The following is a 57671-nucleotide window of genomic DNA, read 5'->3' as shown; positions in this document are numbered from 1 at the left end:
TTCATTTACTTAAAGATAAATAAATCTAAGTTTCTTGTTTTACCAATTAGGCAAATAAAAAATATTAAATTTTAGTTCAAAATCTACCTTTAAAAGGTGTGAAATTCTTTGCAACAGTTCCTATAAAAACCCTCAAAACAAATTATAATTTATAACATTAAAACAGCTTAGATAATACCAATTCGATAAAGGCTTGAAATCATGCGTATGTTCAAAAAAGAACAATTTAATAAACGGATGGTTGGAAAGCAAAATGAAATCTCATTTATCAACCAGTTATTTCATATTTACTTAAGATGCCCTGAGTCTATATGTATGCAACTCCTGTAGTAGTTTTTGCAACACTGCCTTTTTATAGTCATTTAACGGCTTATTTGGACTATTTAAACTACTATATCTAGATGAAGTTTTAAAGCTGCCACTATATTGTTCATTATTTTTTCATTAATCATTCCTGGCGGCTTGATGTTAGAAATTCTTAATTTGGAGATAGTTCTAATTTGATGGCATTGCGCTTTAGAATCTTTTGCTAAGCCCGTTAAGCTTTTTTCAAGTAATACTTCGAAAGGGTAAACTTTTGTTATATTTGACGTAATTGAAATAATAGTGATTGCCTTCGCAGCATTATTATTTGCATTATTACTAATAATTAAAACCGGCCTTTTTTTGAGCCTCAGCACCAATGGTTGGAGCTAGATCTGCATAATATATTTCATCACGTTTCATTTTCTTCTAAACCATCTAATGCAGTATGTTCGAAATCTTCCTGAATTTCTTGGCTGGCTTCTTTATAATAAGACTCAAGCTCTTTTTGCTGTAACAAATATAGCGCTTCTTTGATTACATCTGATCTTGTTTTAAATTCATGTGCTATTTGATAATACTCAATAAATTCACATTGAAATTTAGGTAGTGAAATTGATAATTTTTGAGAACTCATATTTATTCCCCAATAAATCATACTATCGATGCTGCTATAGGTAGGATAAATAGTCAAAGCATGCTGCTTTAGAAAACGACCCTTGCTGAGACCAGAGCAATCTAGAGATTTGGTATAGCATCAGAAGGGTGTCTTGACTATCTTTCAGAACTTATAAAAACAATCTTTTTAAGTTTATTTAAGACAATAGCAAGGCCCAATGGAAATTAATATTCAAAAGAAATATGTAATTTACATGAAATCATTTAAGCAGCAGAAATTTCAACATGCATAGGTATATTATATTGATTTAATGAGTCTTGTAAGGCAAGCCGAACAAATTGCTTATCAGAATAGCCAAGCTTATCTGCAAACAATTTCGCTTTCTTAGCACTCACTATTTTCCGATCATGTTCTAAATCACAAAGGTATTGAACAGAAATTCCCAATCTTTTAGCAAAATGAGTTTGGCTCTCTTCTTCACCTAATCGAATAGCTCGAAGGGTTTTACCCAAACTTAAAGGGCCTACTTGTTTTTCTAAATACTCCCGTGCATTAATAGTCATGTTTATTTACCTCTTCGATTGTAATAAGCTCCATACAGCCATTTGATGTCATTGTATAGATAGCCCGATAACCTTTAGAAAGACGTATAGAGCGTTGGCCTACTCGGTTACCTTTTAAGGGCTCATCATGATAACCTGAAATTTTTCGAACTTGATAAACACCCAATTGTTCTACCGAATCGATCCAAACTAACAGTTTAGTTTTTATATGTTCTGGTATTTTTTCTAAATCTTTTTGAGCTCGTTTAGAAAGCTCTACAATACTTAACGCTTTCAACGCAACTAGTCTTATATTTGTATAAATAATTTCATTTTACACAAAATAAGTGTAAAAATCCAGTAAATATAACTTGAGACATTTAATATATAGGTCTAAAAAATAAACATTTTTTGAAACCTTACTAAGCTAGCAGAGATCAACTATTTAAATAGTAATTTAATTAAAAAATAGTATTCAATTTATCAATATTATACAGCGTCTTAATTATTGCTTGTCTCCAAATCCCTAATTAAATAAACTCACACAGTCATTTCATAAGCTAAATTTATAAAGCTAAAAATAGCCATATGATATGAGGCTTGTTTGAACAGAAAGCTCATTGAAAATCTAGCAATGGAGAAAAGCCAATGTTTAGTTATCCAAAGGTATTGATAAAAAATATTCATATGGATTCTAACACAGAGCGTACTCATCCTATCTTAAATATCAGACATGAACATCATATTATAAGTAGCCAAAATTTAGTCAAATCCTATAAAAATATTAATCTCTCACAACACTATAATGCAGATTATTTTGGGAAATTCATCTATGAAGAATAAAGTGCACCCCTTTGCAAACCTTTTTCAGCAATTACCAAAGTCTAATTCAACTTTTCCATTAGAAAAATTACATCAAATTGGCAAGGTTGATGTCTTTAATATTGAAGCCGGAAAACCTGCCAAAGCAATTAATAAATCAGCATTATGGTTTAACCTTGCTTTTATTATGGATAGATCTTTAATTGACGGCAACACGCTTGCTGAGCTTAATAAGAATAGTGAAATAGCTGGGTATTCGCTAAAGGAAATGGCTATTAACACCTATAATGAAATGGATGTTAATTTAGCTACCTTACTGACAGTTAAATACTGTGTAGAGCAAGGTCATAAAATTACTGGTAAACCCTTTGAGCAACCATTAAATTTTGTTATTCACGTACATCGTTCTTCTAGTGCTATTACTATAAACAAACTTATTGCACGCTTACTGACAGAATGTGTTCCTGAGCAATATGAGTTTTTTTATAAAGAAACACAAGATAAGATAGGAAAAATAGTCAGAGAAATTGATTGCATAAAAGCCCCTAGGCTTAATGTCGTCATCCACTTCCGCCGAGGCTATGCTGAAGAGCTTATCGACCCTATCTATAAACAAGCAGATATTTTATTTTCATATAGTATGGTAGGCGGTTTATCTCCTAAACTTAAATCTGGCAGCATAACATTGCCACACAAATTTGTTCCTTTCGATGATAAAAAATATCTACTTTATCCAGACCTTTCCTATACTGCAACAAATCATATGTTTAATCATTTAGATGCTATACTGGCACAGCCGCAAGAAACTTATTTTGAAACTCTTAAAAATAAATTTGCCTCTGAAAATAAAAGTAAACTTGATAAACCCCGTATGTTAACACAAGCTGATTTTCACCCTGTTACAGTATTACAGGTGAATGATCTATTTCATCCCCTAAAGGCTAAAGACAGTGAACAAAGTATTTATGTTACGGTAGTAACTAAAAATAAAAAAATACAAGATAATTATATAATGCATCAAAATATAAACTTTCGATTAAAAAATAATATTTGCGCTGGAACCTTAGGCATTTCTAATGTGGAAGACATAGTTGAAGCCATTAGAGCTGGCTATAGACGCTTTGATCTTGCTACCGCTTATAAAACGAATAAATTGCTAGGCGATGCGATTGTTCAAGAACATGTAAAGCGGGAGGAATTTGATATCTGTACAAAAATTAATGATGTTGATTTAATTAATCATAAATTTTCTGTTCATTCAATTCTTAAAGAAATTTTGTGTGACTTAAATACAAACTATATTGATACTTTAATGTTACATAGTCCTGCTTTATTACTGCATGATAAAGCAACCGAAATTTTTGATGAATTAATTAAACTAAAAAAATCAGGCCTAATTAAACATATTGGTGTAAGCAACTTCACTACGAACGATTTAAAACGATTAGACAACAAATATCTTAAACATATTACTTATAATTCTATTGAAATCAGTCCTTATTGTCAGCAAAAAGATACTGTCACCTTTTGTCAAAAAAATAATATAACAATCATGCCATACCGGCCATTTGGCAAAGGCAAAGCGGATGACTTACTACAGAACCTCACATTAAAAGAAATTGCAAAAAAATACAATGTGACAATTTTTCAAGTTATTTTAGCTTGGACTATGCAGCAAAACATGATTGTCATTGTTAAAACTTCCAAAGAGCATTTAACTGAAAATTTAAAAGCATGTGATCTTGTTCTCAATGAAGAAGATATGGAAGCAATTTCAAAATTAGATAGAAATCTCCATACTTGTGACTGGGAAGCATTTGTAAAAATTCCCAACTATAAAGAGTATAAAAACATTTTCTTAAGCAAGCCCGAAATATCAGTTAGGGGTTTGGGTATATATAGTAAACCTAAAATTCAAGCCAATAATTCTCAAACAGTTTTACAAACTAATACTTCCAAGCTCTAATATAAAGAAATTACTTATGTAGTTATAGATAGTCTCAAGAAACGACCTTATTTAAGATTGAGCGTCTAATTTGCAAAGTTAGGCTTAAGAAATTAGGTGCCAATTCAATAAGTGCTTAACTTAAGGATTAGACTGTAAGTTAGTAGAAGGTAATTGTTCGATTAACAACATCTTATAATTGGTTACAAAGGTTTGCAGAAACAGGTCACTTTCTGATGCCAATTGTAAAAGCTGTAACCTGTCCTTTTTCCTAGCTTGGCTGATTAACCCATTAATCAATTGATAAAATAACTTAGGATAAGTATTCACTAAAGACACTCCCTCTTCCCTGATAAATTTATGTTGCTCAGCATAAGTGAGCTTAGGAACTAGGGTAATTAAACACAGACCAGCCGCTTCATAAATAGCGGTGTTGGTATCTGTCAATCTTTCCTTAATCACTGGAAGCAACTGCCTTACCTCGCTTGGTGACATCCGGGGGATAAGGACAGATAAACAGTTGAGCGCCGCTTGTCCTACCCTCAAATCGTTGTCCGCTAATTTCATCTGCACGTCGGATAGCAGCGCACTCACCTCCTTGGGTGGCAGGCGCGGGATAAGTAGGACTAAACACCTGAGCGCCGCTTTTCGTACTGCCAAATCATGATCCGCTAATTTCACCTGCATGTCGGGTAGTAGCGCACTCACCTCGCTGGGTGACAGGCACGGGATAAGTAGGGCTAAACAATTGAGCGCCACTTCTCGTACCTCCCAACCATGATCTGCTAATTTCACCTGCACGTCGGGTAGCAGCGCACCTACCTCTCTCGGTGACAGGCACGGAATAAGTAGGGCTAAACACCTGATCGCCGCTTGTTTTCTCCTCCAATCATGATCCGCTAATTTCACCTGCACGTCAGGTAGCAGCGCACTCACCTCTCGCGGTGACAGGCGCGGAATAAGTAGGGCTAAACAATTGAGCGCCGCTTCTCGTACCTCCCAGATACTATTCGCTAATTTCACCTGCACGTCGGACAGCAGCGCACTTACCTCTCGCGGTGACAGGCGCGGGATAAGTAGGGCTAAACAATTGAGCGCCGCTTCTCGTACCTCCCAGATATTATTCGCTAATTTCACCTGCACGTCGGACAGCAGCGCACTCACCTCTCGCGGTGACAGGCACGGGATAAGTAGGGCTAAACAATTGAGCGCCGCTTTTCGTACCTTCCAGATATCATCCGCTAATTTCACCTGCACGTCAGGTAGCAGCGCATTCACCTCACTAGGTGATAAGTGTGGGATAAGTAGGGCTAAACAATTGAGCGCCGCTTTTCGTATATCCAAATCATTATTCGCTAATTTCACCTGCACGTCGGACAGCAGCGCACTCACCTCTCGCGGTGACAGGCGCGGGATAAGTAGGGCTAAACACCTGAGCGCCGCCTCCCGTACCTTCCAGATATCATCCGCTAATTTCACCTGCACATTGGGTAGCAGCGCACTCACCTCTCGCGGTGGCAGGCGCGGGATAAATGGGGCTAAACAATTGAGCGCCGCTTCTCGGACATTCCAATCATTATCTGCTAATTTCACTTGCACGTCGGATAGTAGCGCACTCACCTCGCTGGGTGACAGGCACGGAATAAGTAGGGCTAGACAATTGAGCGCCGCTTCTCGGACATACCAAATATTATCCGCTAATTTCACCTGCACGTCGGACAGCAGCGCACTCATCTCCCAAGGTGACAGGCGCGGGATAAGTAGGGCTAAACAATTGAGCGCCACTTTTCGTACCTGCCAGATATTATCCGCTAATTTCAACTGCACGTCGGGTAGCAGTGCACTCACCTCGCTCGGTGATAAGTGTGGGATAAGTAGGGCTAAACACCTAAGCGCCGCTTCTCGGACATTCCAATCATTATTCGCTAATTTCAACTGCACGTCGGGCAGCAGCACACTCACCTCCCTAGGCGACAGGCACGGAATAAGTAGGGCTAAACACCTGAGCGCCGCTTCCCGTACCTCCCAATCATTATCCGCTAATTTCTCCTGCACGGCTGGCAGCAGCGCACCAAATTTGGCAGTTGCAATAAAGCCAGGCAGCAAGACAGTTAATAATTGAAGTCCTTGACAAATTTCCTTGGAATGCTCGCTACTTAATTTAGTCTCAATCTCATCGAGCATGCTATTGGCTAACACAAACGCTTGCCCTTTCAATTGACCTACTAGTTGTATGACAGCGAGTTTACTTGTCAGTTCCCAGAAAGGATTTTTCATAAGCATCCATAAGGCATTTAACAGACGATTATGGGCGACTGCTGAAAAAGTAACAGTGGTTATTATCGGATGCGTTTGCGACTGTAATAAATCCATGAGTAATCGTTGTTGATAAACAACCGCCACCTGCTCTTGCTTTTCCAATAAGGCAAGCGTTGCGAGAAATGACTGTTGCTTATCTAGCAGGCGACACTTTAAATATAACTCTTGGGCAGGCAGTATTGAGTAAATTAAAAGTAAGGGTGGATCAGCGGGTAGGTGGGCAAAAAAGTTAAATGAAGAACGCATCGTGCTCTTTAAATGATAAAAATAGGCATTCTAGTGGTTTTATGCCTTTTTTAAAATTAATTATTCCGTTTTTTCATTTATGAGCAAGCCTCAAGAAAGGACCTTCTTTGGTAAATTTCACCCTATTAAGATATCAATTTCCTGTTACTTATTTTAAGTAAATTGCATAGTAAAATTACCTAAAAGAATTGAAACAGGAAGGAATCTATCTAAGCGAGTTAAGCACCAGCAAATTAAAGCGTAATAACCGCTTAGAAACTCGCCATAGCAAGCTCAAACGGCTTATTAATTCTTCAGTCCATGGAAACTGCTTATATCACTATTAAATTATGGTCTTATGAATGATTATTACTTCTAGAAGCTTTTTCTATCTGTTTGCAATTAGAATTCTTTTTTTCATCTGACGATAATTGAGAATTATTAAATAAACTATGAGTTGCTAATACTGAAAGCCTAACTCTTTTTTCGGGATGCTCGTCAGCGCTATCAGGGATGCGTTGATCAGGTAGAGAAGTTGGGCATACTGCAACTTCTTGAAGTAAGTTAGAGTCGATATGATTAGTCATCCCCTGCTCTATTAATCTTTTATTTGTTTGGTTATTTGCGTAGCTAGTGGTTACGGAATGCGATAAAGATGACACAGAGTCTTCTTCGAAATTTTGCAGTCCCTCTAGTAAAGAATCGAGTTCTTCATTATCGTCCACGATAGGTGGTAATAACTCGTATATATTCATTAGTTCAGATAAGTTCTCTACTACGTTTACAAGATTATCCGTTTGTACAACAGTATCTTTAAGACTTTCATCAGTACTTGTAAATGGCAAAGCATAGTCATTTAGGAATTGATCTAATGTGTCATTCACATCAATGTGATCCTCATTTAAAATTGCAGATGGTAGAGTTGTTGTATGCAAGTCCGGATTTTTATAAGTAATAGTGTTGCGATGTATTATCCAACACTGCCTATATTTAGGACCAAGTTGATTTTCTAACTCATACTCTTCATATTTTTTTAAGTTTTTGTAAGTTAAGTCAGGATTTATTTTGGCAATTTTTTTTAGATAATCTGCTAAGGTGCTGTAGGCTACATTTAAGTCTAAGGCAGCCTGGTCTAAAGAACTAGACTTTATAATAGCTTTATGAATCTCATTAAAGGCACACTCGCGCGGATATTTTCTAGGTTTGTTATTACTATTATCAACTGTATAGGTGGCCATAAGTTGGTCTAAAGTACCATCTACATCAGTATGATTATAGGCTACGGTAGATGATGACTGATGCGTTATTTGTAGCTCGGTATTTGCATAAGTTATAGCGTTTTTATGTATTATCCAGCATTGTCTATACTTAAAACCAAGGTTGTGTACTAATTCATTCTCTTTATATGTTTGTAAGTTTTTATGAGTTAAATCAGGATTTATTTTAGCAATTTTTTTTAGATAGTCTGATAAGGTGCTATAGGCTACATTTAATTTTAATGCCGCTTTTGATACAGAAGGAGTATTCTTAATAGCTTTATGAATCTCGTTAAAAGGATATTCTTGCGGAAGCTTTGTGGACTCATTGTTACCTTTATCCTCATGACTATTACCTATTACTGATGCTGAAGTATAGGTATCTATGAAATGGTCTAATATATCAACCACATCAGTATAATTTTGGGTTAAAACTGATAATGGCTGAGTCGTTGAATATAAAGGCTCATTTTCATAATTTATTCCATTTTCATGTATTATCCAACATTTTCTATATATAGGGCCCAGGTAGTGCTCTAGCTCCTGCTCTTTGAAAGTTCGTAATTTTTGATAGGCTAAGCCAAAATTTTTTTTAGCAATTTCTCTTATGTAATCTGATAAAATATTCGGGTCTACGTTTAATTTTAACGCGGCATTTTTTATAGAATTAGTTTCTCTAATAGCTTTATGAATCTTACAAAAGCTTATTAATTCTAATTTCGAGAAATTTTCTTGCATTTTAAGCACTCAATTTAATATACTGTGCAATATAATAACATATTGAATTAAATATAATCAATCAATAAATTATATTTATTAAATTGGAATTCTCCACCCGGTTTCAAATAATAAAAAAGCTTATCATCGGGCGCTTGTATGGTTTGTCTCTCTTTAAGCTTGTACTTAAACCGGTTTTCATCATGAAAGAAAAGATAAAGACGATTGGTCTGGGGTGTGGGCTAATTGGTGCTCTTGTAAGCGAACAGCCTCACCAAATACATTAAAAGTCTCCTGGTGTTTACATCATAATCTCATTAAACTGACTAACACGCCTTGAAGAAAAAAATCCAAGATTAACAATGGAAGAAATAGAGCGTCGCCTTGGTTTGGAAGATTGAGTTCAATTCAGGAGTTGAAAAAGAGAGCCAACAGGTCCTGCCAAAGCAATTCTACGCAATAAATAAAGATCTGGAGCATGTATCAGCAGCATTAGCTACTTGATATCAGTATTTTGGAAAAGCAGTGTAGAGTCCCCAAAACACATGTTAGCAAAATCAATTAAGTTAGTTATTAAGCGCTTTCAATAAGCAGCAGGGTCTTTAGTAATTACTGTTAAGTAGGCGCGAGCTGGACCTTCAGGATGACGCTCCCTGCGTTCCCATTTCTCCAATGTACGTATACTAAAATCAAATGTATCTGCAAATTCTTGCCGGGTCATATGCAAATTATCTCTAATTAAAACCACATTGACTCCGTTAGGAATTTTTAAAGAATGGGCTCTGGCTTTAGATTAATTGCCTTTAGCATATTCTAATGCCTCAGTCGCTCCCTAAAGTATATTTTTGCCTAAATCAGATATTATTATCAACTCTGTAAATAAAGCACTATAATTGGTTCATAAAAAAGCGCTTTATTTAGTACAAATCATGCAAATTTTGTATGCTACGCAGGTTACAAGTATTAGTGAATTTAAGAAAAATCCAACTAAAGTTATCAACGGCTCACATGGACAACCCATAGCAATATTGAATCACAATACAGCAGCTGCTTATCTAATACCCATAGAAATTTATGAGCGCATGATAGAATTACTTGATGATATTGAATTGACTAAAATAGTTGAGCATCATTTGCCTTCTACTTTTAAGTCTGTAAAAATTGATATTGATGAGCTACATTCTTTGGCGCTTAAAGAATGGAAAAAAATTGCAAAAAGTACGACTTAATGTAAAAAGCCGAATAAAAAGATTTTATTAAAAATGATTAAAAAAGTATTAAATTATGATTCACTAAAAGAGAATAATTTTCAATTTGTCTTTCAGATAACTCAATGTAATGAATTAACTCACACTGTTGAAGCGAATATAAATTTGATTTGAAATTAGTGGATTTTTATCCCATTAAGCCTGGCTAATTTGAACTTCTGTTTAATTTATCGGGAATAATAAAAAACTAATCAGTGATTACTAAAACCACCTATTGGTACTTGCAAGGTCAAAATATCGGAATAGGTATATATAAGCTAAGTAGCTGTGGTAATTGCTCAAAGGAAAAACTAATGACATTATTTTCTACACTTATTAAAGAATATGAGGCAAATTATTTCAGGCATTTTCCTGAGCAAGCACTTTTGAACTATCGAGCTGATGCGGTGCTTGATAGCTTTTGTGATTTTTCACTTACCGGCATTTTGCAGTGGGAACAAGAAGAAGAGCGTGTTTTATTGGCTCTTAATCAAATAGATGTTAACCAATTAAATAATGAAGAACAGGTAACCTACTCTCTATTAAAAGAAAATTTAGCAGCAAAAAAAGACAGTCGTATTTGTAAGACATACCTTTGGGACGTAAATCCACTAGATGGTTGGCATGTTCTTATGACTGATGTCGCAGAGCTTCAGCCAGTCGAAACAGAAGATCACCAAACTAACGCTTTAAATCGTTGGCGTAATTTCTCAGAAGTTGTCAAGACTCAAATTGCTAACTTACAGGAAGGTGTTAGGCAAGGTTTTACTGCACCTAAGCCAGCCGTTAAAAGAGTAATAAATCAAGTTAAGCTTATTATTACTGAAGAAATTGAAAAATCTCCTTTTTATTCTATGGCTGATCGCAGTAATAATGAGGCGTTTAAAAGAAAAATAAAGGGGCTAATTTACTTGGTAATTAACCCTGCCTTACAACAATTTAATAACTTTCTACGAAATGAATATTTGCCCATTGCCAGAACTGAAATTGGTATTTCTGCTCTACCTCCAGGAGAAAAAGCCTACCAAGTAAAGGTCAAGCAGGAAGCTACGCTAGATATTAGCTTTCAACAAATACATGAGCTGGGCTTAAATTATATGGAGAAGTTAGAAAAAGAAGCGAAAGATATTGGTTCTAGAATTGGTAAATACGGTACTATGTTTGAAATTTTTCAAGCAGTCATAAATGACCCTAAAAATACCTTTTCCACTGAGCAAGAGATATTAGATTACAACCTGTCAGCGCTTAATAGAGTCAAGGAGAAGGTATCTGCTTGGTTTGATATGATGCCTAAATCCGAAGGTGTCATTCGCCCTTACCCACTTTATAAGGCACAAACTGGCGCCCCAGGCGAGTATAGGCCACCAAGTAAAGATGGTAAAGAGCCAGGCGTTTTTTATATTAATACTTACGAGCCTAATAAAATAAATCGAATTGACCAAGAATCTACGCTATTTCATGAGTTAATTCCGGGCCATCATTTTCAAATGGCCTTGCAAGTCGAAGATAAAAGAATGCCTGAATTAAATCAATATTTATGGAACAGCGGGTATGGTGAAGGCTGGGCACTTTATGTAGAGCGATTGGCAGATGAAATGGGTCTATTTATTGATGATATTTCTCGTTTGGGTTTATTAGCTAACGAAGCACTACGTGCAGCACGTTTGGTAGTTGATACTGGTATTCATGTAATGCATTGGACTAGGGAAGTAGCTATTTTATACATTAAACAGCATACCACACTCTCTGATGTGCTTATTGGAGCAGAAGTAGATAGATATATTATGCTGCCTGGGCAGGCCACCTCCTATATGTTAGGTAAATTTGAGATTGAAAAGTTAAGGGATTTAGCAAAAGAGCAGCTTAAAGAAGCTTTTAATATCCGAGAATTTCATAATCAAGTTTTAAAAAATGGTGTAGTGACACTTCCTATGCTAAAAGATCAAATTGAATGTTGGATTACAGAAGAAAAAAAACACCTTACACAGCAATCTAAAGAGCCGCCAACTAATCAGAATAAAACCAACCATATTGATAATCGGTACCTATTTTTAGCCAATACAAATCCAATCATAAAAGAAAATTGTGAAGATAAACTCTATACTACTTCACCGCTAATTAGTTAACTTAAATATTAAGTTCTTTTTAGGAAGGGCTAGTGAGATTATTATCATAAATTTAATTAAAACGTCTCAAGAAACGACCCTTTCTTGAGACTATTCACATGCCCCACTCTTCCTCACCAAAATCCTTACTCAGAAACACTTTCTAGCAAGGCTAAATTTCTCAAAACTCATATAATAATCAAATTATTATAAACTCATTAAAAATAACAATTATTGATAAAATAGATATCGCGATTAATTGGCTATGCCCATGCTAGTACCATTGAACAAAATTTAAACTTAAAAGTGGCTACTCTTAAAAGCAAGCCACCAGAAAAACCAGATCTATAAAAATAAAGTTTTAGCCTCTAAAACTGATCGATCTGTGTTAACCCAATGTTTATAAATTTGTCAGATTGAGATGTCTTAGTTGCCTGGCGTCTTGACTGCTTGGGCCGCTCGATAGTTTCGCTTATTGAAACGTTACTAGAAAAAGGTGTGGAATTTAAATTTCTTTGTAATAACGCATCAATATCACTATTGCTTCTGGTGAATTAGGTCTTTATATTTTTTCATCCATGGCCCAGTTTGAGAGGCGGTTTATTCAAGAACGAACTCATGCAAGCGTGCAAGCTGCGCGTGCACGTAGCAGAAAAGGCGGTCGCCCGAGGTAGATGTCGACAAAATTCAAGCGGCCAAACGCATTCATCAAGATAAAGCTTTATTAATTGCTGATATTTGCAAAGTTCTTAATATTTCTAAGCTTACTTTATATCGTTACTTACATATCAAATAGTTAATCTATTTACATTTTAATTTATTAGGTTAATAAATGTCATTAACATATTATTTTGGGAAATGAACATTTAATATGTTAGGTAACTCATTAAATGCCTTACCTCTTTTGTTTAGCTGCCTCATAAGCCCTTTTACAGGTCAAAGCCAAGTAATGCTCATATTTATTATTAAAAATGACCCTATGTACTATATAAATTTTACTGTGATAATTAATTTTAACCTTAATCTTATATTTTCTTTAGGAGAGAAGTTATTATAAAGAGCCTTCGTTCTTTAATTTTGCATAATTTCCCAAACTTAATTATTTTTTTAGTGTAGTGGTCCATCAGTGCAATTTCTTAAATCTCTAAGAAATAACTAAAAGAATGAATTAGTATGTTTTAAACCGCTAAACACATCCTGGATTTCCAAGGCTCTGAAACTATAATTTTCGGAACCAGATTAAAAGTTATTAAGCCTATAGGATTCAAATTTCCTTGTTAAAATATTAAAAATCACCCACCTTTAGTGGCCACTAGCACAAAACAGCTAAGGATCATTTGGCTAAGTTATTATTAGAGTAAATTTTCTAATAAGCTTTAGTAAAGTTATCTATGGGAGAGGACTAATTTTTTGCTCATTTCGTTTTTCAATATTTTTGCTATATCCAGCTGAAAAATAAATAATTGTACCATCCCATTTGTTATTAAAGTCGTTGAATTTAACAAAGATATTCGAGCCAGCCCAGGGATCATCAATTAAAACTTGATTCTTTACTATTCCCTTAACTACCATCATATGCCCTCCGATTTCATCAGTTCTAATAATTAAAGGACCGAAGTTATATAGATAATAAGCAAGATGGCCGGGCAGCACCTCTTTAATAATTTTTTTTAAATTAATATCTTTTAAAAAATCACTATATTTTGTTAAATCTGTAGAATTTTTCCCTGAAAATAACTTAATTTTTCTATTATCATAATTGAATTTTAGTTCCTTGCGTAATTCAACACAAATGTTGTAATTTAGCTCGTCGCACTTTAAAAGGTGATAATCTATTAACATTTTCATGGAAGTATCTGCGCAGTCAAAAACACGTGGCTGATGGTAATAATTCAGATCTTGATAGAATATGTCACCTGAACAAAAAAATTTATCTGTTTCTATGCATTCTGATAAATCTAGTTGATTAAAGGCTAAAGATGAATGCTCTTTAGAATTTTTACCAAAAAATATAGATGCTCCTTTATTTAAAACCCAATTGGTCCTTGCGTATATTTCCTCTTTTATACCCTGAGTTTCCATAGATAAAATTAATTTATCCGGACAATCTACCCATTCAAACTCTCTATCTCGTATCAAGTTATTAGCATCTGTATACATAATAATATGTAGAGGAGATTTTTTGGTTTCAGTAGTACAGGCAACAAATGTAGATGATGCTATAGGAATTAATTTCAAAGCTGCTTTCTTTAGCTCTTCTAAAGAGTCTACAAATGTGATCCCTGTACAATGATTTATTGCTTTTGAAACAACTAGTTCTTCTAACTTACTAATATCAATTACTTGGCTAATTCTTATAATTGCATAAAACATTTTTTGCCTACCTCAATTTAATGCTTCTTTATGTTTTAAATTATAGTACTTGTAATTGAATTGCTTATTAATGATGTTAATATATTCACTTTCAATCTAATGCCTTTAATAAAAGCCTACAGTTAGGTTTACAAAAAAATTCTAAGCTTTCCAAAACAGATCCTAAAAGATTGATTTTCATTTTCGCAGTCCTCCCAAAGAGCAAGCCTCTTGCTCTTCTTGCGAAACTGGATCAGTAGCAGAATGAAGTACAATCATTTCCATCCCTTCGTTATAAACGAGGCGCTCTGTCGCTTCTTTGCCAAGAACATAGGAGCTTAAGATGGAATATTGAGCTATGAGTCGTTGGTAAGCGCTGGATTTATATAATCCAGCTTTTTCGACTCCATCTCTATCTTTAAATTTTACTTTTAAGTCTTTAGGCGCTGAGTTAGCTACTGGAGGTTCCGATGAAAAGAAAGTCAAATTTTTTTTAGGCACAGGCACAACTCATTCCTTAACTTTATAAGTAGCGAAAATTTAGTTGGATATTAACAGCCCTGTTAATATCCCTCAAGATATGAAGAATTAGCTCTTTAAATACCTTTAAAAAATTCAAATAATCTTAAACGACTGGCTATTTAATTAGCATCAGGTAACTATTTATTTTATTTTTTTATGTGACATAAAATCAGTTACTAATAACGTTCAATAACGATTTGGTTTTTTACACAGAGAAATGGATTTATACGCTTTAGAGTGTGTTAGGGCCATTATACTTGTGGGCTTTCATTGCGGTCGCCAATCCTTATTGAGTAAGCGGTATATATTAAAGCCATGTCTAAATTAATCGGCCGTTCATCTTATTTTTCCTACTCATTACTTTAAAGTCGTTGTTGTAACATGAGTTTATGGCTGTTTTTAGATAAGTTAAAATTAAGCATTAATCTTTTAAAAAAAATTTATGACCCACCGTATTATGATTATGGGATGCCGTGGGATTGACAAATCTACCTTTGCTTATGAACTGCATCGACAGACGAAACTTCCCCTTTATCATTTGGCCAAGTGTTTTTTTACAGATTACTGGGTAGAGCGTGATTATCAAGAATTTCTGACTATTCAACAGGCGCTTGTTAATCAGTAACAATGGATTATTGATGGCAACTCAACTAAATTCTTTAAAATGTGCTATCAACGAGCAAATATTTGTATTTATTTTAACTATCCTCGCTATTGTTGTTATTGATTGGCGGGTCTTTGAACGAGCAAATATTTGTATTTATTTTAACTATCCTCGCTATTGTTGTTATTGATTGGCGGGTCTTTGAAAGACTTCTTTTTAAAGATAAACGCATTGCTGATCGCGCCAATAACTGCCCTGAAAAAGTAAGCTGGTCGCTTTTAAAGTACATGTGAGGTTTTGGACGACGCGTTGATGCGATTTTACATTGCTTAAAAAATACCTATCCGCAAACTCAATTTATTGAGATTCGCTCTAATAAAGTGCTTAAGCTAGTTAGCTAGCAATTTTTGGCTCATTTATAAATTGCTCATCCTGAATTAATAAATAGTAGCAAATTAGTTAATGTGCTAAAAGTCATGCCTGCTTTATAAGCAGCTTAGTTATTATCTAACGTAAGGCATTAACCTTTCATTAACAAAGTGTCTACCTACACCTTTAGAAATACTACACAACCTTATCCACAGAAATTGTGCATAACCTTGGGGTCGCGCTAAGCACATAAATTTATGTCTTGAGTAGGGGTCGCTAATTTCTTTTCAATCTCCGCCTGCTCCTCATAAAGACGAGCCAGTTTAATTGCGCTATTATCTATCAGCGCTTTACTGGCATGCGGCAACCCGGCATGATAATCTTTTTCCATCATCTGCAGATAACAGCCTTCGGAATGAATCTCATGATTTATTTGTCTTAATTTATCGACTAATTCATTGGCTATAGGCGTTGAGCACCCTGTTATGGCCTGTTCTGGCACATTAAATCGCATTTCATGTTCCTCGCTACATGCAAGGCGTGCTTTAATTTCAGCTATCTTTTGCGGATTGGTAATCCCTAGCAGTTCACGTTCTAGTTTTTCTTCTTGCCTCTTACGTGTTTTTACCTCTTTTTTCTCTTTAAAAAGTTGCCCGAGGCAAGAATGGTTGTAAAACCCTTTCGGTGTGGACCATCGCTTACTGCGCAGAGTAAGCGAGATGGCATTTAGCTTATGCTTAAAACTTTCACAATGCTTAAATTGATGAGAATCAGTTACGGCAAAAACGATTTCTGCAAAGAGCTGCTCGGGATCTGAGATTAAAAGGTGGTGTTGGTGTTGAATATTAAACAGCATGCCTTTAATTTGATTTGTAGCCTCTCTAGTAATGATGGCTTCTAATTCTTTTTCACATTTAAAATCGTTTGTAAAAACTTGATTAGGGCTTTTAATATGGCTTTCTTTACCAAAATTAACATTATTTGCTTCACTAATAGTATTAGTAAAAGTATTATAATTTCTATCTTTATATATGGAAGGTATCGATTTTGACTTTTCGATCGTCTCGATTTGTTTTAATTGTGAGCTTGGTGCTAACTGATTGCCCTCTTGTGCAGGCTGACTTGTTAATCCTTTGACGTTTGAATTTTGTTTGATTAGCCCAAGCAGTTTATCGGTAATGCGAATGTAGGTTCTTTTCTTAACCTCAAACTCGTTAGGGTTGTTATTTTTATTTTTAGCACAAAAGGTGCTGCGTCGTTCAATGAGCCCTAAATCAACAAACTCTTTGATGTATTTTTTTAACGTGCTTAAGCCAATCCCTACTGCTAAGGCTATGTCTTCATAAGGCCGCATAAACCAAATAGCATCCGAGTCCTTTAACCTAAATTTGGAGTTTTGCCACCAGAAAATAAATTGGTCGAGCAAATAAGCTTTTTTAGGACAGCTGGTTAAAGCCCGCAGCAAATCGAACCTTTCATGGAAAATTGCACAAACGTTCCCCATAGATAATTTCCTTATCTTTGTTGTTTTTTTTTGGGAACGTAGCTAAAATAAAAAATGATTGTTTAAAAATTAAATAAAAACTTATTTAGTTTTTAATTTAACTTAGCTTGCGTTCCGAGCTTAGATATTAAAGTTCTGAAGGGTCTGCCAACTCTTCAGAACTCTGTTTTTTCTTTATCCTGTTATCTTTTCATATCAATCGCCTCTTATACTAAGTCAGTTATTCTCAGTAAAAATTTTTTCCGAAAGCCTGTAATTAAATTACTATTTAATGTAGATAATATAGCCTAATTTTGATTTGTCAAACCTTTAATCTTATTGATATTAATGGTTTTTTTATAAAAGGAGACACAAAAATTCATTTACAGACGTTTCGATAAAAGACACATTAATTATTATTTTTTAATAAAATAAGAGACACAGTTATTAAACTCTAGTCGATTTCATAAGAGACACAGTAATTTTTTTATAAGTTTTTTATAAGAGACACACTTGCTATTTCTCCCTTGCTTTATAAGAGACACATTTATTATTTTATAAAGTATCTATAAGAGACACATTAATTTCTAATTAATATTTTTGATAAGAGACACATTTTTAAACTAAATATGCCTTACAATAAGAGACACAATAATAATTATTTATTAATAAAGAATAAGAGACACACTAATTGTTTTCGTAAATTATTTATCAGAGACACAGTAATTAGTTTTATAAATTATTTATCAAAGACACAGTAATTATTGTAACAATTATGATATTTAATTTATCTAGTTTTAAAATAAAACAAATAATGCATTGTAAAAGTTAATTAAGTCCTTGATTATTAATTTTTAAATTATCTTATAAAGTCCTTTATATTACTAAAATAAAAATTTAATAAGAGACACAGTAATTATAATATAAATATTTATAAGGGACACAGTAGTTTAATTGTTATTAAAAATATAAGGGACACAATTTTATAGTATTCAGGAATAAAATAAGAGACACGGTAATTATTGAATTTAAATTAAATAAAGAGACACAGTAAGTACTAAATAATAAATTTAGATAAGAGACACAATAAATAATTTTTTAAGTTTAGATAAGAGACACACTAATTGTAATTATCTTAAACTGTTAAGCAGGTATTAACTAAATAATTTTTTATTATAAAGAGACACACTAATATTATGGATAAGGTAATATAAGAGACACATTAATAAGTCTTCTAAGTAAAATATAAGAGACACATTAATGAAATACCAGCTATATAATAAGAGACACATTAATTTATTAATATTTACAAAAATAAGAGACACATTATTTTATGAAAAAAAATTTAATTTTTTTAAATTTTATTAAACTTTGAAATTTTCTTTTACAGTACATAAATTAAATAATTTAACGTTTTTTATTAAATTAACCTTTTTTCGTTGACAAAGGGCGGGTTGGGGTTTAATTTTAATATTAAGAATAATTCTGAGAATAATAATGAAAACAATAAGCGCTAGGGATTTTTCTGCAATAATTAATGTTTCACCACATCTAATCTATAAATTAATTAAAGATAATGATTTAGAAGTTATTCCTATAGCAAATAGAAAAGTTTTACCTGCGTCAACAGCTAGAGAAATTTTAGAATTAAGGGGATTTAATTTTAAACCTAATAAACGGCCAACAATAATAAATATTTTTGGAATGAAGGGCGGAATTGGAAAAACCTCACTAGCTACAGCAATAGCTGAAGGCGCTAGCAGATTGGGCTTTCGTGTTTTAGCTGTAGATTTAGACATGCAGGCAAATTTAACTCAATCATTTAATATGAAGAAACATGGACAACCTGTTATAGTGCACGTGTTAAATAAACAAAAAAAGCTACGTGAGATTATTAAAGAGGTTACCCCTTATCTTCATTTATTACCCTCTTCTTTAGATAATTCACAAGTAGAACAGGTTCTTGGCTCGCAAACAATCAATGCTGCTGGATATTTTAAAAATTTATTTTCAGAACTAGAAAAAAATTACGATCTTATAATTTTAGATTGTCCACCTTCAATAAATAAGATAACTTCTTGTGCAGCATGCTATGCAACTACCAATCTAATCCCTTTAAATGCAGATATTGATTCTTTTGATGGGGTAATAATGTCTGTATCAGAGATTATTCAAATTCAAGAGTCTTTCAAAGATTTTAATATAGAAATAGATTATAAAATTATTTTTAATAAATATGATGCGCGGGAGAAATTAAGCTTAACTATTATGGGAGAAGTAGCTAATAGGGACGAACTCAGAGAGAATTTATTACCTATAGTAGTTAGAACTAATACCGCTTTTAAAAATACTAAGGCTGATGGTGAATATATATTTGATCTAAAAAATTCTACTGCAAAAGAAGATTGTTGGAGTTTAATCTCAGAAATTACCGGAATTAGTTCGTGGTTAGAGACTAAAACTAAAAAAAATGAAGTATCGAAGAAAGAAGCTGCTGCTGTTTAATAATATACTAGGAACCCATGGGAATGAAGATAGAGGATATATTAAAAAAGCAGCGCGAGAAAGGCTTAGAACCTACTAGGCTTAAAGCCTCTACTTTATCTATTGAAGAATATACACGAGATAAAAATTCACCTAGACCTTATCACATTGAAAAGGTTAATAAAGTTACTACTGTAAGTGAGAAAAAGAAAAAAAACTCCTCGCGTAATATTGAAAAACCAAAAAGATCTAAGAAATTATCCTTAGATCAAAAAATAATTCATCCCATTAATAATGAAAATTTCAGAGTAGGGAGAAAATTAAAGCCTGTATTTAACTATATTGATTTGGTCGGAAACTCTAAATTAATTGTTGATGAAATATTAAGACGCTGTCTAATTACGAACTCAGATTCTACTGGTTTCATTGAAAAAAGAGAATTCAGTGAAATAGTCGGAGTTACAATGGGCTCTATAAAAACTACTTGTGTTCGTTTAAAAGAGAAAAAGGTATTCGATGATTTTAGGGCTACTAAAGGAAGACATTCTAAGTGGAAATTTACTCTATCAAGCCGAATCATAGAGCAGGCTCGTAAAATACGAGAAAGTTAAGTCTTATTGCCTAATAGAATGAAAAAGTAAACTCTGTCTTCACAAACTATCTGATCTATTTCTTTCAAAAAGAATAGGCGAGGAGCAAAAACACTATAAAAAAATAACTTTAATTCCTAAATTTAAATTAAATATGAGATAGGAGATAATACTTGTCAATTAATATGCGTTCTAAATCTTAAACGCTGAAGAGCAAGAGAGATTATTTCTCTTATCATTAATAACTTCAAGTTTAACAAAAGGTTTATTAGCTCTATCAAGTAAATGCCAAAACCTACAGGTATTAATTCTTCTTCATTACAATTTGCTTACCAACTACAAAGAAAAACTCATTAGCGCGATAAACAAAATATTGCTGAAAAATCAGCAGCCCTTAATATGACCGCTAGCACGCAATTAATGCACCATGAGCAACGGTTTCATGGCAAGAATGAGCATTCTCTGCAAGCCGTTATTAATAAGAAAATTGAACTAGAATCGTTAAAATTATCCGATTGCAAGCGTTCAGAAAGGAGTCATGATTCGCTTTTAATTAAAAGAGGTGCAAGTGAGGTAAACAAGGATTTTATTAAAGAACTAGAACTATAAAGTAGGAGTTTTTTAATGGCGCGTTTAACAATTTCATTGCCTGATAAGGTACATAGTCGTCTATCAGCACCGGCAATTAAAAATAATGATTCCCTGTCAAATACTATCAATCAATTAATTCAAGTTGGACTTTATCATTTTTTTAGTGAAGAAGGGCATTCTAAAGAAACGAAGGCCATTGAAAATATTGCCATCAACTTATTATTCAAATGAATGCATTAATTAAAAATATATCCATTGAATTGTTAAAGTTAAATCGAGACGATTTAGAAAAATTACAACTTACAGTAGCTAACAAATACCGTGAGATTAAACATAGTTCTTATGAAAACTAGTCATAACACGTCATTTTTGTGGTGAAGCCTTGATGAAGTGTCTGGTGAAGATAAAAAAGCGATGCGCTAGAAGCCATACAGGGTAGGGAGTAGCCGATTTTTTATTTCACCATGCTACTTCACCAGGTATTCACCGCACTTTTAGGCCAAATTATTAATTAAAAATTTAAGAAGTGCTTATGGGTAAAGGAATAAAAGGGCATAGGTTTACCATGCGAAAGGTGTGCTCGCTTTGCTTCTACTTATCTAAACTTACTTAATTCTTCACTCCCTAATCATTGCTTTCGTATTTGTTGTACGTTAGCGCAGACCAATTGCGTATTTGTGATTGGCAGGTCAATAAAGATGAAAAATAATCAATACCGGTTATCTAAGCTATCAGACTTGATTTATTAGCCGGGGCGCGAATTCTACTCGTTAACGTAGCTGCACTTTCCTAAATATAAATCCCCTTAAAAAATTTAAATCGATATAAATAAAGCACAATTTAAGCAGTTGCGAGATAGTCTGTGCCAAACTGATCAAGGTAATCGTTATAATTTCCTAGGTAATTTTGAGCACCGTATCGCTCAGTTAAGACTAAAATACGAGTTGAGATGCTATCAATAAAATGGCGATTATGGCTTACGAATAAAACAGTTCCTGGAAAAATTTGGATAGACTCTACTAAGGCATCAATGGATTCAAGATCAAGATGGTTAGTTGGCTCATCAAGAATTAGAACGTTATGTTTTTCTAAAATTAGTTTGGCCATCACTAATCTTGCTGATTCACCTCCGCTTAGTAAGCCAATCTTCTTATCAACGTCTGAGCCGCGAAATAAAACTTGACCTAGTACTTTTCTAATTTCTTGAGATGTAGCGACAACTTGATCCTCCATCCACTGCAATACAGTTTGCCTCGGATCCAACTGCAGGTGGTAATCTTGCGAAAAATACCCGATATTAACGCTCTCGCTCCATTCAAAACAGCCCTTATCTGGTTGAGTTTCATGTAATAAAACTTTTAATAATGTTGATTTACCAATGCCGTTGGGACCAATAATAGCGCATTTGTCGCCACGGTTAATACTAAACTCAACCTCTTTTAAAACAATTTTTTCATGGAATTGCTTATGAATATTCTCAACCTTAATAATCGATTTACCAGCGGATTTTTTTTGCTGAAAATTAAAATACGGTTTAAAAATATTAGAGTCTTTTATTTCAACTAATTCAATGCGGTCTATCATTTTTTGGCGAGAAGCTGCTTGAGCAGCCTTACTTGCCTTCGCGCCAAATCGATCTACAAAGGTTTGCATTTCATCAATTTTCCTTTGTTGGTTTTTTAATTCACTTTGTTTCAGAATAAGACGTTCTTTTTTGGCGACAATAAATTGATCATAATCTCCTGAGTAATTTTGAATAGTATCGTAATCAATATCTAAAATATTAGTCGACACGTTGTTCAGGAAACCGCGATCATGTGAAATGAAAATGAGCAGTCCTGTAAACGACGTTTTTAAGAATTGCTCAAGCCAGGTTATCGATAAAATATCTAAGTGATTGGTGGGTTCATCAAGCAACATGATTTCTGGATTTTGATATAAAACTTGCGCCAGCAAAACACGAAGCTTATAACCGCCAGATAAGGCGCTTAGGGGGCCCTTATGGAATTTTTCAGCGATGCCTAAACCCAGTAATAAAGCTTTTGCGGTGGATTCTGCCTCATAGCCACCTTGTTGCATAATAAGTTCTTCAAGTTCACCTACACGATAGCCATCTTCTTCAGTAAAGTGCTCACTTGCATAGATTTTATTTTTTTCAGAGAGTGCATTCCATAGGTTTGCATTTCCTTGAATTACTACATCTAGAAGCGAATCGTCTTCATATCGAAAGTGATCTTGTTTTAATATTCCAACTTTAAGACTCTTTGCCTTTTCAATAGTACCATTGGTTGGGGATTCTTCACCTGCTAAAATCTTTAAAAACGTGGATTTGCCTGTTCCATTTGCACCAACTATGCCATATCGCTTGGTTGGTAATAAAATTAAATCAACATTTTGGAATAGGGATTTTTTTCCAAAATCCATACCGATGCTTCTTACTTCTAACATGTGAAAACCTTAATTTATTCATTTAACTTTATTACATGATTTTTTTGGCATATTCGCCTTCGATTAAGTTGTAATAAATATGTTGCCTTTCAATTAATTTTTTGTAATCTTCAGTTCGAATTTCAGGGAATATACAAAAACCTTTTTAATCTTATTTGCATTAATTAGGGTTGTTAGAGTTTAAGGCCTGCGATTTTCTGCCCATATGCAATGTATATAAATGTCTGGCTCAAAGCCTTTCATAATTAATGATAATAGAAAGATCGTTAATATTCTTCTTCGCGTGTCTGCATTCGTTACCGCTCAAAAGAAAAAGCGTCATGATTATTAAATCAAACCATTGTTTAGGCTTGCGTAAAGATAACAAAATAAAGCCTATTTTAGCATTGACTAGTCTTGCTTTAAACACCTTGATTAATATAAATATACTCAAGGCAGCTTTAATTTTTGAAATTAGAAAATTTTCTACGCATGGAATTATGAGTTAATATTCAATTTATGATTCGGATCAATTAATATGTATTTCATTGATTTTAAATTATATTTAATGATCCTAATTACTAACGTTAAGGCAACTGTATCTTGCTGTCGTATCCAACAAATCAGACTTATAACAAGGCTATAGAAATTTTACTAGCTGAGATATTAAGAGCAATTAGTTGCTGGAATAGACTGAGATTCATCTACAATAGGATAATGCGTTGGCCAATTAAGTAAAGCAGAAACTTCGGCAACCACATCTTTTATTAAGGGTGTACCATTTTCAGAGTTTGTCATAATAACTAGGCCTTGTTTAGTATAAGGAAAAGCTATTAGCCAATTATAAAATCCAATATTGTGTCCTTCTTTTCGGAAGTTTAAGGTATTTTCACAACCATCAATGACAAATCCCAAACCAAAATCAGTATTTTTCTGACATGTTAACATGGCTTGTGCAAGTTCTTTTGAAAGTTTGCCTTCACCATGAAAAGATTTAATCACCTCTATAGTAAACATTGCTAAGTCTGTAGGTGTTGTCCACATACCACCAGCACCTAGAGCTGGAATAATATTCCATCTTCCTTTGATCATTATTTCATCTTTTAAATAGCCTGAAACAGCTTCAGTCCAAAGATTTTTAGGTAGAATAGCAATAAAACGACTGTGACTCATTTTAAGAGGATTTAATACAAAATTCTGCATGTAGTTACTAAAGGATAAGTTAGTCACATCTTCGATGAGCTGCTCAAGTACTTCATAGGAGCCACCAGAGTAATAGTATTTTGATCCAGGTATAAACTTAACTTCGACTGGTGGGTTTTCTGCGGGAGGGTGACCTCTTAAAATTTCACCTAATGTTGGTAGAGGCGAATTGACTGACTGGCCAATAAAACCTGGTACTGATAAGCCGGAAGTCATAGATAATATGGTTCTTAATGTAACAGGAATTTTTTCTGTATAAGGCGATTCTGGAATTTTCCAAGATGTTAAGTAATTATTGATATTTTTATCGAGTTTTAATTTTCCTTTATCTACTAAAAGTAAGGCACCATAAGCTGCAACACTTTTTCCTACAGAAGCAGATTGAAAAAGGGTTTGGGGGGTAACTTTAATGTTGGCTTGGGCTGAATAAGCATGAGTATAAACTATTTTACCATTCTCAATAAGGCTTAAGCTTACAGCTGGAACATGATACTTATGCATGGATTGTTGTACAAATTTATCTAAGGACTGCAATTTTTCTTGAGTAAGTTGTGAAGCAAATACATGAAAAGGAAGAAATGCTGCATAAAAAAATATTATGTTTATTTTTTTCATTAGACAACTAGATGTAAGTAATTACATTAACTTAACCTAACTCATTATTTGGTACAATAAATTTCTAAATACTAAACTCTTAAGTCTGATTAGCACCTTTATCAGGCTTAATAATAGAGTTGGAACTAGATTCAGATATAAGCTGTATAGGGGAGCATCTATTTTAGAAATATTATTCAAATTTTAGCCAATCCAGATGTTATTAATTTCTACGTTTATACTTTGTATTAGCTATAGCTATTAATTGTTTTATCTTGTTTTTAAGATTAATCCGTAAAACGAACTTCTACATGTTTTCCCATTGCTTTAGCAGTGCTAATCAGGGCTTTTAAACTAATATTAGTTTGCGTAGGATCAAGCAGTCTATCGAGTTGGGAGCGACTTGTTTTCATACGTTTAGCAAAAGTCTGCTTCGTTATTTGATGATCCTCTAAATAATTTTTAATCTGCCAGACAATAACGCGCTTTAATGCTTCAGCACTGGTTTCTGTTAATAAACCTTCCTCGTCTAAGAATTCATCAAAAGAGCTACCGATATATTGATTCATGCGTATTTTCTCCTAGCCACTTAAAACGCGATCGCGTCTTTCTTTGGCAATGTCTAAATCGCTACTGGGTGTCTTTTGGGTTTTTTTAATAAACCCATGTAAGAGCACCATTGTTTCACCTTTTACAGTAAATAGAATTCGGGCAATTTCTTTATTCATTAACTGGCAGCGAACTTCCCATAAATGTTTATCGAGTTTTCGGACTAAAGGCATGCCTAAAGGCCATCCAAACTCTACTGTTTTAATATCTTGACCAATAATCACTTTATTCTCTTTAGAAAGCTCTTTTAGCCAGTCTCTGACTAGCTCCCTGCCTTGGGCTGATTTATAAAAATTAACAGTAATTATTTTCATGTTTAATTGTACCATATTTGGTACATAAATCAAATTTATGTACCTTTTATTTTTCATATTTTCTCGTAATTTTTTATTCCTGAAATTATCATTTATAAAAATAATGATAAATGTCAGTTGCTTTGGCTTATTGAATCCGCGTATGAGATGAAAATATTAGGTCTGACTAGCGCAGTAATCAGAGATAGGAAAGTCAGGCTTATTTTATCTTAATAACTAGTAAAGAAAGTATTAGGACTATCACTAAGGGATGCTTATTTTGGATATCAGTACTTCCATTAGCATTAAGCGCGCCTTCTGAATAATCTTTTAAATTTGACATCATGAATTGCGATTGGGTACAGAAATTAATATCCAAATTAAGCATGGTTGTTAATCTACCCTATACTTTATTGACTTGAAATAGATCAATAAGATATATTTGCGACTTATTTTTCAAATAGTGTAAATAATGGAAGAGAAATTAGCATTCGATTATTCTGCGTTTATCCAATTACCGGCAGAAGTGCAAATTAGAATTATCCAACTTATTGATAATGATAAGTTACTAATGAACTTTTTACAGACTAGTCAATGAACGTATTCTCATTATATAGAAAATAGACACATAATCTTTGCTGATAGAGTACAGGCAAAGATTACTGAACAAAAAGTAAGAGATGTTCTTAAAGTCTTTAAAGACTATATGGAAAATAAAGATAAAGAATCTCCTTATGTGCATAGTAGTGAAGAAGGTCATACGTTGTTATCTTATATGGTCTATAAAGGCTATGAAAGGGCGGTAGCTAGTTATCTAGAAAAAATGAGTTCACGTGAAGAGCTCTATCATACTGCCAGGCATAAATATAATTTAATTCATCTGGCTACATTATCCAATAATGCAAAAATGCTTGAATTGATATTGGCTCAGCCTGAATCCCAGCAGTTAATTAATCAAGACAATAGCTATGGAAATAAACCCATTCATTTTGCAGCCAAGTCAGGTAATACGCAGTTACTAAGGTGTTTGGTAACGTATGAATTTTTTGATAAAACAACTATTAATGCTAAAAATCAGGATAAATACTCGCCATTAGCTTTTTATTGTTTAAAAGGTGAAACAGACGATACCCTCTTTGTCAAAGAGCTATTACAGTATGGTGCCAATAACGATGAGAGAGAAGAGGAATGTCGTAACGGTTTGCCTTGCATACTAGCTCTGGAAAATCATAAACCAAACGTAGCATTATATTTATTTAACTTTGCTAAAGAGCAGGTTAAAGAAAAAAGGTTTGTACTTGATAAGGCTTTAAGGCAAGGTTATAAGGAGATTGCCCTATTTCTTATCAATGAGTGTCAAGCAGAAATAGAAAAGGTAAACAGCCCTCATAATTCTTTACTCAGAGCGGCCACTCTTTACAATGATGTCGAGCTTTTGCAGCTTATTTTCGATTTAGAAAAATCCATGTATGAAAATACTTCAAAGACAACTTCTGGGTACAGTTTATCTACAATAAGTGGCTACCTGCTAGGTGCTATGGAAGGACTATTAACACTTCCTGCAAATCGCCATACGGAGCTAACGTATAAAAAATTAGTTGAACTTGGCTTTGATTTTTCAATGCGCCAAAATTACACTAATAAAAGTATTATCGATTTTTTAAAAGAAAATATAGATTATTTTACAAGACGCGGGCAAGCAATTGCTTTTGCTAAGCCAATTATTGAAGATATTCTAGAAAGATTTAAAGCCCAGCATGAATTTTCCAACGAGGATGAATTACAAAAATATCAACAAATGGAACAATGGTTTATGCAATTTATTAATAACAGCCAAATTTATGAAGCTGAAGAAAAAGAAGCTAACCTAATAGCTTCGCGAGATGAGGCGGATAATATGCATGATAAAATGGATAGTTGCATTATTTCTTAATTAATCAGCTTCCTATGATAAGTCTGGTTAATGTAGTAATCAGACTTAATACTATTACAACCCTTACCTTCGCTAGATTTAAATTAAATCGTCAATTAACAATAATTCATTATGTTAGCAGGATTTAACTCATGCAATATGCAATCCTGAACAAGGTTTTCTCCTTTTCGAGCCAAATCAGGGTTATATTTTAAATTATATTTTTTATAAATAGCATGGATAAAAGCTTCATAATTATTACGATCATTAACGTCATCAAACATATAATTAGGATGGCTAGAATGTTCAAGTTCTAAAAGATACACATCATTTTTACCTTTATCTGCCAATGCTTGAGCAATATTTCTTGTATTTTGGCAGGTAACTACTGTATCTTTTTTTGAAGTAATAAAGACAACTGGAATTTCTTCAGGGAATTCTTCAACACTTTTTAACGGTGACGGTCCTTCTGGATCGTACTGCATCAGGTTATATTTTTTAAAAAAAGAAAAACCTAAAGTTATAGCATTCGAAATTTTTTTTGAAATAAAATCTACTGGAATTGTATTTGCTACCCTTGCAGGTATAACATTTTGTACTGAATCAACTGCACCCTCTAAGACAACTAGTTTTACTTCGGGATATTTTTCTTTTGCAAAAGCACAGAATGTTGCAGCAGTACCGCGAGAGACCCCCCATAAAATAAGTCCATTTGTTTTATCTTTACTAACTAGCCAGGAATCATATTTCTTTCTATGTGATTGTATATCTGTTTCCTGGCCAATACTCACTTGTGAAAGAATTGGAGCGTGAAATACTACTGACTCTGTTTTCGGGATACTAGTTGTAAAGTGAAACCCATTATACCGATTAGCTCCCCATGTTATAGCTGAACCTATTGTTTTAATAGGATTAAGATAGGACAAATAGGAGTCAAAAGGAGCCAAATTAACATCGGCAATCTCAACACCCAAATGCACTCTATAAATCACATGTAGCGGCGAGAGATTATTTCGTCCCGTACACCACATTGTTTCGCCAGTTGTCGCATTAACTTTTTGATTGCCTACATACTTAAGTACTTGAGTTTGAGAAGAACCATTACCTTGAAAAAATAATGTATCGCACAACTCTCCTGAATCTATTTCTGATAACTCTTCTATTCTTTTTCCCTGCATCATTAGTACCTAAGACTGAGTAGTGAATTTATATCATAATACTAGAAATATTAAGAATTAAAATTGTCCATTAAGATTATTTTTCATAAATACTTAATTTTTTTTGCTTGGTTGAATATGCTTAATTTTTTGAATACTTTGATATTTATGATCATGGATTTTTGGGAGATTATCAAGAATATTTAAAATACAGCCCCAATGGGGTTGAAATTAAGCCCCGTTGGGGTTAAAATTATCTAATGAATACTAATAAATTAATAACTATTGTAGAAACAGCCGAGTTTATTAAGCAGGCTGAAAAATTTATGTCTGATGAAAATCGACGTGAATTTATAAATTACATTCTAGCTAATCCCTGCTCGGATGATTTAATAACAGGTACCGGGGGCTAAGAAAAGTAGGATGGGCTACCGATCCAACCAAAGGTAAAAGTAGTGGCTTACGAGTAGTAATTTATTTTTACTATAGCGATAATATGCCGCTTTTTTTATTTACTGTATATTCAAAGTCTACACGGGAAAATATTTCTCAAGGTGAGCGGAATGAATTAAAGACAGTTGTCAAATAACTTGTCGATTTTTACAGAGGTGATAATAATGTCTGATCTAGGTAAAAGCATACTTCAGGGAGCGACTGAGGCCTTAGAATATGCTAAAGGCGATCAATCTAAAGCCAGAGGCCATGTTGTAAAAATTCCTGACGGAGTCAATGTAGTTTTAATTCGAGATAATTTGCATATGACCCGGCAAGAGTTTGCAGATACATTTGGTTTTAGCATACGTACATTGGAGAAATGGGAACGCGGTGAGCGTCATCCTGAAGGTCCAGCTCGCGCATACTTGACAGTAATTGCTAAAGATCCTGCTGCTGTAATGAAAGCGCTTAATAACTAACCTAATTAATTCTGCTAACACGGGGTTTTGGAACTATTTTTCTTCATTAGTTCAACTTAGTAAGATTATAGGAATTTGGAACTATGCATTGAAGCAAGGTAATCTCTAAAGTTACGAGCTAAAAGATTAGGTTTATTGGCATACCAAGAATTTAAAGCCTGAATATCAACAACAATGCATAAAGTGATAAGTAGCACAAGCAGCATATATAGGCCATAATTTTCTGGAGAGCTCATATCCTTGCAATAATTTATCTTTTGGCCCCAAATTTAGCCAACTTTCAATACAGGCATTTAACATTTCATTCCATACATAATCTTGCTCTTTTACACTATGATGTATAGTGGCTTGATATAAAAAATTATGTAAAGAAAAAAAGGGATGTGAAATAGCTAGCTCTCCTACGTCAATCATTGTAAATTGCTGTGTTTCAGGATTAATTAAAATATTATTCGTGTTGAAATCAGGCTGGACTACTGCTTCACAGATACCATATTGAGATAACTCATATACCTGTTCTGTTATAAGCGGACTCAAATAATTTAATTTATCTAGTTCCTTATCTTCCATACCATCAGCTTTTAAAAATTTTTTATCATTGATTATTTTTCTATATAAATGAGGTATCTGCTTTAATCGCCAATCTGGAACATTGAGTCTGAACAACGATTTAATGTTGTCTTCAGTTGAACGTTGAAATGCAGTGAAGTGCTTAATTGCTTTACATAATAATTCCGTTTTACATTCTTCGTTTATATAGTTGCGCAAGGTCAGCCCAGCATCTTCCATGAGAAAACAATGTAAATCAGAATTGTTGGCAATAATGTTAGGCACACTTGCTTTACATTGATTGGCCAGAAGTTCAATAATGCTAGCCTCATTAGCTAGTAATTTCGCTGGTTGTTTTAAATACACGTCGCCATGTGAAGTAGTTAAGCAAATAACATTAGACCAAGGAGTTTCTTGAATTATCTCAGGTTGCTTTATCAAAAAGTAACCTTTAAAAGTTAAATAATCTGTTGCCCAGTTAATAATATCCAAATGATTTGTCATTTCAACATGAGTACGATTTAATAGTATTAATCATACTAAGATAATAAGCTCTCGATCAATATTATGGGTTTTGGGACATTTAAAAAATGCCAAGATAAATAATTATCGACTTTAATAGCTTTTTATAGATGGTTTAATAAGCTTAAATTTGCTTACTCTTTACTTCCATTTACTTCAGGAATTTGCTTTTCAATAAATTTTTGTATTTCTTCTTTTTTAGGAAGCCCTAATAAGTACTTAGAAACAAATAACCGATTATCCATGCCTGCTAGCGCATAATACTCCGCTAACGCATGATTCTTATCGGTACATAGTAAAATTCTAACGGGTGGGTTATCGCCTTCACTCATCATATTTTGTTTGTACCAACTAACATACGTATTTAATTGGCCTATATTTTCGTGAGTAAACTTTTCAAGTTTTAACTCAACTAGAACATGACATTTCAGTAAGCGATTATAAAAAACTAAATCAACAAAAAATGTTCACCGCCAATTAAAATTCTTTTCTGCCGTGCTTCAAAGCAGAAACCATGGCCTAATTCAAGTAAAAAATGCTCTATTTTCTCTATTAATTGTGCCTCTAAATGAGATTCACTCATAACCTCTTGGGAGGTTAAACCAAGGAATTCAAAAATATAAGGATCACGAACCGTTAGGTTATTTTCTTTATTTAATTCAAAGGTGTGCGCTAATTCAAATAATTTTTTTTATTATTGGAAAGACCTATTCTCTCAAAGTACAGGCTATAAGATAAACTATTAAAGAGGGTCTCTGGTGGAAGCTCAAATTGTGCCGACGCTGTCGGCATTTTTATTTCAGCTTGATTAATCGGAGAGGCAGGAAGAGTATTAAATTGTGCCGACAGTGTCGGCGCGATTTGCGAATAGCAGCGATAAAATTTTACATAATCATAGAGTTGGCGCTTATTACAATTGCTAACTTGCAGCTTCTCTAATTAATGCGCCAGCCTTGGCAGTAATTTTTTACCATAACCTGCCCCCTACCCTGTCCTCTCCTTTAAGCTCATACTCGGAAATATAATAACCAATTAACCAATTTCTAGCAGTAAGGCAATGATTAACGGCTTTGCTTGCTTGAGCAGATAACTCTATATGGGTTGCCTGTATAGAATTAATTAAATTATTGAAGTTCCATTCTGGAAAAGCCATATGTTTCATTAAATGAAAAAATTTTTGTTTATTATACAAAAAACAAGCTTAACTAGCTCAATGATATTGAAAGTCTTAAAGCATGTGTTTTTGGGACATCTAGCCATTCTATTGTTTTTTTCTTATAAACGGCCAAATTAAATTACCGACATTGGATATTTTTTTTTGCTATTATAAATATAGATGGATTCATTAATCAGAGCGCCTATCAATTAAGGTATGGTTCTTCTCATGAAGTGACAATCTCTATCTTCAACCCATCTAGATATAGTACCAATACATTCAAATCCTAATTTTTCATAAAAAGGTCGCGCTTGAAAGTCAAAGGTATCCAGTTGAATATAGCAACATCCCTTTTTTTTACTGAATTCTTCGAGTTTCAAAATCAATTTTTTACCTAACCCTTGCTGACGAAATTCTTCGTGAACCCAAAATAAATTAACACGTACATATTTTCCTTTGTAAAACCCTTCTAGACCTGCAATAACCTCTGATTTAGGATCTTTAATATAAATGGTGAAAGGTCGTGAAGGGTTCGAACCAAAAAATGGGGCATTATAGTCCATTATCCCCTTTTTTATTACAGAGTTAATTGCTAAATTTTCTGTCTCATCAATAAAAATGTCATTAAACATAATCTTTACCAAAAAATAAAAACATTATTATAAAGAGCTAAAGCAGTGCATTCCAATTTTCTGTAATACTATCTCTTGTGTTTTTGAGACATTCCTTTTAGAGAAGGTGAGGCCAATGGCATGGAATATTATTCACTTAGCAAAATTTCAGTATTTATTAGCGAATAACTTATCTTCTAAAACGTCTCTTGGCGCTTAGGAATAATATTATTTGTCTTTAATGAAAGTTTAACGAATAGGATGAACTAGGTTAAATGTATCTTTTCTAGGTTCTTCCTTTTATAGTCTAGTAAAAGAGTTTGTCTGATCTACCACTTCACTATCTTCAGAAATAATGTCATTTAAACGCTTATTGTCTTCATTATATTGTGCTAAGGCGCCAATCACATTTGTTTTCAGACCATATATAAACACCCTGTGTTTTTCAGTTATACCTTGAATAACTGTTTCCACTGCTATACAAGGGTTTTCATCTTTTAGTGCTATTTCTATTTTCTTTAAAAAATCAAGCCCTTCTTCATCATTATCTTTGCAAAATAAGTCACGAAAATCCTTTACTATTGTACGCATATTCAATAAAAATATATTTTTAGGATTAGTGTCCAATGCTGGGTATTGTTGCAAGATAGATTCTGGTGCTTCGATAAGTTCTCTAAAAAAGGTTATCTTATTTTTCATCACATAACTAGCAGTTATATCTTTTAGCTTTGGCGGTGTAGGGAAAATCAATTCAAAATTAACTATTTGTAAAATTTCTTCTTTTATTTCCACAAGAGGATTGACCTTATCAATTGCAAGTATAAACGATGTCAGAATATGTTTGTCAGACGAGTTAAAAAAAATATCTTGAGTATAACCTCCATCCTCAATTCGAATATCTAGACTTAAAGCTTCGCATTCTTTTTTTAATTCCCGAGTCATTTTAGTATCATTAACAATAAAAGTTATACATAGTTCATCAGTTCCTTCGTACGCTTGAACATAAATTTCTTGCCGGTATTTGACTAAACTATTTATATATACTGCTTGTCTTTGGATTTTAAAACCATTTTTTAGGTTAATAAAAATTTGACTCGGTCGATCTCTAAAATCCTCCTCTTTTACCCACTTTAAAGGCGATGTTACTACTTTTTTGCTTATCACTTTAACCTCATTAAAAATTTCTTTCTTAGCACATTAATTTAAAAAAGAACATGTCTGAAATTATCCAAAAAGCCCTATAAGCGAGCGTTAAATACCATGCTTTTAAGGCGCGAATATTATAAAATATGTATATGTATCAATCAATAATAATGGTTTTAGTGCAAGAAAATCTTGAAACAATTGGCTGGCGCTGATGAATGGTTCCCTCAAAAATGTTGTATTATGTAGGTTAAGACATCTATGTAAGAGATAAATTAAAGTGCCTGATGAGTGGTTAAACATTGCTTTAGTTAATCTGGTTGTTTACGGTGTATAATTAAACAAGTAAAGCAAGAATAAGTTAATTTGTATTTTGAAGGGTGCTCCTTCGACTTTAAGTTAGGAGCAATAATATTCTTATCTCAAATTTGCTGCGTTTGAACAAATGCTAAAGTTGAGAATCTTTGTACAGAGGTAGTAAAGATATTTCGAAATTTACTCATTAAAGAAAGCACATGCTGAACACTTCATTTTTAATCTAATGCCCAAAGCTAGTATTTGCGACCATTTCTTGACCATTAAAAATTCTAACTATTAAGTCTGGTAATAAAATTAAGCAGACTTAACATCTTTATAGCTTACCCGGATTCAACTAGCTAATGTAACTGCTCTGTCTTCATCATCTATTTACTTAAAAAATTTTTAATTGATTAAGCGGCACCTTCAATTTCAACCGTTAATCCCAGATGTTCTCTATCCAATAAATCCTGCAAACAAAGCCTTACAAATTGTTTTTTAGAATAGCCTAGCTTGTTAGCTAAGCTTAGGGCGTTACTGGAAGGTTACGTTTATGCGTTGTTGCCTTAAAAGCAGCATAAATAATTTTATAAACTGATTCAGGAACGATTTTACCTTCTAAAAAATCATCGATGTCATTATAGGAAATACCAAACGCTACTTCATCAGGTTTAAGCGGCGATAAATCCTCAAGATCAGCAGTTGGGACTTTATTAGTCAAATAATTAGGTGCGTTAAGATACATAGCAATTTTACGCACACGTCGTTTAGTTAAACCTTCTAATGGGGCTATATCACATGCACCATCACCGTATTTAGTAAAAAATCCCATCAGTGCTTCAGCAGCTTGGTCTGTGCCAATGACTAAACCATCCGTGGCGCCAGCTACTGCATATTGGCTAATCATTCGTTGCCGCGCTTTAATATTACCCATAACAAAGTCTTGTTGTGCTTCATCGCGAAAATGAATACCACTAGATAGTAAGCTAGCTAACATTGCGTCACAGGCAGGCTTGATATTCACAGTATAAATAGTATCTGGGTTAATAAACTCTATCGCTTGCTGGGCATCTGCTTCGTCCTTTTGAATGCCATAAGGTAGGCGCATTGCAATAAATTGTGCGTTTTCTCCTTGCTGGCGTAAACTTTCTACAGCAAGCTGTGCTAAGCGCCCAGCAACCGTCGAATCAATACCACCACTGATACCTAATACCAGTGTTGAGCGCTTAGTTAATAAGATCTGTGTTTTGATAAATTCAACCCGCTTTTGAGTTTCTTGTTCCGCCTCAAACTGACTGCTCACGTTAAGTTTCTGTATAATAAGCTTTTGTTCTTCATAATTAATTTGTTCACTTTGCATGGGTTTTACCTCTACACAGTTTTATGCAATGACGGTATGGCAAGTAAAGCATGTTCTGCTGCTAATGTTTGAATCTTAGCACGCTCGCCTTCAAAAATTTTAGTCTCACTAAAGAGTATAATATCGTTTGTTTTAGGCCCTTTAAACCCCCAGGCAAAGCATATAGTGCCAGGCTTTATACCATCCATTGGCTTCTCCCCAGTTAAGCCTGTAGTAGCGAGCACCACATTAGCCCTACTCTTATAAAAAGCGCCACATGCCATCTCTCGGGCAACTTGTTCACTTGTTAACGTATATCGCTCAATGGTATTTTGCTTAACCTTTAAAATATCTTTTTTTGCTGATTCTGAATAGACAACGTAGCCTACATCAATGCATTCACCACAGCCTTCAAAATTTGCTAAAATCGCTAACACTTGCCCTGCAGTACAGGATTCTGCAGTAGAAAGTATCAAATGATTCTGTTTTAAGTAATTTATTACATTTTTCATTTAGTAGTCCCAATCAAATTCTTTTGGCTAAAAAGCAAATTTTATCCTTTATCGTTGGGAGTCGCATATCCCAAGGAGCGTTTTTATTACAAATCCCTATCATATATTGCGCTTGAAACACCCGCTTCCCAAAAATCATCAATTGTCATTGATTCGAGGTCTTCTTTAGTTTTCCAAATTTATCTGAATAGTAAAAGTTCAGGTTGCTTTAATTATTTTTAATAAACAAGTAATATGCATTTTTGGGACACTTATTAGTGTTGCTAAAAATATATTTTCTTGAAGCTATTCTAACAATAAGTCTACTTAGCCCAGTCATTAGACTTATTGAGTTATGAGTCATACGAAAATCTTATCAAAGCAATTTCTTACTAGCACTTTCTTGTAAAATTATAAAAAACTTCGGTAATCCATATTAAATTGCTCACCTATTCGTTTAGCAAATTCTTTACCAATAGCACGTCTACCATTTTCCATAGCAGATAAATTAGTTTGGGAAATATTTAGTAATTTAGCAAATTTAATTTGACTTAAGCCCTCTCGATGCCTTAACCCTTTTAGCAAAAGCCCAGGCTCACCATGCTCATCAATAAGTTCGCCAAAAACATCATCAATAGAGAAATTATTTTTATTTCCTTCTTTAACTTTATATTTCTTAATAACTCCTACTATATTCTCCATGCCAGGTAACCATAGCAATAGCTTCAGTATGGGCTTTTCATGCGTTCCGACATAATACACTTCAATAAGGTTTATTTGTTTATTGACAACCTAGAACCTATGTATAGAAAAATATTAATTAGCACCCAACTTTAGTAGAAAGAGCTCACCATTCAATTCAATCGTATCGCCCGCAACCATTTTTTTTCTTTTTTGTTTTTCTATTATGCCATTTACCAATACATTGCCCGCAGCTATCATATCCTTAGCTTCTGCTCCACTGGAGGCGATACCTTCAAATTTAAGAATTTTAAAGAGTTCAACGTGTTCTTTATTAATGAAAACATCTTTCATATTATTTATTACTCCAGTAACAATGAGTTGTCGCAATCTTTATTTTTTAAGTAATCAAGATAAAGGGTTTCAATTTTAATCCTTGCCCATGGTGTTTTGCGCAGGAATTTAAGGCTTGAATTGATGCTGGGGTTCGAATAAAAACAATTAATCTTGACTCTCTCGGCCAAGCCTTTCCAGCCATAACAAATTAACAAACTCTTTAAGATGGCTTCTAAGGTAATGCCATGCAGTGGATCGTTAGAATTTCTGGCCATCAACTATACCTTTTTTGTTGCATATTGGGGCTTTAGTCTAGACCCCGCTTACCTATACTAATTTAAATAGTATTTATCCTTGGATAAATTAATATCCATAATTGTTCTTAGTATATCATGCAGCTTAATAATGCAACTTCTGGGGTTAGTTAATCAAGTCTTTTAACGCCGTGGTTGTGAGCGAATTAAAATGTAATCAGATTAATGTTTTTTAGCCTATAAATTTTTGAGCTAAGTATTCATAACCTACCCTCAGGATTTAAAACACATTTTCTACACTAATGGACAAATTATAAGTTATAAGGCTAATCAATTTTGAAAGTTTAGATGAGATGCTCCATAATCTTTCGAAATACAAAGCGATTATCGATAATTTGCCATATATTCTTTCAGTTCTTGAGGTATTTCTTTTTGGGCTATATTTAATTTATTTGTTCTAATAAAGAAAGTAGTTATATCTTTTAATGAAGGAACTTCATTTGCAACTCCTAATTTGCGCTCTTCATTTATACGCAACCGAGGCTCTTTAAGAGCACGGTCTAAATCATCTTGCTTAAAAAGTGCCTCTAAGTTTGGTCTTTCGTTTATAAAATCTCGCGGTGTATAGCTATCGACACTATAAAGAGTATCTCCGAAGTTAAAGAAAGCTTCAGCATCTTTGTTAGCTCCTTTTGCTAAAAGTAAAGCAATTAAAGCTTCTATTTTATCGCTACTGCAATTATCAAATAGTAAAGCATAATGTAGAGCAGTACGGTTATTTTTAAGCATAGGAATAGTTACATCTGCGCCCGAATGGATTAACAAACACGCTATATCAATGTAAGGCTCCCCATTGCGAGCATGGCTTCCTTTATATAAAGCATGTAACAATGCTGTATATGGGGGATTTATTTTAGCACACGGAAAAAAACGAGAAGGCCTTAATCGATGGACATATCCAGACTCGTTTAAATTGATGCCCATTGTCGCTTCCCCTAATAATGCTCTAACTTCATCCAATTTTCCGTAAGCTGCAGCACGTCTAAGCAATTCTTCTGGGCTTTTAAGTTTTTTAGATTTGGGCATTATTTCTCAATAAAATACTAAAAATGAAAAATAATTATAATATTTATTCAAAAATAACACAATATTTGCATAAAATATTCAGATTTAATTTAACCAGCCCATAATAAACTAGTTCAATTTCAGAGTATTAAAGATGATAAAAAATTGTCCTAACATATTACGTTATCCTTTAGAGGTATCAGTCATTGCTTTTATCATCGTTAACCTAAGTTATTGTGACATCAGAGAGCTAATGGCAACTTGTGGCTCCGTTGCAAAAAGATTAAATTTAAAACATTTATCTTATACCAGCCCAGTCATTTTTTTAATTCAGGAGTATAATGCTGAATCCAACGATACTCATGGGTGTGATTTATTTCTAGACCGCGTGCAACCATCATTTCCTCTAAATCTCGATAACTCATGCTGTATTTACAATACCACCGTACACATTGCAGCATCACTTCACCATGAAAATGACGCCATTTAAATGCGGTGGGTTTTGTTGAGCGCATTTTGTTATTCCATTAGTGCCTTCTGGTAAGATATTAATTATAATCTAGTGGTCGTTTTTGCAACGGAGCCAGTTTAACTACTAAAGGAATTAGGCTTATTACATGACAAAATTTAAGGCGTTTTTATTAGTTATCGTCATTCAAACAGTTTTCTTCGCACTCGGCTTTTTAGGCTTTCTTCTTGACCCTTTAATTGGAGTTTGGATAGTGGGTATTTATTTTTTTATTGTCAGCTCTTTTTTAATGTATAATACGCTAATAAAAGCGAAGTAATTTTCAGTAAACCAGTATTTATAAAAAACGTAATTCTTGTTGGCGTAACGAATGCCATTGACGTTATTCTTTTCTAACCTAAATATTCTATGGGCGTTCGAAACGCTAACTGTTCTTTACTAAAGCAGGCGTAAATAGCTTCATCACAAGGTTTGCGAGTTTGGCAATCAATTCTGAAGTTTTTCAATACAGCTTCTTCCTTATAACCACAGCGCCTTGCTAAAGCAGTGCTTTTAATATTATCAACTTGAGCACATATTTGTACTCGAGCTGCTTGATAGCGATCAAAAGCAAGTTGAGTAATCGCATTCACTGCTTCCGTGGCGTAGCCATGACCTGAAAATTTAGTAGCAATCCAATACCCTATCTCAAACATAGGTACTTCGAGTCTGCTATTTTCATTAAAACCACTAGCGCCAATTAGCTGGTTGGAAGATTTCAACTGAATAATGAGAGGAAATTCAGTTTGTGTGTTGCTACTCCACTGCTCAATGCCTCTTGCTATAAATGCTTCAGTCGTTTTTAAATTTGGGTTAAAAGCCCAGGGCATCCATTTAATCAGCTCAGGTAAAGAGTAATTAATCGCATCATGAAGCGGCTTTGCATCGCCAAATGTTGGCGGACGTATAATAAGTCTATCGGATAAAATCATGCGTATTTGTTTAATATTTAGAACTTATTACTTAATTATGCCTAAAAAAATATAGCTTTCAATGGCCAATAATCTAATAGAATTTATAATTCCTCCGCCAATTTAATTCTATAAAATACCTTTAACTGCAATAAGTTATCTTCACCTTTGATTTTTTTAACTACCTTTGTCTATTAAAAATACTTTTTTATTAAATTAAGGACAATTTAATAATTGCTTAAGATTAAAATGATACTTTCAGGCAAAATTTATTTTTATATGTTTGTATTTTATACAAAAAGTGAGGTGGTTAAAGCTAATAGAGACTAAAGCCAAGCGGGAATTGAACAAACGATAAATGACTTAAAAATTAATTAGAGGTGTTCGTTGTGGGACAAGATATTTTATATTTAAATGAAAACAAGAAAGGTAGCGATTCAGTAATTGGCGATGTTCATGGCAATAGAGGTTGTTTAGAGCACGTAATGAAGCAGCTACAAAAAGGGGATAGGTTGTTTATCGTTGGTGACTTAACGGACAGAGGTCACGATAGTTTAGGCGTAATAAAGTTGATTTTAAAAAATGGAGATAGGGTTTTTTCCATTAGAGGAAATCATGAGGATCAATGTTTAGATACCATTAATTGCTTAGAAGCATTGGCTTTAAGAAAAAGTCATTTATTTAAAAGCTCACGGTTTAAAAATTTCTTAAAAGGAGAAAATTACTCCTTAAAAAGTTTATTTGCTGATTTTAATGCTTATGAGAATAATGAGCATGAAGAAGACTATGAAGAAATTAAATTTCATTTGGAAAATCATAGACTATGGCTGGTGGACTTATTTTGCTATGAGCTGCGACATAATCGCATCACGGTTCATAAAGACTATATTGAATATGGTGAGCAAAGTAATATTAAAAGAATAGAGGAATACATGAGTAATTTACCTTATATTATTCATGTTGCTGGTATAGATCCATTTAATGTGGTGCATGCGGACATGCCATTTGATAATTTTGTCCTTATAGAGCGGATAGAGCAAGGTAATCTCCAACTAACTAAAGAAGAAAAAAAATATGCCACTTGGGCACGTGGCGGAAAAAAAGAACCATTTTTAGCAAAAACAAATTCTGATGGTGTGATTACTTATGTAGGACATAATATCATTGAGGGGAAGGGGAATAATTTACCTATTGTGCGTTTTGAATCGTCGACGGTCAATATCGATGTAGCCACTTATAAGATTAATTCGAGTCTTATGGTTAATCATACCAAAAAAAGTTCAAGCTTCACGGGCTTAGAGGCACCGCCAAAAAATTTATTGGTCAAAAAAAATATACTAGATAACTATTTGGCTTCTAGACATCAACCAGAGCAACTTATCAGTACAGCTAAAACTTTTGATGAGCATGTTGAAGAAAATGTTATTCCGGTTCTTGATTCATTGTGTATTGATATGGCAGAAACTACTGCTACTAGTAATACGGCCAATCAGACAAGCTTCATTGAGTCAGAAATAACTGCAGGAGGTTTATTGACCAGAAATAATTTATTTTCTGAAAATAAAATGACTAGAAAACATTCTGCCCCTACCAAGTTTTTTGATGAGCAGCAGGTTAAGCGTAGAAAGACTGATAAACAGCCTACTATTTCTTCCGTTATTGACTCATCAGCCGATATGGATATCGTAAACACGAAACAGTCAACCACGTTGATTAACTTAGAGCAGGAATCTGAGAGTAATGAGAGTAGATGGACTTGGTAGGTCTAGCTTGGTGTAGATTTCTGAAGGGAGATAATAGGTATACACTAAACTAGAAAAAAGCCAATTGGCCCTCCGCTCAGGGCCAATTAGCAAACAAACCCTAACGATTTTTTACTACAACTTCCTGCGTCTCATTGGACTTAAAGATCTTGAGCAAATTATTAGCTTCTAAGTCATCATGATCCGATCTTACATATTTTCCATTAACCTGATGAAAGCCTGGCACAATGATCTTGCCTTCTTTCATTAACCTGGATAATTCTTGGGCACGGAATTTTCGCCGGTCTTCAAGTTCAAAAACTACAAAACGGCGTAAATGATGAGAGTATTCAGCTGACCGCATTCTGGCCATCATCGACGTAATAATAACTTGAGCAAAGAGGACCATGTTGCCATCTACTACTAAAGCAGAATCAGGTGTGCCATCAACCTTTAGTTCACCAGCAGGCGTTGAATCATCTAACGATTCGGCAAGTAAGCTAAGCTGCGCGCCTAGACCTGTTCCTAAGCTATCTCTAAGAATATTCGGTGCATTATCCAGTTCCACCGCACCATTCCAAACTTTTTGCACAAGCGTTACCCACAAAAAGATGCCTAAGGCGGTTAAGCTGCCAACGCCTGTGAACAGCAGTGCTGAAGCGCCAACGGTTAAGACCCATTTAAGAGCTCCGTAAAAAATCTCATCACTGTCATCCACATCAACATCAAGACCTGATGTATCCATCGTCATACCTATGGTGCCTCGAATTAGCTGCGGAATAGCGATGCCATTGAAGTCGATATCAACATCAGGCGCAATATCGATAATAGGTGTATCGATATCGCGAACTACATGGCCTGTGATTTGTATGCCGCTATCGGCCATTGACATGGATAGCGCGGTAACTTTTGCGCCATCAATGACCTGGCCTACTTTCGCAGCCGCGCCCCGCTCCAAAACCATGTCTAGGAAATTTCTATTGTATGCCACAGCAAGTCCCGTCCGTGGAATAACAAAACTTTCAGTTATGATTAAGGTCGCCGTTGTGTCTGGTGGGCTTGCGGATACAACAAAGGCATCGACTGTGTCCGAACCAGCTGGTGTTAAGGTAATCGCTACATTCCACTCTGAGTCTTGAGGTTTGGTATTTGGATCGATAAATCTTGTGTTATTCAAACCTTGAACAAGGCTATCTGCGATGGGTAGCCGGGTATTTGTAAGAACGTCCTGTATCTCGGCACTCGTCATAAAATTGTCAATATCTGTTGCGATTTCGGCAGGTGAGGGTGTGCCATCAAGACCATCATAGCGAAAACCGACTTCGGCAACTGACGCGGTATTTACTAAGATAACGGTTAATTTTGCTGCTGCTTCCAGCGGGAGGGTCAATGGGGGGGCATTGGGGTCGGTTGCGGGCCTTATCTCAATTGTTCCCGAAATACGCAATATACTCCGTGGTGAATCCGGCCCCTGAGTGATCATTGCAAACTCAAATGGATCAAGCTGCACAAGCACATGCGAAGGTTGCCCGCCAATATCTCGGTCAAATTCTAGGCGCTCGGGTAGTCGGCCAAGCCGGGTTAATTCACGTAAAAAATCAGTGATTACACTAAATGAAATGCCAACCGCTGCATCTGCGCTTCCTAAATTAACATTCATAACGACCTCCGTGTTTTAAATGTTTAACACCATTAGGATGCTTTGTTATTTCCCTTACCATTATCTTGTTTTGCGTCTAAGCTTCAAGCAATAACGTATGGGGCAAGTATGAGTATGTTTTCTTCCTATTCCTCTTATAATTATAGATGTTTCATGAAGGATAATTAGCTTATTTAGGCTAAGCCATTAATTAAAATAGTAAATTTTATACTTTTAGCAGGTGTTTAGCATATCTATGCGATTAAATTAATTTTTGGTTTCTACTTTAGAAAAAAGTCGGCACTAATTTTAAATTTCTTTTTTAGTCCTACTATATGATTTTTTCCTAAATTTCGCTCACCTTTAAGGAATTTAGAGACATTCGCCTGGCCACCAAATATAGGAGCAAGATCTTTTTGCTGCAGCTGATAAATCGTCATTAAATAGTTTACCATGGCAACATTAGTTATGTTTTCACCGATTAAAGGAAAATGCTCATTGTCATATTGCTCTAAATTATCGCCAATAATTTGCATTGCTAAAGCCAAAGGATGATTTTCATCATCACGAACTTCATCAATTAATTTATCTAAAACCTTTTCAAGGTGCGCATACTCTTTATCAGTAACTGGTTTTTTAAACACAGCTAACGGTAAATGAAATTTGTGTTTAGTTTTCTGATCAACGTAGTCAATAGACAGTGCCGTCATAAATCACCTCGCTTTAATTTGTCCTTATTAATGGACTTATCATACTCAGCATGCGTCCAAATTGTTCTAACATAACAAGTTTGGGTGTTATAGTGAATTGCAGTAATCAAACGATAATTATTACCACCAACATTAAATACAGTGTAGCCATAGACCGAGTCAACACTATTGAAAACTTGCCTTAATTCAAAAATGTTAGCGGCCTTTGCGTCTAGCATTTTGTAATACCGCTCTGTTAGTGGGATTTCGGCTTGCACGTTACTTAGATAGTAATCGCGAAGTTTTTTCTTAGAAATAATACGCAAAATAGTTTCACCCAATACTAGCTAATCAGATTATATGTCAAATTGACATATAAAGTTATTAAACTTAACTAAATTTAAGCACACTTGTTAAAGTAATTCATTAATAAGTTTGGGGGCTTAGTTGAAGTCAGAACCACTGCAAGTTATTTAATTTAGCAAATTAATTATATAGTTATATGCAAATTCTCCACCTTTAAAGTATTGCGTTGAACGATAAAAAGTCATCACCTTTCAATAAGGTATTTAAACTAAGTGCTAATTACGGATTAAGTTTACTTAAAATAAAAGCCGTCATAAAACCTGTTACAGTAATAAATCCTGCAAAATTATGTGCTACCTCAAAGGCTTCTGGAATCATGGTATCCACTAACATAGCTAAGATAGCGCCTGCAGCGATTGCTGTGGTAGCTGCAATAACTTCAGATGAGAAATACTGAAAAACGGAATACCCTAATAAAGCTGCAACACCAGAAAACAGGGCAATACTACCCCAAATGCTAAAAATATATTTAGCATTACGGCCAGCCTTTTTCATACCGGCTGCACTTGATAAACCTTCAGGGATATTAGATAAAAAAATCGCAATCACCGCAACGAGACTAACAGCGCCACCCTTTAGCATACTTAAGCCAATAACAATGGATTCTGGAATCCCATCTAATAGAGAGCCAATTGCAATCGCCATACCGCTACCTGCGTCTTGTGCAGTTGATTGTTGGTGTCCTGAGCGTTTGCGATGTTTTGCTCCCTGTGCACATAAAAACCAGTTAGCTACTGTATAAATTAAGGCACCACTTAAAAATCCAATTGTGGTGGAGTCAAAGCCACCTTTATTATAAGCCCTATCCATTAATTCAAAAGAAAGTGCAGAAATTAAAACACCACTACCAAAAGCCATAATTGCGGCAACAACACGCTGCGAAATATGAAGAAAATAGCCACCTAAAGCACCAATAACTAAAGCAAAACCTGTAAAGCTTCCCCAAAAAAAGGCATGAACCCAAAGCGGTATATCTTTCATTATTTATCCTTAAATAGTAAAGATATAATTTATGACTATTTCTTTTCTATAAAATTGCAAGTAAGTTGATCTAGTCTAGGATTATATTTTTGCAATACAGCCAGCAACATAGGTTTTAGGTATAACATAAGTTATAAAATAAGTCATAAATAAGCAATCAAATACTGGTTTGTCTTATTTATGGTTGTCCATATAACTCAGCGTCTGCTACAAAAGAAGAACGATTTTTTATTGCACGATTGTTGGTATATAAATCGATGAGGCTTAAAACACGTTCTGGCATAGTAATGTTAATATGTTTTGCTTTTCCTGATATTTGACTCAAATCAATATCCATAGAACCACCAGATAGTTCAATTATACGCTCTATACATAAGGGACAATCAACTTACTCCTATTTGAATATAAATAGCTGTGAGTGATAAGTGAGGCTTAATTTTGGCAATAATTTGTCTTTAATTAAACTATAATTGATTCTATAGGTAATGAAATCTGAGATAAAATGTTTAATAAAAACCGCAAAAATGTTAAGAAAGAGAGCCTAGAATTTGAAGAAATTTTAAGTAAAGATGAATGTAAAATTAAAATCTTAAACAAAGGAGTAGTTGTAGGGCATGCTGTCTATAAAGATAGAAAAGATGGCGATATTGACCTTGCTTGGATAGGGGTAGAAGAGGAGTTTCAAGGGCAAGGGTTCGCAAGTAAATGCCTTGATTATCTATGTCAGAAAGCTTTAAATGAATCAAAAGCGCTGGTTATAAACGTAGTAGATGAAGAGGTTTTGAGTAATTTCTATTTTAAGTGGTTTAAGAGACGTGCTAATTCAAGTGATATTGATGATTACGATGAGGATATTATAGATTATTTTGAGACTTTAGTAGCAAAACCAGGTGACAAATATTTCAATATTAATCATCCAACATTAATCCTAAAACCAGAAGATATTAATTGGGCCCCTAACACTAAGATGGACCCTGTTATATCTATTTAGAAGCCTCCGGTTTCGATTGTCAAAGGGTGCTGGCTAGTACCACTGGGTGACATTGTTTCTGATCTGATTCTGAATGAGTTCTCCTTTTTCCTTGCCAAAATATTGCTGGATTATTTAAAAGGGTTTTAGATGGTGTATTATGTTGTACTGTAGCTTCAGCGTTAACGTAACTTACCTCGCTTTTGTTAATATTAGTTTTATTATCTTCTTGGTGAATTACTTCTGGCAATGTTGCAATGGTTTTTTTTAACGCCTCATTAACACTTTTTTTATTGCTATAAGCTTGCGCGGCTTTAAGGAAAAAACGAAATAATTCTAAGCAAACTTTTTTTTCCGATTCCTCTCCCATATAGCTAGAATCAGGATATACACCATGTAGGGTAACTTCCGGATGAAATTGCATGCCTATTAAAGGCGCCCCATAGTTTCCTTCAATTGCTTCAGTTAATTTACCATCACTGGCTCTGCCTGTAACCTTTAAATACGACCGGTTTAACTCATCAATAATTTGCTTATGGGCACCAAAAAAATTTCTTTCTACCGTGGCTAAATTTTTAGATTTAAACAGTTGGCCTAAAATAGATTGCGTTTCGAAAATAATTTTATCATAAGCCATATAACCTTGTTGATCTAACTCAGCCGGGGTGAGTGATCTCAATGTACTGTCATAGTATACAGCAATGGCTTCATAACCGCCGCAAACACCCATTATGGGCATTCCTCGTTGTGTTGCAACATGTATTAAAGCCAGCTCTGCAATTGTTCGTGAATAATCAAAATTATAAGTATGACTATTATCAGGTGGCTGGTTAAATAAAGAGGGATCAATCATGGCGACATTTCCTGATAACGCCAAGCAATCAACTTTATCAAGAATCTCATTAGCCATATATTTAGCATGTAAAAAGAGCTTTTTACGACCTTCCGGCGTTTTATATGCTTCTTTAAATACCTCTTGGGGAATATCCCTCATCATGACTCGGAAATCAGCATCGACAACAGGGAAATTTACAGAAGCAAATGATTTTTTAAGTGAAGGGGCACTTAAACTTCCTACTTCAGGACTATCAGTAACAGCAACGGTAATTTCTAACATAGTACGACAACAATCAAATTGACCATAAATATGATTTTATAGCATAAATAGAAGCAATTTGAACAGAAAAATTAACTATGCATTAAATTCCAACTCAAATCTTTTAGGTAAGTTATTGTTCTAAATAAAATTAGTATTTAATCATTTGTTCATTAAATTAGATTTTATAAACACCTTTATGCTAACTTATTAGTAGAAAAAATTATTCTTACCCCTATGAACAAGCAGATTATAAGAAATACTCTATTAACCGCACTAATAACCTATTCAACTTTAGGCTTTACTGAATTACACCGAGCTAGTGTTTCTAAAGAAGAAGTCAATGGCACGTTCGTTAAGCCCCTTCCCGCCCCACATCAAGATGTCGAAAACACATTGACTATTCAGGCTTTAGGAGGTGGAAAGCTTAAGATTTCTCTTAACTTAACCTATCCTTATGAGGCCAATGGTGAACTACTAGCTAATACAGGCGAGCTATCGGGAATAGCTAACATTAAAGGGGATACCGCCATTTATTCCTCCGCGGAATATGGACCTTGTACAATTACTATTACTTTTATCAAACCTGGTAAGTTAACTATTAATCAAGAAGGAGCTGATTTTGATTGCGGCTTTGGTCATAATGTGTATGCTAATGGCACTTATTTTAAAAAGCAGAAATAGACACAAGCCTACTTAAAGTAGAAAACAATGGTTAAAAAGCAATATTAGCTATACTGGTTTATAATAATTTTCACAATATCACTTAAGATTAAAACAACTTACCCACAAGTAAATCATATTGGTAATTCACTGCTAATTTATTTTATTTGCTTCAATTTTATAAATACAGGTTGAGGTGCTACACTTTAATATCGGTTTATTATTGATCATATAAATCAATAATTATTCACATAGGATATACTGATTATGGGTAGCGGCAAAGAATTATATCATTTTTTAGAAAGCCTTGAGTCTTTACGAAATAAAAAAACTGAATTTTTAAATGCTGCGCAAAATTCCCCCGTTAATTTCGTACTTTGTACGCATGTGCTACCTGATGGTATTGGGGATTTGGTGCATTTAAAAGATTTTGCTGATTACCTAGAAGCTATCCCCAATACTAATATTACTCGAGTCGCCTTTGTTCTTGATTCCGATATGAATAAAGCGGCATCTATTTTGGAAATAGGGCAATCCAAAAATTATTACATTATTCCCTATAAATTTGCTGAAAATGGTGAATTAGTATTAACCAATAAAGGGCAAGATACGTTAACCCTCTTACAGCAAAAAGGTCTATTAGAACACGCCGATTATAGGGTACAGATATCGGCTCGATTACAAATTAAAGAAAAAAATTCATTTTTAGATGCTAAAGGGGTTTTTACTGAACAAGATTGGTTATCATTTTTGGAAATTAGACCTGGTGTTATTGCACAGCAAACTAAACCCTATGCCCAAGGTTTAGTCTATATGGGTCTTGATAAAAACAATAAAGAAGCAGGAATAAAATTAAATGCAACGATAAGCCAACTTAGTGAAAGATTAGCATCCGAAACTATAATTAAAAAAGATATCGTTGAGCACTATATTAAAAACCCATTAATTAAAAAGACCGTAACGCAAGCACTTAATCAAGACTATTTTATTGCTACAGGTTATCTGCATACCCATTTATCCAAACAAGCCTATTTAACCTGGTTGAGCCATGTTTCCGAGCAAAAAAATATCTTAATTACCTCTAATAAGTTAAATTCTGCTATTTTAAATGACATGGATTTATCCAGCTTAAGTGCGGCTGGAATCGGGCAAATTGTTTTTCATAACAGTGATGGCAGTGAATCGGTTAGCAAAATAGGCGATGGGCCACGACAAATCGATATACTGCAAATGATAGATTGTAGTAATGAGGAAATAGATGCTTTATTCGCGCTAGCTCATACAACATGTGCTGCGGGCGATACCTCTATCGGCCAAGTAATGTCATCATTAGCCCTGCCTTTTTTTGATGTGGTCGATAATAAAAGATATTTTTTTGATACCCAATTTTTACAATTCATTCAACAACTTAGTAATCATCAACCCCTTTATGACTACCTTGATGCCTGTATCCACCTTGTTACGGAAGATGGCATCAATCAAGCAATGTTACAGAAAATGATTGAAATTACTAAAGAAAGCCAAACAACTCTTCTGAGCCAATGGCAACAAATTACGACTAAAATTTATCAAGAATATAACGCCTATGATGGCTTATTACAATTTATCGCAGAAAACGCCTCTTATCAATTTTTTGCCTTAGCTTCTCAGGCTCTATTCTCTGATTTAAATGATGATATAGAAGGTACTTTTTTACAACAACACCAGCAGGATTTCTTTGATTATCTTATTTATACTGAAAAAACTGAATTACTCAGTAAATTATTAGAAAAAAGAAAATTTGACCCCACAGTCTTTTTAAATATTGTCAATGAAAATAACTACAAACTACTTAAGTTAATTCCCAATGCTGAGAAGCGCTTTCTTGATGCAATTTTGCAAAATTTAGACCCTTTAATGCAAGAAAAATTACTCTCAATGGTTTTTTTGTATTGTGCGCAAAATGGGAGCGAGTCTCAGTGGATAAAAGATAAATTTACACACCTTGTTGACTGCAGATCATTAAACCAATTTAACATTGACTCCTCAATGGGTATTGATGAAGACTATGTGATTGCTTTGTGCACAAAAGCGCTTGCGGATAATGATGAAGACTATTTTAAAACTCTTCCTGCTGAAACCTTACATTCATTACAGCAAATTTTACCTACCCATTTAGTGCCCTTAGGTATTCAAAACATCCTGCAAACAGGTATTTCTGCAGCCTATATTTCTGATGATTATGATAGTTATGCTGTAGAGACAGCAGAAACAACAGAAGTATCTAATGCTAACATAGACATGCGGCGATCGACCTTAAGCATATTATTAAACCTCCCTTTAAGTGAGTCAGATAAAGAAGATCTAATTGCCGTGCTCGAGAAACCTAGTGAAGACATTTATAAAGAAGCGCTTGAGTGGTTAAGAGGTGATCTTTATGAGCTAACGATTGGCAATGACGTGGCAAAAATCCTGACAAAATATGCTTATGACCGTTTCGAAGAGCAAACTGTCATGAATTTACTTAGTTTTCCTATCAGTTATGAAGACAAGCAAGAATTAACTTTATTAATTGGGCAATCTGCTGAAGAAATCAATAAAGAGTCTTTTCAATGGCAAAAAAATACCTTTTACGATAAAAATTTGAACCAACAAATAGCAAATAGTTTACATACTCTTGCCAAGAGCTGTGTAAAACAACAAACGATAAATACATTTTTTAACTTACCCATTAGTGATGTCGATAAACAAGAGTTAGTTTTATTGCTGGAGCAGCCTTTAAACATGATAAAAAAAGAAGCTATTGCCTGGACAGAAAGCAGCTTCTATGATCAAAGCATTGGTGGACAAGTAGCAGACGCTCTAACTAATTTTGCGGGGGTAATAAAATCTAAAAGTATGCCACTGCCTAAGGTTTATAGTGAACATAAGTCATTGTCGTTTTTTAGCAGCAATCATTCCAATGAACACCCTTATTCCCCCAACAAAGCACATGTTGTAAAGGCAATAAAAAACTTCTCTATTTCAGTATCGGATAAAGAAAAATTGACTCAAGTTTTAGATGCATCTAAAGAATCAATTTTAGCAGAGGCCGATAGATGGCAAACTCTGCCATCTATCTATGAACCCGGATTAGAAAAACAAGTTGCAGAATTATTAATTAATTATGCTAATCAATTGGAAGATAATCAGATGCAGCAAAAAATTGACGCTTAAAAGTAATAGGAGTGTGCAGTCTAAAAAAAAGAAAAAATAAGCTAAGGATTGCTGCCTCTAATTAACTTTGGTTAATAACACAGGCACTTTAACTATCTCTCCTAAGCGGGCTTTATAGCCACTAAGCGCCTCTCTTAGGGTAAGGTTCCCCCTTAATTAAGGCTTTTACTCTCAAACATAGATCTCATATAGGAACACCGTTAAAAAAGTATTTAAATCTTTTTGATTCTATCCTAGCGAGGAAACTTCTTTACAGTATGATCCAAAAGCTAGAGTTTCTTTAACTGGGTTAAATGAGCTTTTCTTTAATAGTATTTTTATACATAAACCATTAGAGCAAGAAAATTACTTGAGGAGCTAAAAGATTTACAGCAAAGATTTAGAGTTCCTTCATGTATGCTCTGAACTTGAAAATATACTATTCAAGTTATGTTCATAATAAGCAGAAGTAGTCTTTTTATATAAAATACGTTGTAAAGGCTTAATTTCATCGGAAGCAAGTATAAAATAATTTATATTTCAATGTGGATAAATGCGATTTAAGCATTCTATGCGCTTAGTATAAGGGCCACTATTTATCAACGGGGTTCTCATTAATTAGCTGCTTAAAGGTTTCTTTGCAAACGGGTTTTTCTCCTCGAGTAGCAAAATAACTAAGCGGTGTAAGGAGCGCAATATCAATATTTAAAGCCGGGCATAAAGTTACCCACTCGGCAAAGCATTCTTGATCTATTTCATGAAACCCATATCCCATGTTTGAATTGCCAAGCTTACAATAAGCAATAGAGGCAACAGCCTTTTTTAATAAGCCTTTTTTTTGTTGGCTTTCTTGAAACATAAAGCGTGTTCCACAATAGATAACTGCTTTTTCTAAACCTGCTTCATATTGAGCGAAAAACAGAGGATCCATAATATCATCTTGATAAAGGCGCCCATGTGCTTGTGATATTCTGCCTTGCGCAAAATCTTGATAAAACCAAATTAGTCTACGGATAGCAATGGCGGTATTTAAATCTACCTTCCTCGGAGTTGCAGCACCTTCTTTTCCTTCTAAAAAAGCAGTATCATAGAATTTATTACGTGCTAAATGAAATGCATCAAATAATCTATCGGCTGAAATTTGGGTCAAACCAAAGTTAGTTTGATAGTTAAAATGAATATATTTTTGTTTGGCAAGCCTTAATATTTGCTTCCAGTTGCCTAAGTTAGTTTGCGCCTTATAAGTGGAAAGCGAATGACCTTGCATATCGGTAATACTCGTGGAATCACCACTACTTTCTTTAAGAATCATCGCCAAAACATGTGCCCATTGATGCGCAGCTTGCTCATCAAAATAAATATTTTGGACATTGGCCATGTATTGATGAATAACAAAATGTTGAAAAATCAATAACCTAAGATTAGGACTTATTGACGAGCATTGGCTATCTTTTTCGTTTATTACAAGGTAAAACACGCGATCAGTTAATAGACTAATTTGCTCCTCATCTGGCAAGCCTGTAAGATTAGGAAGCCAGCCTCCGTCTACTGGGTCTTTTGAGTGAGACAAATGGAGATAATCTGCTAGTGAAGGTGGGGCATATTCTTCGAACGCTAAAGCAGTAGAAAAGGTCAATTGCGATAAAAAAATAAGCATTACTGCTTGAATATAACATCTTATCATAACTTATTATTATAATCTATATTTAAACATATTGCTTAAATACTTGACTTAAATGGTAATTAACTTTCTAGTTAATGACTTGATAAATAATTTTTTTAAGATTTGAGTCAAAGCAATAAATCATTTCTTCAATAGTTAACTAAATATTCTCTATTTAAAATTAAAATTAATACGAGTAATAAACTAAACAGGAACCCTGTTAATAAAGCACAGGTTAAAAAATTATCTGGAATGAATGCAATAAAAGCTGTAATTAAACAAATAGTAAAAATTTTCATCAGGCTCAGCAAGGAAGTACCATCTATAATAAACCCCGTAAAATCTTTGAATCCACAGGTAACAAAATTAGGATATAAAATACCTAAACCTAATGAAGAAATAAATATAGGTATAATGAAAGCGAAAATTGACGTACCGGTAAAGTAACCTGCAATTAAGAAGGTAGCTATGCCTAGAAAGCTAATAATTAAGCCACTAAAAATCGTCGTTTTTAGCAAATACCTCGAAAGCATGAAGGTATTTAATAAGGAGCCCATACTAAATAACAAACTTATTAAAGATGCTATAGCGCCAGAGACTTTAATAGAAGCGCCTAAGTGCATTTGTAAGATAAAAGAACTCATCACTAAATAACATACAATAATATTCACACAAATAATCGCATATATCGCATGGGTAATGTATTGCTGATTTGCTAATAAATTTTTGACTTTACTATAAAAAGAAATTTTTACTTTTGGGGGAGTAATTATTTTTGGCAAGAAACAATAGCCTGAGGTTAATAGTAAAAAAGATAATATAAATAAAAATATGAAGCTACTTTGCCAACCATAAAGTTCTTGTAAATAACCTCCTATTGCAGGCGCTAATATATTGGCAAGCGTTAAAAAAAATACGCTATAAGAGATTATTATACCTAATTTACGGGGCGGAAAAAAAAGGTAGATAATTGTAATAATAATAGCCATAGAGCCAAATCCTGCGCCCATCCCTTGCAAGAAGCGCAGAGCTAAAAAATAAACCATATCAGCAGAGAAAATAATCAACAAAGTAGCTATTAAAAATACGCCATTACAGATTAGAAAAATATACCGATAATTTATTATTTTATTAAGAAATCCATAGAGAAAAACAGATAAACCAAAACCTAACATAAAATAGAAGTAACTAAGCTGAATATAGTCAATTGTCGTGTGTAAAGCTTTAGCTATAGCAGGCATAGCGGGAATATAAATATCCATCGCAAATTGGGCAACCAACCCATTTGCAATAGCAAAGATAATTAATTTGTTTGGTGCCCATGTAAGGATAGTCATTTTAATTTATATTAATAATTATGTACAAATAAGTTATTTTCTAATAATGACAATAACTTGCCCTGGCTCACTAATAAAACTGTCATGGATTCGGCTTTTAATTTGGTTTAATTCCCATAATAAATAATGATTTTCCTGTAGCTGCGCTATATATTGTTGTTGTACTTTAAAAAAATCCTTAAGATTTAACTCTTTAATAAAAAGCTCATAGTATATTTCAATGCTTGAAATTTCACGGGTAATTGCATTAATAATTTCACCTGCACTAAGCCCTTCTCGATGGAAATAACCTAAGCTTTGATGCAGCTTTTTACACCAAGCTGCTAATTCAGCGCTAAGTTGTTGAGAATAAATTGTTTTGTCATACCAAGGATCAACAACAATGACGCCGTTTTTAGCAACTCTGATAGCCTCTGATAATGCATTTTCCGGATCAGGTATGTGATGCAGCGAATTAGCAATTAAGACCCAATTGAACTTATCATTAGCATAGGGTAAATGCCTTGCATCGCCTAGGCTCGCATCAATATTTTGCTGACGTAGCTTTTCTACATATGGCTCATAGAGATCAATACCAGAAACTTTGATGGGATAATTAGCTTGCAAATAAATTAACTTCCTCCCATCGCCGCAACCTACTTCTAATAAAGTACGTGTTTTCGGTTTTAAATTTACTATTTTTTCAATAAGCTTTTTTTCAAGGATTGATAATTTAGAGTAAGCCATCCTTGCTCTCCAGATTAAGTGAGCATAAAAATGCTCTACCAAATTTCGTTAATTTTGCATGCTTTAAAAGGATTTCTTCGCCTTGTTTAAATTTAATTTGATATGCTTGTAGTCGGTCTTGATAAATATAAGGTAAGTCTCGAATAGCTATATTTGCATGATTTTTATCATAATTATTACTTTCATCATCTATAAAATAATTTATTGCTAATTTATACATAACAATTAGTCTAAAAAAGACAAAATGCGCATGAAAGATACCCTTTAAAGGTCGCAAAACATTTCGTGCCGGAGAGTGATGTAGTTCAGTAGAATTCAATACTATTGGGTCTAAGGTCATTAACAAATTTAAAAAAACATGGGATATTTCATGTACTATGCTGTCAAAAAAATATAATAGTTGCTGTGGGGCTGAGTGAAGCATTTTATAGCGTAGGATAATCATGCCAAAATATTTTAAGCTTGTTGCAGCTGTGGCAAGAAAAACTCCTTTTGAGAGATGTAATACAGCAAGAATTTCCTGAATCTCACTATGCAAATTTTTACTCGTTTTTTCAATAATATCAATAACTTGTGAAATTTGTTTATTAGCTAAATCGAATTCAATGGGTGAGAGTGGCTCAAAGGTTTCAATTCGATTAGATAAGGTTTGAATATAATTTTGTTGGTATTTGATAATGGGATTAATTTGATTATTATCAAGTAATAATTGTTTTGTATAAAAATTATTACTATCAAATTCAATTAATGAATGACATAAACGAGCAACCTCTCGTTTATTTTGATTATAAAGCGCTTCCAGAAGGGAATAATAATAAAAATAGAGTAGTGGCGACAACCGCCTATTCACATCCAAACTGTCTATCTTTTGTATAACAACATCAAAATTTGCTGTAAGCCCTTCTTCTGCTGCCAGAATAAGCTCCATAAAGCTCGTCTTTGTTCGTTTTCTAAGATAACAATGCAGAGCCTTTACATGGGTTTCACCCATAAAAGGCTCTATTGGAAGTGTGCGTAATAATTTTTGGTTAGTAGACACATTTTATTCCTTTAAGGATTACAACCGTAATTTAAATTCCAGCTTCCATTAGGCTGGTGCTTGGACGGTAGGTATTTTGTCTGCGCCATCTTTAACAGTATTAGAAGGAACTTTAAAAGCTAAACGTTGCTCTGAGAGAGATGCGTTAAGTCTTTTTTTAGATTGGCCGTGGTTAGATTGCTTTGCTTTTTGAGTCATAATAAAACTCCTAATAAACTAACAAGTCGCAGATATTAATCTGCTTGTTTATAATTATAGCAGTTATTATCCTTGGGAAAATTGCTGATTAATTCTTCAGCCTGATTAGCAGTCTCTTTGTTACCATTATTTAAACTATTTAATTGATTGTTAAAAAAGAAAAAGTTCCTATAAAGTTTTGACAAATTGGGCTGGTTACAGCGAATCTCTAAGGGTTGCTCTTAGATAGCTCTACATGCAAGTTAAGATGATATAAAAATAGCGCTATTTTCAAATTTTTATTTGAATAATAGGCTTATTTCATGTACCTCATTAATAGCCGCTTAATTCAGTAGTATGGCTATAGGTAATATAAAGCTTATACTTTCTCTGTATGTATGGTCAATGGAATTAATTTGATAGGGAAATTAGCTGGGGGAGGTTTTTTCCACAAACTTAAGACACATCCTCCGATTCCGGCCCCCACTACCTTACAAGCTAAAGCAAATTGTTTTAATTTTTGAATGTGGTTATGTAATTGAGGCGATATTAAATCCCATTCATAATAACATTCATTTGCTGTTGTCAGCCCTTGAGCTAAGACATGCAAGCTTATATCATTTTTCTTTTCTAAAGCCGTGTTAATTAAACTAACTGCCTGCCACATTTTCTCATAGATAACTTCTGCCTTAATAGGATTTTCATTTTTTAATTGCTGAACTTTTTTAACACAGGAACTCGTAATCCTAGTTTCATTAGAAGACGAAATATAAAAAAGAGGTTGCCAAGTGGTTATTTCATTTAATTCATGATTAGAAGAATATCTGATTATATTCCTGGCAGTTACTCCTGCAATATCTACCCCACTACTTGGTTTATGAAATAAATCTTCAAGTTGTACTGCAAATTGAAATAATTCCGAGCGCGGCAATAGACTTTGATAGATAATCCATTTTGTAATAGCAACGCAAAGGGCAGCTGAAAAACCCAACCCACAACAAGGTGGGATAGTTGATTTAATATTAAAAAAACCTTTAATGGTGCTGGGATCTTTGTGTAATAACTCATAAGCTCTGACAATTAGAGGCCATAATATAATTCCATAGGAATTATTACCCTCAGCCGAAATAGTATGCATAGTCTTTATTTTACTAGCTTCATAGCTCAATATGAGTTGATAATGATTAAACGGGGCAACAATCGCATACCCGCGTTCAAGGATAAGATGTTCTCCAGCTAAGATACATTTTGCAGGAACTTTAACTTCAAAAACCACCATGTTCTCCATCACTTCATTTATAAAATGAGTATAGTTGATTAAATTTAAATCAACTAATAGCAA

Annotated in this window: 56 protein-coding genes and 3 pseudogenes; 19 read left to right on the top strand and 40 right to left on the bottom strand. The window is 34.0% G+C overall.

What is annotated here, in order from left to right; translation table 11 throughout:
- Positions 1-383 precede the first annotated feature (383 nt).
- From DYE47_RS16645 to DYE47_RS14765, 4 genes are all read right to left on the bottom strand, one after another.
- Positions 384-680 (bottom strand): type II toxin-antitoxin system PemK/MazF family toxin, encoded by a 297-nt coding sequence (locus tag DYE47_RS16645; protein WP_207385213.1) that lies wholly within the window; start codon positions 678-680, stop codon positions 384-386.
- Positions 681-715: 35 nt separating this feature from the next.
- Positions 716-940: a CopG family transcriptional regulator gene (locus DYE47_RS14775; protein WP_115304212.1), complete on the bottom strand. Its 225-nt coding sequence runs from the start codon at positions 938-940 to the stop codon at positions 716-718.
- Positions 941-1185: 245 nt separating this feature from the next.
- Positions 1186-1485, bottom strand: coding sequence for a helix-turn-helix domain-containing protein (locus DYE47_RS14770; RefSeq protein ID WP_115304211.1), 300 nt, complete (start codon positions 1483-1485; stop codon positions 1186-1188).
- Entirely contained in the window at positions 1475-1762 is a 288-nt protein-coding gene (locus DYE47_RS14765) for a type II toxin-antitoxin system mRNA interferase toxin, RelE/StbE family (protein ID WP_115304210.1), read from the bottom strand. Before DYE47_RS14765 ends, DYE47_RS14770 begins: the two co-directional genes overlap by 11 nt.
- 534 nt (positions 1763-2296) lie before the next feature.
- Between DYE47_RS14765 and DYE47_RS14755 the strand changes: the two genes are divergently transcribed.
- A complete protein-coding gene (locus DYE47_RS14755; protein WP_160149917.1) occupies positions 2297-4252 on the top strand; it encodes an aldo/keto reductase family protein in 1956 nt (651 codons plus the stop codon).
- Between the two features lie 120 nt (positions 4253-4372).
- Here the strand turns inward: DYE47_RS14755 and DYE47_RS14750 are convergent, their stop codons facing one another.
- The 3 genes from DYE47_RS14750 to DYE47_RS16120 all read right to left on the bottom strand — a co-directional run bounded on the left by DYE47_RS14750 (position 4373) and on the right by DYE47_RS16120 (position 9496).
- Positions 4373-6796: a hypothetical protein gene (locus DYE47_RS14750; RefSeq protein WP_115304207.1), complete on the bottom strand. Its 2424-nt coding sequence runs from the start codon at positions 6794-6796 to the stop codon at positions 4373-4375.
- Positions 6797-7131: 335 nt separating this feature from the next.
- Positions 7132-8769 carry a hypothetical protein gene (locus tag DYE47_RS14745; protein ID WP_115304206.1) on the bottom strand — a complete coding sequence of 546 codons (1638 nt, stop codon included), beginning with the start codon at positions 8767-8769 and terminating at the stop codon, positions 7132-7134.
- A gap of 562 nt (positions 8770-9331) precedes the next feature.
- Positions 9332-9496: a helix-turn-helix domain-containing protein gene (locus tag DYE47_RS16120; RefSeq protein ID WP_160149916.1), complete on the bottom strand. Its 165-nt coding sequence runs from the start codon at positions 9494-9496 to the stop codon at positions 9332-9334.
- Between the two features lie 145 nt (positions 9497-9641).
- On the opposite strand from DYE47_RS16120, the gene DYE47_RS14740 reads away from it, so the two are divergent.
- From DYE47_RS14740 to DYE47_RS16635, 4 genes and pseudogenes are all read left to right on the top strand, one after another.
- Positions 9642-9977, top strand: a complete 336-nt coding sequence (locus DYE47_RS14740; RefSeq protein WP_244924162.1) for a type II toxin-antitoxin system Phd/YefM family antitoxin — start codon at positions 9642-9644, stop codon at positions 9975-9977.
- 332 nt (positions 9978-10309) lie between these two features.
- Entirely contained in the window at positions 10310-12121 is a 1812-nt protein-coding gene (locus DYE47_RS14735; protein ID WP_115304205.1) for a DUF885 domain-containing protein, read from the top strand.
- Positions 12122-12627: 506 nt separating this feature from the next.
- Entirely contained in the window at positions 12628-12774 is a 147-nt protein-coding gene (locus DYE47_RS16640) for a recombinase family protein (RefSeq protein ID WP_423202407.1), read from the top strand.
- Between the two features lie 8 nt (positions 12775-12782).
- Positions 12783-12896 (top strand): annotated as a pseudogene (locus DYE47_RS16635) (helix-turn-helix domain-containing protein); the annotation flags it as partial.
- Positions 12897-13489: 593 nt separating this feature from the next.
- Here the strand turns inward: DYE47_RS16635 and DYE47_RS14720 are convergent.
- Together DYE47_RS14720 and DYE47_RS14715 are read right to left on the bottom strand one after the other, a co-directional pair.
- A complete protein-coding gene (locus DYE47_RS14720; RefSeq protein ID WP_115304203.1) occupies positions 13490-14473 on the bottom strand; it encodes a cysteine peptidase family C39 domain-containing protein in 984 nt (327 codons plus the stop codon).
- Positions 14474-14650: 177 nt separating this feature from the next.
- Entirely contained in the window at positions 14651-14959 is a 309-nt protein-coding gene (locus tag DYE47_RS14715; protein WP_115304202.1) for a hypothetical protein, read from the bottom strand.
- A gap of 457 nt (positions 14960-15416) precedes the next feature.
- On the opposite strand from DYE47_RS14715, the gene DYE47_RS14710 reads away from it, so the two are divergent.
- Complete coding sequence (locus DYE47_RS14710) at positions 15417-15599, top strand: P-loop NTPase family protein (RefSeq protein WP_115304201.1); 183 nt, start codon at positions 15417-15419, stop codon at positions 15597-15599.
- Positions 15600-15712: 113 nt separating this feature from the next.
- Positions 15713-15871, top strand: coding sequence for a hypothetical protein (locus DYE47_RS16115; RefSeq protein WP_160149915.1), 159 nt, complete (start codon positions 15713-15715; stop codon positions 15869-15871).
- 317 nt (positions 15872-16188) lie between these two features.
- On the opposite strand, the gene DYE47_RS14705 is transcribed toward DYE47_RS16115, so the two are convergent.
- On the bottom strand, positions 16189-17451 hold the full coding sequence (locus DYE47_RS14705) for a hypothetical protein (RefSeq protein WP_115304200.1): 1263 nt from the start codon (positions 17449-17451) through the stop codon (positions 16189-16191).
- Positions 17452-18927: 1476 nt separating this feature from the next.
- Here DYE47_RS14705 and DYE47_RS14700 point away from each other — a divergent pair.
- The 4 genes from DYE47_RS14700 (at position 18928) to DYE47_RS16430 (ending at position 21326) form a co-directional block, all read left to right on the top strand.
- On the top strand, positions 18928-19935 hold the full coding sequence (locus tag DYE47_RS14700) for a ParA family protein (RefSeq protein WP_115304199.1): 1008 nt from the start codon (positions 18928-18930) through the stop codon (positions 19933-19935).
- Between the two features lie 17 nt (positions 19936-19952).
- Entirely contained in the window at positions 19953-20525 is a 573-nt protein-coding gene (locus DYE47_RS14695; protein WP_115304198.1) for a hypothetical protein, read from the top strand.
- A 378-nt stretch (positions 20526-20903) separates the two neighbouring features.
- Positions 20904-21113 carry a hypothetical protein gene (locus DYE47_RS14690; RefSeq protein ID WP_115304197.1) on the top strand — a complete coding sequence of 70 codons (210 nt, stop codon included), beginning with the start codon at positions 20904-20906 and terminating at the stop codon, positions 21111-21113.
- Between the two features lie 15 nt (positions 21114-21128).
- Positions 21129-21326, top strand: coding sequence for a hypothetical protein (locus tag DYE47_RS16430; RefSeq protein ID WP_115304196.1), 198 nt, complete (start codon positions 21129-21131; stop codon positions 21324-21326).
- 609 nt (positions 21327-21935) lie between these two features.
- On the opposite strand, the gene DYE47_RS14680 is transcribed toward DYE47_RS16430, so the two are convergent.
- The 4 genes from DYE47_RS14680 to DYE47_RS14665 all read right to left on the bottom strand — a co-directional run bounded on the left by DYE47_RS14680 (position 21936) and on the right by DYE47_RS14665 (position 26242).
- Complete coding sequence (locus tag DYE47_RS14680; RefSeq protein WP_115304195.1) at positions 21936-23543, bottom strand: ABC-F family ATP-binding cassette domain-containing protein; 1608 nt, start codon at positions 23541-23543, stop codon at positions 21936-21938.
- Positions 23544-24188: 645 nt separating this feature from the next.
- Positions 24189-25340 carry a serine hydrolase domain-containing protein gene (locus DYE47_RS14675; protein WP_115304194.1) on the bottom strand — a complete coding sequence of 384 codons (1152 nt, stop codon included), beginning with the start codon at positions 25338-25340 and terminating at the stop codon, positions 24189-24191.
- 266 nt (positions 25341-25606) lie between these two features.
- On the bottom strand, positions 25607-25888 hold the full coding sequence (locus DYE47_RS14670) for an XRE family transcriptional regulator (protein WP_115304193.1): 282 nt from the start codon (positions 25886-25888) through the stop codon (positions 25607-25609).
- Between the two features lie 12 nt (positions 25889-25900).
- Entirely contained in the window at positions 25901-26242 is a 342-nt protein-coding gene (locus DYE47_RS14665; RefSeq protein WP_207385215.1) for a type II toxin-antitoxin system RelE/ParE family toxin, read from the bottom strand.
- 685 nt (positions 26243-26927) lie between these two features.
- Here DYE47_RS14665 and DYE47_RS14660 point away from each other — a divergent pair.
- Positions 26928-28154, top strand: coding sequence for an ankyrin repeat domain-containing protein (locus tag DYE47_RS14660; protein WP_115304192.1), 1227 nt, complete (start codon positions 26928-26930; stop codon positions 28152-28154).
- A 95-nt stretch (positions 28155-28249) separates the two neighbouring features.
- Here DYE47_RS14660 and DYE47_RS14655 read toward each other — a convergent pair whose 3' ends face one another.
- Entirely contained in the window at positions 28250-29314 is a 1065-nt protein-coding gene (locus DYE47_RS14655) for a hypothetical protein (RefSeq protein WP_131750106.1), read from the bottom strand.
- 236 nt (positions 29315-29550) lie between these two features.
- Here DYE47_RS14655 and DYE47_RS16110 point away from each other — a divergent pair, with 236 nt between their 5' ends.
- Both DYE47_RS16110 and DYE47_RS14645 read left to right on the top strand, forming a co-directional pair.
- Positions 29551-29703, top strand: coding sequence for a hypothetical protein (locus DYE47_RS16110; RefSeq protein WP_160149914.1), 153 nt, complete (start codon positions 29551-29553; stop codon positions 29701-29703).
- 204 nt (positions 29704-29907) lie between these two features.
- Positions 29908-30204, top strand: coding sequence for a helix-turn-helix domain-containing protein (locus tag DYE47_RS14645; protein ID WP_115304189.1), 297 nt, complete (start codon positions 29908-29910; stop codon positions 30202-30204).
- A gap of 165 nt (positions 30205-30369) precedes the next feature.
- Here the strand turns inward: DYE47_RS14645 and DYE47_RS14640 are convergent, their stop codons facing one another.
- The 12 genes and pseudogenes from DYE47_RS14640 to DYE47_RS14585 form a co-directional block, all read right to left on the bottom strand.
- Entirely contained in the window at positions 30370-31194 is an 825-nt protein-coding gene (locus DYE47_RS14640; RefSeq protein WP_242604257.1) for an aminoglycoside phosphotransferase family protein, read from the bottom strand.
- A 215-nt stretch (positions 31195-31409) separates the two neighbouring features.
- Positions 31410-31858, bottom strand: a pseudogene (locus DYE47_RS16300) (PDDEXK nuclease domain-containing protein).
- A 384-nt stretch (positions 31859-32242) separates the two neighbouring features.
- Positions 32243-32428 carry a DUF1016 N-terminal domain-containing protein gene (locus DYE47_RS16290; RefSeq protein WP_207385214.1) on the bottom strand — a complete coding sequence of 62 codons (186 nt, stop codon included), beginning with the start codon at positions 32426-32428 and terminating at the stop codon, positions 32243-32245.
- Positions 32429-32640: 212 nt separating this feature from the next.
- Complete coding sequence (locus DYE47_RS14630; RefSeq protein WP_115304188.1) at positions 32641-33063, bottom strand: GNAT family N-acetyltransferase; 423 nt, start codon at positions 33061-33063, stop codon at positions 32641-32643.
- A 279-nt stretch (positions 33064-33342) separates the two neighbouring features.
- Entirely contained in the window at positions 33343-34206 is an 864-nt protein-coding gene (locus DYE47_RS14625; RefSeq protein WP_115304187.1) for a hypothetical protein, read from the bottom strand.
- A gap of 802 nt (positions 34207-35008) precedes the next feature.
- On the bottom strand, positions 35009-35842 hold the full coding sequence (gene nadE / locus DYE47_RS14615; RefSeq protein WP_115304186.1) for an ammonia-dependent NAD(+) synthetase: 834 nt from the start codon (positions 35840-35842) through the stop codon (positions 35009-35011).
- An 11-nt stretch (positions 35843-35853) separates the two neighbouring features.
- A complete protein-coding gene (locus DYE47_RS14610) occupies positions 35854-36333 on the bottom strand; it encodes a CinA family protein (protein ID WP_115304185.1) in 480 nt (159 codons plus the stop codon).
- A 390-nt stretch (positions 36334-36723) separates the two neighbouring features.
- Positions 36724-37014 carry a helix-turn-helix domain-containing protein gene (locus DYE47_RS14605; protein WP_115304184.1) on the bottom strand — a complete coding sequence of 97 codons (291 nt, stop codon included), beginning with the start codon at positions 37012-37014 and terminating at the stop codon, positions 36724-36726.
- 114 nt (positions 37015-37128) lie between these two features.
- Positions 37129-37347: an RNA-binding S4 domain-containing protein gene (locus DYE47_RS14600; protein ID WP_115304183.1), complete on the bottom strand. Its 219-nt coding sequence runs from the start codon at positions 37345-37347 to the stop codon at positions 37129-37131.
- Positions 37348-37355: 8 nt separating this feature from the next.
- Positions 37356-37604: a VF530 family protein gene (locus DYE47_RS14595; RefSeq protein ID WP_115304182.1), complete on the bottom strand. Its 249-nt coding sequence runs from the start codon at positions 37602-37604 to the stop codon at positions 37356-37358.
- A gap of 363 nt (positions 37605-37967) precedes the next feature.
- Positions 37968-38669: an ankyrin repeat domain-containing protein gene (locus DYE47_RS14590; protein WP_115304181.1), complete on the bottom strand. Its 702-nt coding sequence runs from the start codon at positions 38667-38669 to the stop codon at positions 37968-37970.
- A 299-nt stretch (positions 38670-38968) separates the two neighbouring features.
- Positions 38969-39163: pseudogene (locus DYE47_RS14585) on the bottom strand (IS6 family transposase); the annotation flags it as partial.
- A gap of 102 nt (positions 39164-39265) precedes the next feature.
- Between DYE47_RS14585 and DYE47_RS16105 the strand changes: the two are divergent.
- On the top strand, positions 39266-39436 hold the full coding sequence (locus tag DYE47_RS16105; RefSeq protein ID WP_160149913.1) for a hypothetical protein: 171 nt from the start codon (positions 39266-39268) through the stop codon (positions 39434-39436).
- A gap of 73 nt (positions 39437-39509) precedes the next feature.
- Here DYE47_RS16105 and DYE47_RS14580 read toward each other — a convergent pair whose 3' ends face one another.
- Positions 39510-40088: a GNAT family N-acetyltransferase gene (locus DYE47_RS14580; RefSeq protein ID WP_115304180.1), complete on the bottom strand. Its 579-nt coding sequence runs from the start codon at positions 40086-40088 to the stop codon at positions 39510-39512.
- A gap of 368 nt (positions 40089-40456) precedes the next feature.
- On the opposite strand from DYE47_RS14580, the gene DYE47_RS14575 reads away from it, so the two are divergent.
- A complete protein-coding gene (locus DYE47_RS14575; RefSeq protein ID WP_115304179.1) occupies positions 40457-41830 on the top strand; it encodes a metallophosphoesterase in 1374 nt (457 codons plus the stop codon).
- Between the two features lie 100 nt (positions 41831-41930).
- On the opposite strand, the gene DYE47_RS14570 is transcribed toward DYE47_RS14575, so the two are convergent.
- From DYE47_RS14570 to DYE47_RS14550, 5 genes are all read right to left on the bottom strand, one after another.
- Positions 41931-43469: a hypothetical protein gene (locus DYE47_RS14570; RefSeq protein ID WP_115304178.1), complete on the bottom strand. Its 1539-nt coding sequence runs from the start codon at positions 43467-43469 to the stop codon at positions 41931-41933.
- A 260-nt stretch (positions 43470-43729) separates the two neighbouring features.
- Positions 43730-44158: a helix-turn-helix domain-containing protein gene (locus DYE47_RS14565; protein WP_115304177.1), complete on the bottom strand. Its 429-nt coding sequence runs from the start codon at positions 44156-44158 to the stop codon at positions 43730-43732.
- Positions 44155-44463: a type II toxin-antitoxin system HigB family toxin gene (locus tag DYE47_RS14560; RefSeq protein WP_115304235.1), complete on the bottom strand. Its 309-nt coding sequence runs from the start codon at positions 44461-44463 to the stop codon at positions 44155-44157. The genes DYE47_RS14565 and DYE47_RS14560 overlap by 4 nt, the downstream gene beginning before the upstream one ends.
- 259 nt (positions 44464-44722) lie before the next feature.
- Entirely contained in the window at positions 44723-45484 is a 762-nt protein-coding gene (locus DYE47_RS14555) for a ZIP family metal transporter (RefSeq protein ID WP_115304176.1), read from the bottom strand.
- A 178-nt stretch (positions 45485-45662) separates the two neighbouring features.
- Positions 45663-45821 (bottom strand): type II toxin-antitoxin system HicB family antitoxin, encoded by a 159-nt coding sequence (locus DYE47_RS14550; RefSeq protein ID WP_242604256.1) that lies wholly within the window; start codon positions 45819-45821, stop codon positions 45663-45665.
- Positions 45822-45986: 165 nt separating this feature from the next.
- Between DYE47_RS14550 and DYE47_RS14545 the strand changes: the two genes are divergently transcribed.
- The gene (locus tag DYE47_RS14545; protein WP_115304175.1) at positions 45987-46475 is read left to right on the top strand and encodes a GNAT family N-acetyltransferase; all 489 of its coding nucleotides are present in this window, start codon (positions 45987-45989) and stop codon (positions 46473-46475) included.
- A gap of 19 nt (positions 46476-46494) precedes the next feature.
- Here the strand turns inward: DYE47_RS14545 and DYE47_RS14540 are convergent, their stop codons facing one another.
- Entirely contained in the window at positions 46495-47571 is a 1077-nt protein-coding gene (locus DYE47_RS14540) for a gamma-glutamyl-gamma-aminobutyrate hydrolase family protein (RefSeq protein ID WP_115304174.1), read from the bottom strand.
- Between the two features lie 216 nt (positions 47572-47787).
- Between DYE47_RS14540 and DYE47_RS16205 the strand changes: the two genes are divergently transcribed.
- Together DYE47_RS16205 and DYE47_RS14530 are read left to right on the top strand one after the other, a co-directional pair.
- The gene (locus tag DYE47_RS16205; RefSeq protein WP_174224134.1) at positions 47788-48234 is read left to right on the top strand and encodes a hypothetical protein; all 447 of its coding nucleotides are present in this window, start codon (positions 47788-47790) and stop codon (positions 48232-48234) included.
- A gap of 246 nt (positions 48235-48480) precedes the next feature.
- Entirely contained in the window at positions 48481-51408 is a 2928-nt protein-coding gene (locus DYE47_RS14530; RefSeq protein WP_176579717.1) for a hypothetical protein, read from the top strand.
- Positions 51409-51979: 571 nt separating this feature from the next.
- Here the strand turns inward: DYE47_RS14530 and DYE47_RS14525 are convergent.
- The 6 genes from DYE47_RS14525 to DYE47_RS14505 all read right to left on the bottom strand — a co-directional run.
- Positions 51980-53071 (bottom strand): hypothetical protein, encoded by a 1092-nt coding sequence (locus DYE47_RS14525; RefSeq protein ID WP_244924161.1) that lies wholly within the window; start codon positions 53069-53071, stop codon positions 51980-51982.
- Between the two features lie 128 nt (positions 53072-53199).
- Positions 53200-54387, bottom strand: coding sequence for an MFS transporter (locus DYE47_RS14520; protein WP_115304172.1), 1188 nt, complete (start codon positions 54385-54387; stop codon positions 53200-53202).
- A gap of 33 nt (positions 54388-54420) precedes the next feature.
- A complete protein-coding gene (locus tag DYE47_RS14515; protein ID WP_115304171.1) occupies positions 54421-55113 on the bottom strand; it encodes a class I SAM-dependent methyltransferase in 693 nt (230 codons plus the stop codon).
- Positions 55100-56152, bottom strand: coding sequence for an aKG-HExxH-type peptide beta-hydroxylase (locus tag DYE47_RS14510; RefSeq protein WP_115304170.1), 1053 nt, complete (start codon positions 56150-56152; stop codon positions 55100-55102). Before DYE47_RS14510 ends, DYE47_RS14515 begins: the two co-directional genes overlap by 14 nt.
- 48 nt (positions 56153-56200) lie before the next feature.
- Positions 56201-56350 (bottom strand): hypothetical protein, encoded by a 150-nt coding sequence (locus tag DYE47_RS16100; protein WP_160149912.1) that lies wholly within the window; start codon positions 56348-56350, stop codon positions 56201-56203.
- A 358-nt stretch (positions 56351-56708) separates the two neighbouring features.
- The coding region (locus DYE47_RS14505; protein WP_244924160.1) for a mevalonate kinase family protein at positions 56709-57671 on the bottom strand (963 nt) is incomplete at its 5' end.

The organism is Legionella beliardensis (assembly GCF_900452395.1).
Classification (GTDB): domain Bacteria; phylum Pseudomonadota; class Gammaproteobacteria; order Legionellales; family Legionellaceae; genus Legionella_C; species Legionella_C beliardensis.
The sequence above is the reverse complement of the archived record's forward strand: the minus strand, read 5'-3'. Positions and strand labels throughout refer to the sequence as shown.

What these genes read in the sequence shown, in the direction of transcription:
- DYE47_RS14775 (WP_115304212.1), bottom strand. Translation starts at nt 940, where the DNA reads ATGAGTTCTCAAAAATTATCAATTTCACTACCTAAATTTCAATGTGAA.
- DYE47_RS14770 (WP_115304211.1), bottom strand. Translation starts at nt 1,485, where the DNA reads ATGACTATTAATGCACGGGAGTATTTAGAAAAACAAGTAGGCCCTTTA.
- DYE47_RS14755 (WP_160149917.1), top strand. Translation starts at nt 2,297, where the DNA reads ATGAAGAATAAAGTGCACCCCTTTGCAAACCTTTTTCAGCAATTACCA.
- DYE47_RS14750 (WP_115304207.1), bottom strand. Translation starts at nt 6,796, where the DNA reads ATGCGTTCTTCATTTAACTTTTTTGCCCACCTACCCGCTGATCCACCC.
- DYE47_RS14745 (WP_115304206.1), bottom strand. Translation starts at nt 8,769, where the DNA reads ATGCAAGAAAATTTCTCGAAATTAGAATTAATAAGCTTTTGTAAGATT.
- DYE47_RS14735 (WP_115304205.1), top strand. Translation starts at nt 10,310, where the DNA reads ATGACATTATTTTCTACACTTATTAAAGAATATGAGGCAAATTATTTC.
- DYE47_RS14720 (WP_115304203.1), bottom strand. Translation starts at nt 14,473, where the DNA reads ATGTTTTATGCAATTATAAGAATTAGCCAAGTAATTGATATTAGTAAG.
- DYE47_RS14710 (WP_115304201.1), top strand. Translation starts at nt 15,417, where the DNA reads ATGACCCACCGTATTATGATTATGGGATGCCGTGGGATTGACAAATCT.
- DYE47_RS14705 (WP_115304200.1), bottom strand. Translation starts at nt 17,451, where the DNA reads ATGGGGAACGTTTGTGCAATTTTCCATGAAAGGTTCGATTTGCTGCGG.
- DYE47_RS14700 (WP_115304199.1), top strand. Translation starts at nt 18,928, where the DNA reads ATGAAAACAATAAGCGCTAGGGATTTTTCTGCAATAATTAATGTTTCA.
- DYE47_RS14695 (WP_115304198.1), top strand. Translation starts at nt 19,953, where the DNA reads ATGGGAATGAAGATAGAGGATATATTAAAAAAGCAGCGCGAGAAAGGC.
- DYE47_RS14690 (WP_115304197.1), top strand. Translation starts at nt 20,904, where the DNA reads ATGACCGCTAGCACGCAATTAATGCACCATGAGCAACGGTTTCATGGC.
- DYE47_RS16430 (WP_115304196.1), top strand. Translation starts at nt 21,129, where the DNA reads ATGGCGCGTTTAACAATTTCATTGCCTGATAAGGTACATAGTCGTCTA.
- DYE47_RS14680 (WP_115304195.1), bottom strand. Translation starts at nt 23,543, where the DNA reads ATGTTAGAAGTAAGAAGCATCGGTATGGATTTTGGAAAAAAATCCCTA.
- DYE47_RS14675 (WP_115304194.1), bottom strand. Translation starts at nt 25,340, where the DNA reads ATGAAAAAAATAAACATAATATTTTTTTATGCAGCATTTCTTCCTTTT.
- DYE47_RS14670 (WP_115304193.1), bottom strand. Translation starts at nt 25,888, where the DNA reads ATGAATCAATATATCGGTAGCTCTTTTGATGAATTCTTAGACGAGGAA.
- DYE47_RS14665 (WP_207385215.1), bottom strand. Translation starts at nt 26,242, where the DNA reads ATGAAAATAATTACTGTTAATTTTTATAAATCAGCCCAAGGCAGGGAG.
- DYE47_RS14660 (WP_115304192.1), top strand. Translation starts at nt 26,928, where the DNA reads ATGGAAAATAAAGATAAAGAATCTCCTTATGTGCATAGTAGTGAAGAA.
- DYE47_RS14655 (WP_131750106.1), bottom strand. Translation starts at nt 29,314, where the DNA reads ATGATGCAGGGAAAAAGAATAGAAGAGTTATCAGAAATAGATTCAGGA.
- DYE47_RS16110 (WP_160149914.1), top strand. Translation starts at nt 29,551, where the DNA reads ATGAATACTAATAAATTAATAACTATTGTAGAAACAGCCGAGTTTATT.
- DYE47_RS14645 (WP_115304189.1), top strand. Translation starts at nt 29,908, where the DNA reads ATGTCTGATCTAGGTAAAAGCATACTTCAGGGAGCGACTGAGGCCTTA.
- DYE47_RS16290 (WP_207385214.1), bottom strand. Translation starts at nt 32,428, where the DNA reads ATGGCTTTTCCAGAATGGAACTTCAATAATTTAATTAATTCTATACAG.
- DYE47_RS14630 (WP_115304188.1), bottom strand. Translation starts at nt 33,063, where the DNA reads ATGTTTAATGACATTTTTATTGATGAGACAGAAAATTTAGCAATTAAC.
- nadE (WP_115304186.1), bottom strand. Translation starts at nt 35,842, where the DNA reads ATGCAAAGTGAACAAATTAATTATGAAGAACAAAAGCTTATTATACAG.
- DYE47_RS14610 (WP_115304185.1), bottom strand. Translation starts at nt 36,333, where the DNA reads ATGAAAAATGTAATAAATTACTTAAAACAGAATCATTTGATACTTTCT.
- DYE47_RS14605 (WP_115304184.1), bottom strand. Translation starts at nt 37,014, where the DNA reads ATGGAGAATATAGTAGGAGTTATTAAGAAATATAAAGTTAAAGAAGGA.
- DYE47_RS14600 (WP_115304183.1), bottom strand. Translation starts at nt 37,347, where the DNA reads ATGAAAGATGTTTTCATTAATAAAGAACACGTTGAACTCTTTAAAATT.
- DYE47_RS14595 (WP_115304182.1), bottom strand. Translation starts at nt 37,604, where the DNA reads ATGGCCAGAAATTCTAACGATCCACTGCATGGCATTACCTTAGAAGCC.
- DYE47_RS14590 (WP_115304181.1), bottom strand. Translation starts at nt 38,669, where the DNA reads ATGCCCAAATCTAAAAAACTTAAAAGCCCAGAAGAATTGCTTAGACGT.
- DYE47_RS16105 (WP_160149913.1), top strand. Translation starts at nt 39,266, where the DNA reads ATGACAAAATTTAAGGCGTTTTTATTAGTTATCGTCATTCAAACAGTT.
- DYE47_RS14580 (WP_115304180.1), bottom strand. Translation starts at nt 40,088, where the DNA reads ATGATTTTATCCGATAGACTTATTATACGTCCGCCAACATTTGGCGAT.
- DYE47_RS14570 (WP_115304178.1), bottom strand. Translation starts at nt 43,469, where the DNA reads ATGAATGTTAATTTAGGAAGCGCAGATGCAGCGGTTGGCATTTCATTT.
- DYE47_RS14565 (WP_115304177.1), bottom strand. Translation starts at nt 44,158, where the DNA reads ATGACGGCACTGTCTATTGACTACGTTGATCAGAAAACTAAACACAAA.
- DYE47_RS14555 (WP_115304176.1), bottom strand. Translation starts at nt 45,484, where the DNA reads ATGAAAGATATACCGCTTTGGGTTCATGCCTTTTTTTGGGGAAGCTTT.
- DYE47_RS14550 (WP_242604256.1), bottom strand. Translation starts at nt 45,821, where the DNA reads ATGGATATTGATTTGAGTCAAATATCAGGAAAAGCAAAACATATTAAC.
- DYE47_RS14545 (WP_115304175.1), top strand. Translation starts at nt 45,987, where the DNA reads ATGTTTAATAAAAACCGCAAAAATGTTAAGAAAGAGAGCCTAGAATTT.
- DYE47_RS14540 (WP_115304174.1), bottom strand. Translation starts at nt 47,571, where the DNA reads ATGTTAGAAATTACCGTTGCTGTTACTGATAGTCCTGAAGTAGGAAGT.
- DYE47_RS16205 (WP_174224134.1), top strand. Translation starts at nt 47,788, where the DNA reads ATGAACAAGCAGATTATAAGAAATACTCTATTAACCGCACTAATAACC.
- DYE47_RS14530 (WP_176579717.1), top strand. Translation starts at nt 48,481, where the DNA reads ATGGGTAGCGGCAAAGAATTATATCATTTTTTAGAAAGCCTTGAGTCT.
- DYE47_RS14525 (WP_244924161.1), bottom strand. Translation starts at nt 53,071, where the DNA reads ATGATAAGATGTTATATTCAAGCAGTAATGCTTATTTTTTTATCGCAA.
- DYE47_RS14520 (WP_115304172.1), bottom strand. Translation starts at nt 54,387, where the DNA reads ATGACTATCCTTACATGGGCACCAAACAAATTAATTATCTTTGCTATT.
- DYE47_RS14515 (WP_115304171.1), bottom strand. Translation starts at nt 55,113, where the DNA reads ATGGCTTACTCTAAATTATCAATCCTTGAAAAAAAGCTTATTGAAAAA.
- DYE47_RS16100 (WP_160149912.1), bottom strand. Translation starts at nt 56,350, where the DNA reads ATGACTCAAAAAGCAAAGCAATCTAACCACGGCCAATCTAAAAAAAGA.